Origin of the sequence: Aeromonas sp. sif2433 (assembly GCF_019218705.1) — a bacterium.
Classification (GTDB): Bacteria; Pseudomonadota; Gammaproteobacteria; order Enterobacterales; family Aeromonadaceae; genus Aeromonas; species Aeromonas encheleia.
Genome location: NZ_JAHUXD010000003.1, coordinates 166,865 through 223,828, shown reverse-complemented (window position 1 = coordinate 223,828; position 56,964 = coordinate 166,865). Strand labels below are relative to the sequence as shown.

The following is a 56,964-nucleotide window of genomic DNA, read 5'->3' as shown; positions in this document are numbered from 1 at the left end:
GCCCACGGGCGGCCACGTCGGTGGCGACCAGTATGGTGGCGCTGCCGTTGGCGAAGCGTACCAGCACCTGGTCCCGCTCGCGCTGCTCGAGATCGCCGTTCAGCGCCAGCGCCGAGAAGCCCTTGGCGGCCAGATGCTCGGCCACGTCGTTGCAGGCGCGCTTGGTGTTGCAGAACACCACGCAGGAGCTCGGCTGATGGTGGCTCAGCAGCCAGGTCAGGGCGTCGAGGCGCTGACCGGCGGGCACTTCATACAGCTTCTGCTCGATGGCGCTGCCCTCGTGCAGGGACTCCACGCTCACCTCGACCGGATTGCGCTGCACGCCGCGGCTCATCTGGGCGATCCCCTCCGGGTAGGTGGCGGAGAACAGCAGGGTCTGGCGGCGCTCGGGCGCATAGCTGATGACTTTATTGATGTCTTCGCCAAAGCCCATGTCCAGCATGCGATCCGCTTCGTCCAGCACCAGGGTCTCCAGGCTGGAGAGCTCCAGGGTGCCCTGCTCCAGATGCTTGAGGATGCGGCCAGGGGTGCCGACGGCGATGTGGGCACCGAAGCCCAGGGTGGCGGACTGAGGCGCGGTCGGGGTGCCGCCACACAGGGTCACCAGCTTGACGTTCGGCAGGGCGCGGGCCAGACGACGGATCTCCTGGGCGACCTGATCCGCCAGCTCGCGGGTCGGGCAGAGCACCAGGGCCTGCACGTCGACACGGTTGACGTTGAGTCGGGAGAGCAGGCCGAGGGCGAAGGCGGCGGTCTTGCCACTGCCGGTTTTTGCCTTGGCGATCAGGTCTTTACCGTCGAGCACCAGGGGCAGGCTCTGAGCCTGGATCGGGGTCATCTGCAGATAACCCAGGCTGGCGAGGTTCTCCAGCAGGGCGGGGGAGAGGTTGAGGCTGCTAAATTCGCTGTTGTTCACAAGAGGACTCTATATCGGGAAAACGGGCTGCGCGTGGCGCAAGGGCGCGCATTGTACCAGAGAGTGCCGCCGCGTGGGATGGATTGTGGCGGATTTTTGAACGCCGGAGCCGAAGGCGTCGGCCAGGCGGGGATCCCGTGACAGGGAGGTTGGGAGTCGATCCGCCCCAGCGTAACGATCTCGATGGCTATTGACTAATTATGCGTAAACGAGATAAACGTTTTCCATCTGATTTGATTAAATATTTCGATGCCGAGCCGGTTTTTAATGGGCTGACAGCCAGACGGGTCTGGGGGAAATAATGAGGAAATAGAACGCCATGCGAAGAAGTTGAAATATAACTCATTGTTTTTTATTTGATATTTTTATCATAAGAGGTGATGAGACTCTTATTTAATGATTAATTAATTTAAAAACGTTTGTATTATCCTGGGTGCATATTTTTACCGCAGATTGTGATGGCTATCTGATTTTTAAATATGCAAATCTCTATGATGGCGCCGGTCAAAAATTACAATTCACTCAGGTGCTACTGGTATGGAATACGTTCACTTTGTGCTCGGACTGGTGATGGTCCTCGTGCTCGCGTTGCTGGCTAACCGCCACAACTGGAAACAGATCAAGCTGCGCTATATCGGCCAGCTGTTGGTGGTGGAACTGGCGCTGGCCTGGTTCATGCTGAACTCCGAAGTGGGCCTGGCCGTGGTGGGTGGCTTCGCCGCCGGCTTCACCAAGCTGATGGAGTTTGCCAAGCAGGGTACCGACTTCGTGTTCGGTGGCCTGGTCAACGAGGGAGCCTTCTCCTTCTTCCTGATGGTGTTGATGCCCATCGTCTTCATCTCGGTGCTGATCGGTATCTTGCAGTACATCCGTCTGCTGCCCATCGTCATCCGTGGCATCGGCACAGTGCTGGCCAAGATCAACGGCATGGGCAAGCTGGAATCCTTCAACGCCATCAGCTCCATGATCGTCGGCCAGTCCGAGAACTTCATCGCGCTCAAGAACACCCTGCCGCACCTGAACGAGAAGCAGATGTACACCCTGGCGGCGACGGCTATGTCCACCGTCTCCATGTCCATCGTCGGTGCCTACATGCAGCTGATCGAGCCGCGTTACGTGGTGGCCGCGCTGGTGCTCAACATGTTCAGCACCTTCATCGTGCTGTCGCTGATCAACCCGTACGAGCCGGACAACTCGGTCACCGATCTGAAGGCTATCGCCGAGGGTGACGAGCACCATACCCCGAAGAAAGAGAACTTCTTCGAGATGCTGGGCGAGTACATCATGGCCGGTTTCTCCGTGGCCGTGATCGTGGCCGCCATGCTGGTCGGTTTCATCGCCCTGATCGCGCTGGTCAACTACCTGTTCGAGATGGCATTTGGCGTCAACTTCCAGTACGTCATGGGCTACATCTTCTATCCGATCGCCTGGATCCTGGGTATCCCCAGTGGTGAGGCGCTGCAAGCCGGCTCCATCATGGCGACCAAGCTGGTAACCAACGAGTTCGTGGCCATGATGGATCTGGGCAAGATCGCCGCCGATCTGTCCCCGCGTACCATCGGCATCCTCTCCATCTTCATGGTGTCGTTCGCCAACTTCAGCTCCATCGGCATCATCGCCGGTGCGGTGAAGGCGCTGAACGAGGAGAAGGGCAACATGGTCTCCCGCTTCGGTCTGAAGCTGGTGTACGGCTCTACCCTGGTGAGCCTGCTCTCCGCGGTGATCGCCGGTGTGATGATCTAACCTTCACCCCATTTATGCTGATAAACCCCTGCCCAGTCAGGGGTTTATTTTTTCCTGGCCCGGAACTTTTCTATTTTATCCTGCTCTGAACTGATTGAATGAAAATGAACCAGGACCGGGAGAACAGGATGAGATGGTTGATATGGGGAATGGCAATGCTGCTGGCTGGCTGCGCCGCCAAGGGGGACACACCGGAGCAGAAGCGGGGCTATGTGCAGGAGATGCGCGAGCAGGTGCTGAGCGAGCTTTATCAGGAGAAGGCGAGCATCCGTGATGAGGTGCAACAGGCCAAGGGTTATGCGGTATTCTCCAGCGTCAACAACAGCCTGGTCTTTGTCAGCGCAGGCAGCGGTTTTGGTGTGGTGCGGGACAATGGGACCGGTCAGGATGTCTACATGAGCATGGCCAATGCCGGGGTGGGGCTGGGTCTTGGCATCAAGGACTTCAGGGCGCTGATCCTGTTCAACGATGCGGAGGCGCTGAAGCACTTCATCGAGGTGGGCTGGGAGGCGGGGGCGCAGGCCGATGCGGCGGCACGCTCCGGTGACAAGGGCAGCGAATTGCTCAATAAAACCGCCAGCACGGGGACCAAGAAGGTGACCGTCTATCAGCTGACCCAAAGCGGTCTGGTGTTGCAGGCGACCCTGCAGGGTTACAAGTACTGGACCGATGATGAACTCAACGCGCCCGGTCCGGCCGAGGTGCAGACGGTGCAGTGATCTGTCATGAGCTCATCTTATTGTGCGAGATCGTTGAACCATGCTGGTTAGCTATCTTGAGGGCTAATGAGAGCGGTCAGGGCCTTTGCCTCTGCATGAATGCAGGACGATATGCGTAAAAAAGGGTCCCGAGGGACCCTTTTTGTTGTGGTTGATGGTTAAGGTATCAGGCCAGGGAAAGTCAATATGTTGCTGGATACCCCATTGAGCTCGGCTTGGAAGTTGGTACTGCCGAGGGGAATAACCAACACATAAGTATTGCCCAGCCCCAAGGCCAACAGACCGCCATTCATGCGCCAAGTCGCACTGCTGGTCACATTCTGTGTGCTGCCGTCCGAGTAGTGGCCTATCGCCGTGAAGGTGATAGTCCTTACCGTGTTCAGCAAGTTAATACTGCTGGTGGAGCTGATTACCAAGCTGCTCAGCACCGCATTGCTGACGGTGACCGGTAGCGAGGCTGTGACACCCTGTACGTTGACACTGACGTTTGCACTGCCGACGGTGACCCCAGTCGCCAGGCCCGTCGACGTGACGCTGAATACGCCGGGGTTGCTGCTCAGCCAATTGGCCTGAGCGGAGACATCCTGAGTGGTTGTGTCGCTCAGCGTCGCCGTGACCTTGAGCTGTGTCGATGTGCCCGCCGCCAGCGGGCTAATGGGCGCGATAGCCACGCTGACGACCACTGCATTGGACACCGTCACTCCCAACGTGGCGCTCTCTCCATTCAGAGTCCCTGTGATGGTGGCAGTTCCCGGTTGCAGCGCAGTGACCAGGCCGGAATTGAGGCCAACACTCGCAATGGCTGGGGCACTGCTGGTCCAGCTGACATTGGCGGTGACATCTACGGTGCTGCCATCGCTGTAGCTACCCTGGGCGGTCAGTTGACCCGTCAGCCCTGCAGCCAACGTTAAGGGCGGTACCGTGATGTTGAGTCCACCCGGATTGAGGGCGGCACTGGTCACGGTGATCAACAGGGTCGCATTTTGCCCGTTCAGAGTACCGGTGATCACTGCAACACCCGGCGTAACCGCAGTGACCAGGCCGGTGTTGAGGCCAACGGTAGCAACGGCAGGGGCGCTGCTGGTCCAACTGACATTGGCTGTGACATCCAGGTTGCTGCCATCGCTGTAGCTACCATTGGCGACGAGCTGGCCGGTCAGGCCGGCAGCCAGGGTCAAAGGTGGCACTGTGATGGTGAGCCCACCGGGATTGATGGCTGCGTTGGTGACAGTCACCAGCAGGGTTGCAGTTTCTCCATTCAGGGTGCCCGTGATGGTGGCGATTCCCGGCGCGGCAGCAGTGACCAGACCGGTGTGGAGGCCAACGGACGCAACGGCAGGGTTGCTGCTGCTCCAGCTGACGGAGGTGGTCACATTCACGTTGCTGCCATCGCTATAACTACCATTGGCAACCAGTTGACCTGTCAGGCCTGCGGCCAGGGTCAGAGGCGGTGTGGCTATGGTCAGTCCACCTGCATTGAGCACCGCATTGCTGACGGTGACTGACAGGGTCGCACTCTGGCCGCCCAGGGTACCAGTGATGGTGGCGGTGCCGGGGGCGACGCCAGTGACCAGACCGGATGCATCGACGGTGGCGACAGCCGGATCACTGCTGACCCAGCTGACGGAGGCGGTCACATCCACACTGCTGCCATCGCTGTAGCTGCCGTTGGCGGCAAGCTGACCGGTCTGACCGGCTGCCAGCGTCATGGGCGGCACCGTGATGGTGAGCCCACCTGCATTGATAGTGGCGTTGGTGACGGTGACGGAGAGCGTTGCACTCTGGCCATCCAGGGTGCCGGTGATGGTGACTGTGCCGGGGGCGACAGCGGTGACCAGACCGGTCAGGCTGACGGTTGCGATGGCAGGATCACTGCTCCACTGGACATTGGCGGTGACATCCGCGCTCGTGCCATCGCTGTAGGTTCCGCTGGCGGCAAGCTGACCCGTCAGGCCAACGGCCAGCGTCATGGGCGGTACCGTGATGGTAAGTCCACCGACATTGAGGGTGGCGTTGGTGATGGTGACGGAGAGCGTTGCGCTCTGGCCGTCCAGGGTGCCGGTGATGGTGGCGGTGCCGGGGGTGACGCCAGTAACCAGACCGGATGCATCGACGGTGGCGACAGCGGGGTCACTGCTGGTCCAGCTGACGGAGGGGGTTACATTCACACTGCTGCCATCGCTGTAGCTGCCGTTGGCGGCAAGCTGCCCGGTCAGGCCGGCTGCCAGCGTCATAGGCGGTACCGTGATGGTGAGCCCACCTGCATTGAGGGTGGCGTTGGTGACGGTGACTGAGAGCGTTGCGCTCTGCCCATCCAGGGTGCCGGTGATGGTGGCGGTGCCGGTGGCGACGCCAGTGACCAGACCGGATGCATCGACGGTTGCGACAGCCGGGTCATTGCTGGTCCAGCTGACGGAGGGGGTTACATTCACACTGCTGCCATCGCTGTAGCTGCCATTGGCGGCAAGCTGACCGGTCAGGCCGGCTGCCAGCGTCATGGGCGGTACCGTGATGGTGAGCCCACCGGCATTGAGGGTGGCGTTGGTGACGGTGACTGAGAGCGTTGCGCTCTGGCCGTCCAGGGTGCCGGTGATGGTGGCGGTACCGGGTGCTACCGCGGTGACCAGACCGGTCAGGCTGACGGTTGCGATGGCAGGATCACTGCTGCTCCATTGGACATTGGCGGTGACATCTGCGCTCGTGCCATCGCTGTAGGCACCGCTTGCGGTAAGCTGACGACTCAGGCCTACGGCCAGCGTCACTGGCGGCACCGTGATGGTGAGCCCGCCAGCATTGAGGGTGGCGTTGGTGACGGTGACGGAGAGCGTTGCGCTCTGGCCATCCAGGGTGCCGGTGATGGTGGCGGTACCGGGTGCTACGGCGGTGACCAGACCGTTCAGGCTGACGGTCGCGATGGCCGGGTCACTGCTGCTCCAGTGAACATCATGGGTGACATCTTTGGTCGTGCCATCGCCATAGGCTCCACTGGCTGCAAGCTGGCTGCTCTGGCCTGCTGCCAGCGTCAGGGGAGGTACAGTGATGGTGAGTCCACCGACGGTGAGGGTGGCATCGGTCACCTCCAGCGTGGCGGCGTTGCTGGTCACGCTCTGAAACTTGGCCGAAATGATGGTATTCCCTTCATTGAAGGCGGTCGCTTCACCGACCAGGTCTATGGTGGCTACGTTGCTGTCCGAACTATCCCAGTCGACCTGACTGGTGAGATCCTGCGATGAGTTGTCGCTGAAGGTCGCCATGGCCTGGTATTGCTGCTTGGTTCCTTTGGGCAGTGATTTGGCTGCGGGGGTAATCTGGATAGACGTGGTAATGGCATTGGTGACGGTCAGTGTTGCACTGCGGCTGATGGAGCCAAAAGTGGCGCTGATAGTTACTTGGCCAACGCCTGCGCCAGTTACCAGCCCTTGACTATTGACGCTCGCGACAGCGGCATTGCTGCTGCTCCATTGCACCAGGCTCGAGATATTCTGGCTGGAGTTGTCTGTGAAAGTAGCGACAGCCTGTAGCTGGGTTTTGGTGCCGAGGGCAATCGAACTTGTCGCGGGAATGACTTGCAGCGTTTTGAGGCTGGTATTGGTGATTTTGATACTGGCGCTGCCAGTGACGCCAAGCAGGCTGGCAGAAAGAGTGGTCGAGCCTGCCGCGATTCCGGCGACCAATCCGTTGCCGTCTACGGTCGCAACGGCCTTATTGCTGCTTAGCCATGCGACCTGAGAAGAGACATCCTGCACACTCTTGTCGTTCAAGGTGGCGATGGCGGTCAATTTGGTCTTGGTACCGATGGCCAGTTGGAGGTCGGCCGGGGTGATCTGGATCTTGCTGATCGTCAGATTCACCGCCGAGACGCGGGTCTGACCGGTGACACCTTGCAGGGTGGCACTGATAATGGCGTCACCGAGGGCGACGGCAGTAATTTTTCCCTTGGCATCGACTTTCAATACCGCCGGTTTGTTGCTCTGCCAGCTTGCTTGGGTCGACACATCTTTGGTGCTGTCATCGGATAGGGTGGCGATGGCTTGCAACTGCAGCGACAACCCCTTGGCCACCTTGGTAGTGGGGGGGATGACGCTGATCTTGGTGGCAATGGCATCGGTGATGGTCAGCGTGGACGCATTGCTGGTGACCCCCTGATAGCTGGCCGTTATCTCGGTCTTGCTGATTTTGAGTGGTTTGGCCATGCCTTTCTCATCGATGGTGGCAATGCTGGTGTCGGCACTGCTCCAGGTGGCCAGAGCCGTGATGTCTTCCGTGGTGTTATCGCTATAGGTTGCAATAGCCGAATATTGGGTGCTGATGCCGAGCGGGGTGCTGGGATTGGCTTCGGCCCTGGCCTTGGTGCCTGCGGTGTCGGCAGAGATATCGATCTTGGTCAGCGTCTTGGCGCCTGGAGCGGGGGACTCACTTCCTCCTCCCCCTCCTCCACCACCACAACTGAATAAGAAGAGGGTAAGAAACAGTGAGAGAAATACATTCATTGGTTTGCTCATGGATATTCCCCTTTGATCTCTGTGCTTAATCTGAGACGAGATTCCCCTTGTTTTTAGGGGCGACGAATCTTGCAGAGATGGTGTTCTCTGTTCTCGCTAAGCACTAAAGTGCAGTAACTTGTTGAAATTATGACGTTAAGTCCCTTATTTTATTCGGCAGGAATATATTTGAATTATTTCCATTGTGTTGTTGTGGACATATTTTTGGTTTGCGCAAAATGCTACTAACAAGATTATTAATTTGTGGTTTGTTAATATGTCTAGGTTAGGTGGCTCGGTATTTCAACCACCATTGATATAATTAAAATTATGAGGAATAGGCCGAATTGGTATAAAAAGTTATATCGAGCATCGGTCTCATCTGTGACGATGGGATCAAGGAGAGGGAACCGAGTGAGGCGTATCTTGTGCCAGCTGTGAGGACGGGGGCATTACTGTGTGAGCCTGAGCGGCCCACAGCGGTGAGCCTGGAAGGCAAGTCGAGATGCGACGGCTTGCCGGAAGCTATGTCGGCCAGGCGGCTCAGTGCCAGCAGTCAGCCCATAGGGCTTGAATACAGCCCCTGTTTATCTGGTTATGTCAGCTTGCCTCTGAGCAACCACTTGTCCAGCGCATTGGCGAAGCGTTGCTTGTCGGCCGCGTTAAAGGGGGCCGGGCCGCCGGTCTGGACCCCGGCCGAGCGCAGCTCCTCCATGAAGTTACGCATGCCGAGCCGCGCCTGTATGGTCTCGCGGGTGTAGATCTCGCCCCGGGGATTGAGCGCCTCGCCGCCGGCATCGATCACCCAGGAGGCCAGCGGGATATCGCCGGTAATGACCAGATCGCCGGGCATGACTTGCTGGGCGATCACGTGATCCGCCACATCGAACCCCTTTTCCACCTGCTGGGTCTTGATGAAGGGAGAGGGCGGTACCCGCAGTCCCTGATTGGCCACCAGGGTGGTGACAACCTGGGCACGGTGGGCGGCGCGGTAGAGGATCTCCTTGACCGGGAGGGGGCAGGCATCGGCATCAACCCAGATGGGCATGGCATGGTTTCCTGTGTCTGAAGCGAGGGCCGCATCTTAGCACGGCTGACGCAGGGCGGCTGCCCCGGGGCTGAGTCGGTCCCGGCTTTCGTGTAAGCTGGTCCGATGAACATGAACGAGAAGGACGTGCAGATGGATCGGGTGCCCAGTGACGTGATTTATGGCCTGACTCTGGATGGCAAGGGGGGCATGCAACCGCTGGAGCCAGGCAGCGAGATCCCGGGGCCGCAACCCAGCTGGCTGCACCTGGATTATGGCAATCCGGAGTCGGCCCGCTGGTTGCTGCACACACCTCTGTTCAATGACGCCGTGCGTGAATCCCTGCTCGGCCATAGCAACAGGCCCAAGCTGGTGCGGATGGGAGAGGCGGTGCTGTTGATCCTGCGTGGTATCAACCACAACCAGGAGCACCGCCCCGAGGAGATGGTGGCGCTGCGCATCTACATCGCGCCGGACCTCATCATCAGCAGTCGCCGCCGTCCTCTGTTGTCGGAAAAGGACGTCTTCGAGCAGTTGAAACTGGGAGGGGGCGCGGACTCTCCCGCCGACTGGCTGGTGGAGATCTGTGATGCCCTGACCGAGCGGGCGGGGGAGTTCGTTGAGGAGCTGCACGATCAGATCCTGGAACTGGAGGAGAGGGTGCTGACCCGCGACTTGCCCGCCAATGGCCGGTTGGCGCTGATCCGCAAGCAGCTCATCATGATCCGCCGCTATCTCTCCCCCCAGCGGGATCTGGTGGCGCGGCTCGCCAACGAGAAGATCAGCTGGCTTGACGAGGATGACCGCCGCCGCCTGCTCGACATCGCCGACCGGCTGCGGCGCTGGCTGGACGATCTGGATGCCGGCGTGGCCCGCACCGCGGTGTTGGCGGACGAGATCAACAACCTGATGGCGGAGGCGACCAATCGCCGCGCCTACCAGATGTCGGTGATGGCGCTCTTGTTTCTGCCCGCCACCTTTCTGACCGGCCTGTTTGGCATCAACCTGGGGGGCATCCCGGGGGCGGAGAGCCCGACCGCGTTCTGGGTCTTCAGTTGCTCGCTGCTGACGCTGGCGACTGGGCTGGCAGTCTGGCTCAAACACCGACGCTGGTGGTAAGGAGCGAATATGACCATGTGGCAATCTTTTGGTGTGACCCTGCTGCTGTTGCTGGGCCACACCCTGATCCGCAGCCTCATTCACAAGAGCCTGCTGGCACTGGCACAGAGCCGGCAGGTGAGCGAGAACCGGGTGCTCTATGTGGAGCATGTGTTTCACTTCCTGCTCGGCAGCGCCACCCTGCTGATCCTGGCGGGGGTGTGGGGGCTAGACTTCTCCCGGCTGGTGGTACTGGCCTCCTCCTTCTTTGCCGTGCTCGGCGTCGCCATGGTGGCGCAGTGGTCGATCCTCTCCAACATCACCGCCAGCATTACCATCTTCTTCGCCTTTCCCTACAAGATTGGCGACAGGATCCGGATCCTCGACAAGGATGACTCCGTCACCGGCGTCATCACCGAGATCGGCCTGTTCTATGTACGGGTGCGGGATGACAACGGCGATCTGGTGACCTACCCGGCCAACCTGATCCTGCAAAAGCCGGTCAGACGACTGGAGAGCAAGGAAGCCGAGCCGTTGCAGCCGGAATAACAAAAGGCTCCTCCCGGAGCCTTTTTGCTATCGTGATAACTTCTCAGCGCTCGTAGAAGCGGTAGAGATGCTCGACCTGGATCGGGCAGTCCGCCACCCGATGGATGTGTTCGCGCGCATCCTCCTCCGAGGCGAATCTCACCGGGCAACCCAGGGTGTCCGTCATCTCGTACAGGCGGCCATCCTGGCCACGAAACTCCACGAGCCAGCCCGGAAAGGCGATGTCGTGCAGGATCTCCGCCTCCTTGAAGCGGCGTTGCTGATTCAGTGTGCGCAATTCGCTGACCGTCATGACATCCTCCTATGACTCATGGCACCACCCTCAAGTCTAGTCGCCGCCAGCCAGGGCGGCATGCCACCCGGAGGGCTGAGTGCCGAGCCTCTCGCCGTTCAGGTGCCGGCAGGCACATCAGGGGGCCGGTGGCTCCCTGGGTGGCTGCAGGGCGATCAGCAGCTCGCCTGCCTGCGGCTGGATAGGGCCGGTGACGACATGGGGTTTCGCCCTGGCATCCAGCACGAACAAGGGGATGGCACCCGGATTGGCCTCCTGGTACTGGGCCCAGTCAAAGGCGTCGCTCAGCCGGGTCGCCTTGATCTGGCCGCCCCGGCTCAGCAGGCCGCTCAGACGGGCGAAGTTCATCTCGGGCCCGAACAGGTTCTGGCGGGCGCGGAAGGTGGCGCTCTCCCGGTTCGCCTTGCCGTGCTGTTCGCTGGAGCGCAGGGAGTGGACCCTCTCCTCCCCATAGAGGTGGGCGAAGTGCAGCACGCCGAGGGCGTTGTTGTGCCGGTTGGGGGAGAGGGCCAGCACTGTGCTGATGCTGGTGAGGGGCAGATGACGCTCGGCGTGTTCCGACTGCGGGTTGCCGAAGTAGCAGGGCAGGTTGCTCATGCGCGCCAGCTTGCAGTGTTCCCAGGCCGGGTCGGACAGATAGACGGGAACGCCCTGATCCGACAGCGCCTTGCCTATGGCGCGAGCCACCGAGTTGGCGCCGATCAGCAGCCAGGTATTGGGACTGGGCTGGCGCATGCCGAGCAGGCGGGCCAGCGGGACCGAGGTCAGACTCTGCAGCACCACGGTGGAGATGATGACGGCAAACACCAGGGGCACCAGCTTGTCGGCATCCGGGATGCCTGCCTGGTGCAGGCTGATGGCAAAGGAGGCGCTCACCGCCGCCGCGACTATGCCTCGCGGCGCTATCCAGCTGAGCAGGGCGCGGGCCCGCCAGGGGAGATCCGACCCCAGGGTCGAGACCAGGATGCAGAGCGGACGCGCCACGAATTGCACCACCCCCAGCAGCACCAGCACCATGGGGCCGAGCTGCCAGAGCTGGGCCAGATCGAGGCGCGCCGCTAGCAGGATGAACAGGGAGGAGATGAGAATGACGGCGAGATCCTCCTTGAACTCCAGCACCTCCTCCAGATCCAGCCCCTCCTGATTGGCGAGCCAGATGCCGAATACGGTCACCGCCAACAGGCCGGACTCGTGGCTGAGCCAGTCCGACAGGGTGAAGCTGACCAGCACCAGCGCCAGTACCCCGAACTTGTGCAGGCTGACCGGCAGCCAGTCCTTGCGGATCAGCAGGGTGGTGAGCCAGCCCGCCGCGACACCGATCAGGGTGCCGACCCCCACCGTCTTGGCCAGCGCCAGCAGGGTATGGTCGATCAGATCCCCATGGCTGCCGAGCCGCACCGCCTCGAACACCAGCACCGCAAACAGGGCGCCGATGGGATCGATGACGATCCCCTCCCAGCGCAGGATCTTGTCCACCTCCCGCACCGGCCGGATCACGTTGAGCATGGGGGCAACCACGGTCGGCCCGGTTACCACCAGCACGGCGCCGAGCACCATGGCGACGCGCCAGTCCAGCCCCAGCAGCCAGTAGCTGGCGGCGCCTATGATCGCGAAGCTGGTCAGCATGCCGATGGAGCAGAGGTTGCGCACCACCTTGCCGATCCCCTTGAGCTCGGCCAGATGCAGGGTCAGTGCCCCTTCGAACAAGATGATGGCCACCGACAGGGACACCAGCGGGAACAACAACTCCCCCAGCAACTGATCCGGATCGAGCAGACCCGTCATCGGGCCGAGCAGCAGGCCGCTCAGCAGCAGAAACAAAATGGCGGGCACCCGCAGGAACCAGGCCAGCCATTGCGCCAACAGGGAGATCAGGGCGATCCCCGCCAGGGAGAGTGCGATCATGCCAACCTCGGGCAGGTGAGGGGGTTGGGAGTAGTGTAGTGGGGAAGGAGGGCAAATTGACACCCGCTCGCGGCGGAGGGGCGGCGCCTCCCTGCTGTACCGGAGGGGCCTTGCCGGGTGAGCTCGCCTAGATGGGGCTTTCTTTGTGAAGCTCGGCGACGCAGTCGGCCACCGCCAGCACCAGCGCCGAGCGCACCACCTGATCGAGCCGGTTGAGCTGCATCTGGTAGAAGGGCCAGTCCTCCTCGTTGGCGGGCGGATCCTGCGGCATCATGCCGCCCTGGTTGAGGCCGTGCAGGCGAGCCAGCAGATCGCGGATCGGCTTGTCGCTGAAGCGGTAATCCTTGGGGTCGCGCACCAGAAAATCGCGGATCTTCAGGTAGGCTTCCAGATCCTGATAACGCTCGAGGGAGATGAGGCCGAGGGCGAAGATGAGCTTGAGGCGCACCTCCAGCTGGCCGAGGGGACCGCTCTGGTTGAGCAGGGGCTCGATGGCGTATTTGACGGCATACTCCTCCTGGCGAAAGGCTCGCCGCATCAGGGAGTCGACCGCCTCTTCCAGGATGGTCACGACCTCGAGGAAGAAGCCACGGGGGCCATCTTGCTCGTTCAGTCGTTCCAGTACTTCATCTTCCTGGTGTGTGGTCATAGGTGTTTTGGGTCCGGCTGACAGGGAGAGAGCCAGGCTCTCTCCCGGTTTTTAACTAAGGGGCACACCGGCCTTGCGGGTCAATGTGCCACCTGCAGGTCATTACAGAGTCTGGTAGCGGGCGACGATGGCGGCAACGATGTCACTGTCTGCCACGAGGCCGGTCACCCGGGCCAGCGTGGCGGCCGGGCCCAGTTCGGCCAGCAGGGCCTGCAGCTCCACCGCCTGGGGATCGTCGGCATTGTGGTAGTGCAGCGCCGCCGCTATGCCTTCCTGCAGATGGTCGCTGGGCAAGCCGTACTCCAGGGTGCCGAGCAGGGGTTTCACCAACCTGTCCCCGGCTTCCAGCTTGCGCAGCGGCTGACGGCCGACCCGGTCTATCTCGTCCACCAGATAGGGGTTGGCGAAACGGGCCAGGATCTTCTCGATGTAGGCGGCATGCAGCCGTGGATCGAAGCCGTAGCGCTGCACCAGCACGGCACCGCTCTCCTCCATGGCCCGGCGCACCTTGCTGCGGATCAGCGGATCCTCGATCGCCTCGCGCACCGTGCGATAGCCGCGCAGCTTGCCGAGGTAGGCGGTCACTATGTGGCCGGTGTTGAGGGTGAACAGCTTGCGCTCGACGAAGGCCATCAGGTTGTCGGTGGTCTCCATGCCCGCCACCCGGGGCAGCTCCCCCTTGAACTGGGTCTGGTCGACGATCCACTCGCTGAAGCTCTCCACCGTCACCTCCAGCGGATCGTCGTTGGCCGCGGCGGGCGGCACTATGCGATCCACCGCGGAGTCGACGAAGCCGACGCAGGATTCGAGCGTGACATGATACGCGACCGGCAGGTACTTGAGTACCTCCTGCTTGAGGTGGCTGGTGCCGCGCACCATGTTCTCGCAGGCGATGACGTTGAGCGGGCTCAGGTTGCCGGCATCGAAGCGGGCCTGCAGCCCCTTGGCCAGGGTGCTGGCAATCTTGTCCAGTATGTTGGGACCCACCGCCGTGGTCACCAGATCGGCGGTAATGATACGGGCGATCACCTCGTGGCCGGCGGAGCTGACCGCCGCCACGTTGCGCACCACGTCCAGCTTCTGATCCGTCCCCACCACGTGCACCTTGTACTCCTGGCGATGGTTGAGCTGATCGATCAGGGTCTCGTTGACGTCGGCGAAGGTGACCTGGTGGCTGGCGTCCGCCAGCAGTTTACCGATGAAGCCACGTCCGATATTACCGGCACCAAAATGCAATGTTTTCATGATATTAACCTCTATAACCAAAGATGATGAAGAGTTACGCGGCCTGTTCGGCACCCAGCAGATTCAGGAACTCCTGGGGATCCGTGGTGCTGGCCAACCGGTCGATGAGACCGGGTTCATCCAGTGCATTGGTCAGTCGGGTTATTACCTGCATGTGTTCGTCGTTGCGGGCGGCGATGCCGATCACCAGCCGCGCCACCTCGTCGGCGGCTTCGCCAAAGGCGACCCCGGCCGGGTACTGGCAGATGACGATGCCGGTACGCTTCACGTGTTGCTTGGCGGCTATGGTGCCGTGGGGCACGGCGATGGATTCGCCGAGGTAGGTGGAGACCAGCTGCTCGCGTTCCAGCATGGCGTTGACGTAGTCGGGCGCCACGTAGCCCCTCTCGGCCAGCAGCGCGCCGGCGGCCAGGATGGCGGCCTCCTTGTTGTCGGCCTTGAGCCCCAGATGCACGTCCTGCAGGCTGAGGCTGAACACCTCGGCGGCCTGCGGCTCGTAGCTGTCATCGTTGGCCGCCACCAGCAGCTGCGGGTTGGCCAGATCGTCGTTGGCGGCGCTGGCCAGGCTCAGGTTCTGCACCAGCTCCTGATAGAGGGCGTTGTCGAGGAAGTTGGTCAGGGAGATGTGGTGGGCGTGCGGCGCATGACGACGAGCCCGCTCGGTCAAGTCTCTGTGGGTGATGACCCAGTCCACCTGATCGTCGAGCTGATCGATGGCGCGGTTGGTCACGCTGATGTCGAGCCCGGCGGCCTGCACCCGCTTGCGCAGCATGCCGGCCCCCATGGCGCTGGAGCCCATGCCCGCATCGCAGGCGACCACTATGTTGCGCACCGCCATCAGTTCGCCGCTCGGCTTCTTGGCCGCCGCGGTTTCGGGTTTGGCACCCTTCATGGCCTTCATCTTGCGGGTGGCTTCACCCAGGGCGTCGGCTTCGTCCGCTTCCGGCTGCTGGGCACGGACGAACACGGCGGAGACCAGGAAGGAGACCAGGGTAGAGCTGATGATGGAGAGCATGACCCCGATCAGGGAGGCCTTGGGCGTCATCAGCAGCACGGCGAAGATGGAGCCCGGTGAGGCGGGGGAGACCAGACCCGCGTTGAACAGGGTCAGGGTGAAGACCCCGGTCATGCCACCGGCGATCACCGCCAGGATGAGGCGCGGGTTCATCAGCACGTAGGGGAAGTAGATCTCGTGGATGCCACCGAAGAAGTGAATGATGGAGGCACCGGCGGCGGACTGCTTGGCGGCGCCACGGCCGAACACCATGTAGGCCAGCAGCACGCCCATGCCCGGGCCCGGGTTCGCTTCGATCAGGAAGAAGATGGAGCGGCCCTGCTCGGTCGCCTGCTGGATGCCCAGCGGCGAGAAGATGCCGTGGTTGATGGCGTTGTTGAGGAACAGGATCTTGGCTGGCTCGACGAAGATCGAGGTGAGCGGCAGCATGTGGTTATCCACCAGGAAGCCAACGCCACCGGCCAGCACGCCGGACAGAACCTTGACGAAGGGGCCGATCACGAAGAAGGCGAGGATCGCCAGCAGCATGCCGATGAGGCCGGCGGAGAAGTTGTTGACCAGCATCTCGAAGCCGCTCTTGACCCGGCCTTCCATCGCCTTGTCGAAGCGCTTGATGGCCCAGCCGCCGAGCGGACCGACCATCATGGCGCCCATGAACATCGGGATGTCGGTACCGACTATGACCCCCATGGTGGTGATGGCACCGACCACGCCGCCCCGTTCACCCCCGATCAGCTTGCCGCCGGTGTAGCCAATCAGCAGCGGCAGCAGGTAGGTGATCATGGGGCCGACCAGCTTGGCCAAGGTTTCGCTTGGCAGCCAGCCGGTGGGGATGAAGAGGGCGGTAATGAAGCCCCAGGCGATGAAGGCGCCTATGTTGGGCATGACCATATTGGACAGGAAGCGTCCAAAATTCTGTATCTTGACTTTGGTATCCGGTGATAACATGTCGGGACCCCGTTTTAAGCCTGTTTGATTAAGAGTGGTAGTCGGGATGACGGGTTTTGCCGAACCCCCATCCCAGTCGTCTAAGCAACTTCAATCTACCAGCTCGCGATCGAATTAGGCTGAAAACGGGGCATCTTGTGATCTGCCTCTCAATTACCCCGACCTCCTCCCTCCCTTCCCAGTGATCAAGATCACAGTCATGGGCTGTATTCTGGTTACATCTCGTTCATCGTCGTCGAATTGGCCTCATTAATGTGACGAGTGTCACTCCTTGCTGTTTGCGCAAACAGGATGTCAATGTGATGCTAGTCACAAGTTGGTAATTTGTACTCAAACGAGGCAATTCATCGGTGGTCGATCCCGGGGGAGATGACGATGGATCGATCCTGGTTTGCCTCTGTTGACTAATGAATGATTAGGTTTTGTAACCCACTTTCAGTTTTCAACCCCCGCATCACGGCCATGACAACCCCGATACCTGCCGTCCGCCACGCCCAGATCCCGCTCGCCAAGCGGGTGCTATTCACCGATAGGGTGCCGTCGGTGTCGTGAGCCGGGCGTAAAAAAGCCCGCCGAGTGGCGGGCTTTTTGAATCGAGCGGGTGGCTGCGACTTACTCCGCCTTGGGAGCAGCTTCAGCCTCAGCCGGTGTCTCAGCCGGTGCCTCGGTACCCTCGGCGATCGGGGCTTCCGGTGCCGGGCCCGGCACCAGCGCGACCGCCGGCTTGGCGATGAGGGAGCGGGTCTCTTCCACCGCCTCGCTCAGCCTGACCTCGATGATCTGGCCCAGCTCATAGACCACCTCGGTCTTGTCCAGGTAGACGCGGCCGTTGTCCCAGTTGCACTCCAGCCTGTCCTTGTTGTCCAGGATGTGGCGGGCGGGCATGAACACCACGGCGCCGTTCTCCTGCAGGCGCAGCTTGAGGCCGGCGCGCATCACGTCGATGATCTCGGCGTTGAACAGCTGATCGGTGCCGGCGGCAGCCTGGAGGTAACGGACATAGAGCCAGTCACCGATGTCGCGCTCGACCCTGCGGTGCAGGCGGCGGCATTCCGTCAGGTGCTCGGTCAGCTCCTGGCTCGGGCGCTCACCCGGGGTCTTGCCGGCGATGACGGCCTTGAGCAGGCGATGGTTGACCATGTCGCCGTACTTGCGGATCGGGGAGGTCCAGGTGGCGTAGGCATCCAGCCCCAGGCCGTAGTGGGCACCCGGCTCGGCGGACATCAGCGCATAGCTCTGGAAACGGCGGATCTTGCCGTCCAGCCAGCGGGTGTCCAGACTGTCGATCCAGCGGCGCAGGGCGCAGAAACCGGTCAGGCTGGCGATCTCTTCCTTCTCGAACGGGGCCTCGGCGCTCTTGAGCAGCTCGATGGCACCGTCGAGGGACTCCTCGTCGAAGCCGGTGTGGACGTTGAAGATGCCGTAGCCGACGCTCTTGCCCAGCACCCGACCGGCGCAGATGTTGGCGGCGATCATCGACTCTTCGATCATCCGGTTGGCGATGCGGCGCGGCTCCACGTGAATGGCCAGCACGGCGCCGTTTTCACCCAGCTCGAAGTCGTAGTCGGGACGATCCGGGAACACCAGGGCGTGCTCGGTGCGCCACTTGATGCGCGCCTCTGTCATGGCCTTCATCAGCGGCAGCTGGGCCATGACGCCTGCGTCGATGTCCAGTGCCTTGCCGTGCTCGGCCCAGTCGGAGACCTCGTCATAGTTGAGACGGGCGTGGGAGATGATGCGGGCGGCGAAGAACTCGGTCTCCTCCAGCAGCAGGCCATCTTCGGCGATCAGCAGGCGGGCGCACAGGGTGTTGCGCTCCTCGCCCTCTTTCAGGGAGCAGAGCTCGTCGGAGAGGGTGCGCGGGATCATGGGCACGTTGCGGCCCGGCATGTAGACGGTGAAGGCGCGCTTGGCGGCTTCCTGGTCCAGCTCGCTGCCTTCGGCCACATAGGCGGTCGGATCGGCGATGGCGACCAGCAGCTCCCAGCCGTTGTCCAGCTTGCGGATGGACAGGGCGTCATCCATGTCCTTGGTCTTGGCACCGTCGATGGTGAAGAAGGGGATGGCGGTCAGGTCGGTGCGCGGCAGCTCTTCCTCTTCGATCACCTTCCACTCGGGCAGGTCCGCCGGCTCGATCTGGGCCAGGTTGTGGCGTGCCAGCACCACCCACCAGGGCACGTTGTGATCGTCCTTGTCGGCGATGAGCTGGGTGATCTCGGCGGAGAAGTTACCATCCACCAGGGCGTGACGCTTGAGGGTCGCCACCACCCAGTCCCCTTCCTTGAAGGACTTCTCATCCAGCCCCTTCTTGGCGCGGGCCTTGATGGCGTCCTTGATGAGGGGATGGTCAGGCACCACGTTGAGGCGGTCGCGGAACATCTTGACGCGACCGACGAAGCGGGTCACCGCCTGCTCCAGCAGGGCATCCGGCTCGGCCACTTCCTTCTCTTTCTCGGTACGGATCAGGGCGCTCACCCGGTCACCGTGCATCACCTTCTTCATGTAGGGAGGCGGCACGAAATAGCTGGTCTTCTCATCGACCTCCAGGAAGCCGAAGCCCCGATCGGAGGCGCGGATCACACCCTCTTTCTTGGGGATGTTTTCGCGGATTTGTTGCTTGAGCTGGGCCAGCAGCGGATTGTCTTGGAACATAAGTGAGGAACCTGAGTGGAGACCTGATGAAGAATCGCCCAGCACTATACGTTTTTACCCCCCCAAAGCCAAGGTGAATGGCCCCGTCAGCGGGGCAGCAGTGCCCGGCGACCCTGTTCGATCAGGCGCAGGGAGATCTGTTTGTGCAGCCCCCGCTCCAGCACCCAGCGGTGCCAGTAGAGGCGCTCGATGAGGTGATGCTCAGGGCTGAGATCGAGCAGGCTCCCCGCCGCCAGCTGCTGGCGGATCTGCAACTCGGGGATGAGGCAATAGGCGAGCCCCTGCTCGGCCATGGCGACGAAGGCCTCCGACGAGCGCACCGTGTGGCAGGGGTAGCCGCCGGGCTCAAGCCCGAAGTGGCGGGCCATGAAGCTCACGTGCATGTCGTCGCGCTGATCGAAGGCCACCGCCGGCGCCTTGGCCAGCGCTTCCGGGGTGAGCCCCTTGGGAAAATGGCGGGCGACGAAGGCGGGGCTGGCGGTGAGCAGGTAGCGCATCTCGCCGAGCTCGTCGACGCAGCAACCGGCGAGGGGCTGGGGCTGCAGGCTGACGGCGCCGAAGGCCTGCCCCTCGCGCACCTTGTCGAGGGTGCGGCTCTCGTCATCCACCAGCAGGTTCAGCTCTATGGGATGCTGCTCCAGCAGCGGGGCCAGGGCGGGCAGCAGCCAGGTGGCCAGGCTGTCGGCATTGATGGCGATGCTGACCCGGATCGGCGCCTGTGGCGCGGCGGGGGAGAGCTCCCCGGCCAGCTCGAGTTCAAGCTGGCGTACCTGCCGGTAGTGGGCCAGCAGCTTCTGGCCGAGTGCGGTGGCCTGCAGCGGCTGGCTGCGAATGATCAGCGGCTCGGCAAACTGCTGCTCCAGCTGCTTGATGCGCTGGGAGATGGCGGACTGGGTGATGTGCAGGCGCTGGGCGGCCCGCTCGAAGTTCTGCTCCTGCATCACGGCATCCAGTGCCAACAGCAGCTTGTAATCCAGGGCTTTCATCAGCCTTCCTTATCCCGCTGAGAATCAGGAAAACAGGCTACTGAAGGGGGGCGCCGGCGACAAGAGGAACCGTCGCCGCACTCTTTCTTTCGATCGGATCGGCGGGCGCGGCCACTGTGATAAGTGACAGTAGAGACAAAGTGAGATTCATAAGATACTCACTCTGTCCGTTTTTGCATGGGGTGGAAACGGGCCATAGCGAGAGTTTTAGTCCCGGGTATCAACCCGGGACTTTTTTATGGCGATCAGGCCGCCGGGTGGGTGGCGCTCAGGAGGTGCCGACCAGCTCCTCAGACGGCTGGTACTGGCCCCGCAGGCGGCGATTGACGGCCCGGGCGAAGCGCTCGTCCAGCTGGAAGCGGATGCCCACTCCGCGCACGGCGCCCAGCTCCACCGCCTGGCGGTGGCCGAGTCGCTCTATGGGCAGGCCGAGGCGGCGGAAGATGCGCTCGACCGGCAGGCTGACCACGGCCACCAGTTCCCGGATCCCCTGTGCCCTGGCGAAGGCATAGACCTCGCGGAAGATGACGCAGGTCAGCTCGTTCACGCCGTTGTCCAGTTGCGGCGCCCGGCCGGCATCGATGGCGAGCCGGGTCAGCTCCCAGACATCGGCGCAGCGCGGGGCCAGCTCGCCGGCGAGGGCCGCGGGGAAGATGCTGGGCAACATGTAGTCCTGGGCACAGCTGAGCAAGCGAATGCAGCCGCACAGGCCCTGCTCGTCCTCAATCAGTACCCAGTGGGTATCCGGCTTGTCGAAGCTGTCCCGCTCCAGACCCCGGTGGGATTCCACATCCCAGCCGAGCCGATCGGAGAAGACGCGCTTGCGAAAGCGATAAAGTTCGTTTTCGACCTCCCATCTGGGGTGTTGTTTCAATTTTCCTTTGAAAACAAGCATTCATGTCTCTCCATTTCATGGTTAGGCGCTATAATCCAAGGCCTTGGCCAGGGGGGCTAGCCTATGACACACGACCAACTGCTTGAGTATCTCGAACATTTCACGGTGGTGACGGATGGCAACCGGCTGGCGGAACTGATCGGCCGCTTCACGCTGGGAATGGGCTACGACTACTATCGGTTTGCGCTCATCCTGCCCATGTCGATGCAGAGGCCCAAGGTGGTGCTGTTCAACCAGTGCCCCGACTCCTGGGTACAGGCCTACACGGTCAACAACATGCTGGCCTGTGACCCCATCATCCAGCTCGCCCGCAGGCAGACCCTGCCCATCTACTGGAACCGGTTGGATGAGAAGGCGCGCTTTCTGCAGGAGGGCAGCATGGACGTGATGGGGCTGGCGGCGGAGTTCGGGCTGCGCAACGGCATCTCCTTCCCGTTGCACGGGGCGGCAGGGGAGAACGGCATACTGTCGTTCATCACCGCCGAGCGCGCCTCGAGCGATCTGCTGCTGGAGTCCTCGCCCATCCTCTCCTGGATGTCCAACTACATCTTCGAGGCCGCGATCCGGATCGTGCGCAAGGGCCTGCGGGAAGGCGATCCGCAGGAGGCCCTGACTGACCGGGAGACCGAATGCCTGTTCTGGGCCAGCGAAGGGAAGACGTCGAACGAGATCGCCTGCATCCTGGGGATCACCGAACGCACGGTGAACTACCACCTCAATCAGGTGACCCGCAAGACCGGCTCCATGAACCGTTATCAGGCCATCGCCAAAGGGGTGAGCAGCGGCATCCTGATCCCAAATCTGGAGCAGGTCGTGGTCACCAATTACCCCAAGATTCTGCAGTGAGATAAGCGCCTCCCGCCCCACCCCTCGTGCCAGGGCCGGGCGGGCGACATAGCTGGTCAGTCACCCGTGATCCTCGTCCCCTGCCCCAGCCGATGCGTCGACCCTGTTGATTCTCGGTGCGGGGCGGCGGGCTCACAATTGTCAGATCCTGCAATTGACAGCCCGCTGAGAAGGGCGTTGGCGCCCGAGTTATTAGTGAATTGAATGTATCAGCAGATTAATGAATTTCTCTGATTTCCCCGCTCCCCTTATAGTGCCGTCCAGTTACCCATACGGACGCTTCATCCATGCTCGCAACCACACTGCAAGGCTTCACCCTCGGCCTCGCCATGATCATCCCCATAGGTGCCCAGAATGCCTTCGTGCTGAGCCGGGGCATCCACCGCAACCACCATCTGTTGACGGCCACGCTCTGCTGCTTCTGCGATCTCATCCTGATCGGCATAGGGGTGTTTGGCGGCGCCAACCTGCTGGCGAGCAGCCCCATCAGCCTGGCGCTGCTGACCTGGGGCGGCGTGCTGTTCCTCGGCTGGTTCGGCATTCGTTCCCTGCGCAGCGCCTGGCGCGGGCAGGGGGCGGCATTGGCGGATTCACCCCAGCTGATGGGGGTCAAGAGCGTGCTGGCCATGACGCTGGGCGTCACCCTGCTCAACCCCCATGTCTACCTGGATACCCTGATGCTGCTCGGCTCCTTCGGCAGCCAGTTCGCCGAGGAGCTGCGACCGGCCTTCGCCGCGGGCGCCATGCTGGCATCCCTGGTCTGGTTCTACGGTCTGGCATTCGGGGCGGCGGCCCTTTCCCCCTGGCTTGCCCGGGGCAGGGTGCAGCAAGCCATTGATCTTGTTGTTGGTATTATCATGCTGGGGTTGGCGGTTCAGCTGGCCAGCGGGGCCTTGCTGGCCTCATAAGGCTATTTTTGTGTCGGGCTTCATAAAAATTAATCTCGGTTCCATGCGCTGACATATTCGTCTGTTAAATTCCCGTCGCTGGTAAAGCGTTACTCATAATAAAAGGGAAAAGACAGTGAATAAAACCATGAAGCTGGGTGCCATTGCAGCCATAGTGCTGTTGACTGCCTGCAGCAATGAAAATGACAGCAAGGCGCAGCCGGGAGCCGTCTCTCTGCGCCTGATCCAGACCTCCGATATCCATTCCAATGTGCTGGGGTATGACTACTACCAGAACAAGGAAGACCGCAAGTTTGGCCTCTCCCGCACCGCCCTGTTGATCCGCGCGGCCCGCGCCGAAAACCCCAACAACCTGCTGCTCGACAACGGTGATCTGATCCAGGGTACGCCGCTGGCGGATTACATCTTCGAGCAGTCCGGCGCTGGTTACCTCGACAAGCAGGCCCACCCGGTGTTCAAGGCCATGAACGAGCTCGGTTATGACGCCGGCAACCTGGGCAACCACGAGTTCAACTACGGGCTGGAGTACCTCGGCAAGGTGCTGGCGGGCGCCAAGTTCCCCTATGTGAACGCCAACGTGTTCGAGACGGGCGCCTTCAAGCGCGATGCGAAGGGACAGATCGACTGGAGTGGCAACAAGTTCACCCCCTATCTGCTGCTGGAGCGCCAGGTGACGGATGACAAGGGCCAGTCACAGACCGTCAGAGTCGGTATCCTGGGGCTGACGCCGCCGCAGGTGCTGCAGTGGGACAAGCGCCACCTGGAAGGCAAGGTGGTGGTGGCCGACATGGTCGAGACCGCCAACCACTATGTGCCGGAACTGCGCGCCAAGGGGGCCGACATAGTGGTGGTGGTCGCCCACACCGGCATCAACGCCAACAGCTATGAGGCCATGATGGAGAACTCCGCCTGGCATCTGGCCAAGGTGAAGGGGGTCGATGCCCTGATGCTGGGCCATGCCCACAAGAACTTCCCCGGCGACTTCCCGGATCTGCCGGAGGTGGACAACCAGGCCGGCACCCTGAGCGGCATCCCGACCGTGATGCCCGGCTACTGGGGCAACCACCTCGGCATCATCGATCTCAAACTGGAGCAGGTGGACGGCAAGTGGCGGGTGAAACAGAGCCAGGCCAGCCTGCGCAAGATCGACTCCAGCGAGAACAGCGCCGTGGATCAGCGGGTGGTGGACCTGGTGCAGGCCGATCACGATGCCACCAACCAGTGGCTGGACGAACCGCTCGGCAAGATCACCTCTTCCATCCACAGCTTCTTCGCGCTGGTGCAGGACGATCCCTCGGTGCAGCTGGTGAGCGACGCCCAGCGCAAGCACGCCGAGCAGCTGCAAAAGGATGGCCTGCTCAAGCAGCCCTATCCGATCCTGTCGGTGGCGGCCCCCTTCCGCGGCGGTCGCAACGGCATCAATGACTTCACCTATGTGGCCAAGGGGGACATCTCCCTGCGCAACGTCTCCGATCTCTACATCTACCCGAACACCCTGCAGGTGGTCGAGGTGAACGGGGCCACCGTCAAGGAGTGGCTGGAGATGAGTGCCGGCCAGTTCAACCAGATCGACGCCGGCAAGACCGAGATGCAGTGGCTGGTGAACGAGAAGTTCCCCACCTACAACTTCGATGTGATCGACGGGGTGAACTACGAGGTGGATATCACCCAGCCGGCCCGCTACAGCAAGGAAGGCGCCAAGGTGAGCGAGGGTCAGCGCATCAGCGGCCTGACCTTCAACGGTCAGCCGATAGATCCGGCCCAGAAGTTCTACGTGGTGACCAACAACTACCGCGCCAGCGGTGGCGGCCACTTCCCGGGCATCGACGGCACCAATATAGTGCACGAAGATCCCTTCGAAACGCGGGAGATCATCGCCCAGTACCTGAAGACCCAGTCCGCCGACAATCCGGCAGGCTTCAGCCCGGCGGCCAACAACAACTGGCACATGAAGGCGCTGCCCGCCGGTGTCGACGTGCGGCTCTACTCCTCGCCGAGCGAGGAGGCCAAGCAGCTGGCCGGCGCGGATCTTGAGTACAAGTCCACCCTGCCAACGAGCGATGAGAAGCACCCTGGCTACGCCATCTATCGTCTGATCCGCCAATAACCCAGGCGCTGTCGCAGACCCGTAAAAAAGCCCTCGCATGCGAGGGCTTTTTCATTCGGGGCCGAAAGGCTCGTCTCAGTAGTAACCCGCGTCATTGGGGTTGGGGCGGGTCTTGAAGCGGCGGTGCAGCCACATGTACTGCTCGGGCGCACGGCGCACGGCGGTTTCAATCTCCCGGTTGGCGCGGCTGGCGTCGGCCAGATCGTCGCCGCTCGGGTAGTCGGCCAGCGGCGCCCCTATGTGCAGGGTATAACCGGTGGCGGTGCGAATGTTGTAGCAGGGCAGGGTGACCGTGTTCTTGACCCTGGCCAGGGTCGCCGTGCCGGTGATGGTGGCCGCCTGCTCCACCGCGAAGTAGGGCACGAACACGCTGGCATGGGCGCCGTAGTCGTGATCCGGCGCGTACCAGAGCGCATCGCCGTTGCGCAGCGCCTTGATCATCCCCTTCACGTCCATGCGATCCACCAGGTACTTGTTGGAGGCGCAGCGACCGTGGTACTGGGCGTACTCCAGCACCGGATTGGTGTTGGGGCGATAGACGCCGACCCCGGGCCGCACCAGGCCGAAGCAGCGGGCGTTGAGCTCCAGCGTCAGGAAGTGGCAGGAGAGCAGCAGCATGCCCTGACCCTGCTCCACGGCCCGGGTGACGTGCTCTTCCCCTTCCACCTTCATCAGCCGGCGCATCCGCCAATCCGGCCAGAACCAGGCCATGCCGACCTCGAAGATGGCGCAGCCCACGCTCTCGAAGTTCTGCACCAGCAAGGCTTCGCGCTGATCGCGGCTGAGCTCGGGCATGGCCAGCTCCAGATTGCGGCGGGCTATCTTGACGCGGGACTTCAGCAGCTTGCGGGCCAGGGTGCCGAGCTGGCGCCCCAGCCACATCTGGCTACGCCAGGGCAGCAGCACCAGCAGCCAGAGCAGGCCAAGGCCTGCCCAGCTACCCCAGTAGCGGGGATGGAACAGATGGGGTTCGAGGCGGGGAGCGCGTTCTTGGGCCATGAAGAGTCTCTTGTTCTCAATCGCAAATAATCCGGGGAGCCCAGTCGCACAGGGGCGGCGCTCGATGCAGGCGCCTATCCTGGTCGGCTGACTTGACTCACAATCCGAGGATTCTATCCGAAAAGGGGGGGCGGGTGCGAATGGCCATCGTCTGGTCAGAGGGGAGAGGGGCGGAGTGACAGGCGGGCAATTGTCGGTGGGGCCGCGCTTTTTTCACTCGGGAGAAAAGAGTGTGATAAAATCTGGGGCTGAATTTTTCAGGTTTTGAGAGTCGATACAGATGAAGATCACCCTGCCCGAGTTTGAGAAAGCCCGCGTTCTGGTCGTTGGCGATGTCATGTTGGACCGCTACTGGCATGGCCCCACCGGCCGTATCTCCCCCGAGGCCCCCGTGCCCGTGGTCAAGGTCGAACACATCGAGGAGCGTCCGGGTGGTGCCGCCAACGTGGCCCTGAACTCGGCCGCGCTCGGTGCCCATGCCGTCCTGCTGGGTCTGACCGGACAGGATGAGGCCGCCGATGCCCTGGCCGGCCAGATGGCGGGGGTCAAGGTCGCCTGTGATTTCGTTCGACTGGCCGACTATCCGACCATCACCAAGCTGCGGGTGCTGTCTCGCAACCAGCAACTGCTGCGTCTCGACTTCGAAGAGGCCTTCCACGACGTCGACGCCAGCCTGCTGATGAGCAAGGTGGAAGAGGCGCTGCCCCGGGCCGATGTGATGATCCTCTCCGACTACGGCAAGGGTGCCCTGAACGATGTGCCGGGCATGATCAAGCGCGCCCGCGCCGCCGGCATCCCGGTGCTGGTGGACCCCAAGGGGACCGAGTTCGAGAAGTACCGTGGCGCCACCCTGTTGACCCCCAACATGTCCGAGTTCGAGGCCGTGGTAGGCAAGGTGAAGAGCGAGGACGAGCTGGTCGCCAAGGGGCTGGAGCTGGTCAAGCGCTTCGAACTGGACGCCCTGCTGGTGACCCGTTCCGAGAATGGCATGACCCTGATCCGCGAGGGGCAGCCCGAGCTGCACCTGCCCGCTCAGGCCCACGAGGTCTATGACGTGACAGGTGCCGGCGATACCGTCATCTCCACCCTGGCCACCTCCCTGGCCGCCGGCATGAGTCTGGACGAGGCCTGCGCCCTGGCCAACACCGCCGCCGGCATCGTAGTGGGCAAGCTGGGTACCTCTACCGTCAGCCCGGTGGAGCTCGCCAATGCGCTCTACACCGAGCAGGAGACCGGCTTTGGCGTCATGTCCGAGGCGCAGCTCAAGATTGCCGTCCAGGCCGCCCGCCTGCGGGGCGAGAAGGTGGTGATGACCAATGGCTGCTTCGACATACTGCACGCCGGTCACGTCTCCTACCTCGCCAACGCCGGCAAGCTGGGGGATCGGCTGATCGTCGCGGTCAACACCGACGACTCGGTGCGCCGTCTGAAGGGGCCGGGCCGCCCGGTCAACCCGACCGAGCGCCGCATGACGGTGCTGGCGGCGCTGGGCGCCGTGGATTGGGTGGTGCCGTTCGCCGAAGACACGCCGCAACGGCTGATCGCCGAGATCCTGCCAGATCTGCTGGTCAAGGGTGGCGACTACAAGCCCGAAGAGATCGCCGGTTACGCCGAGGTCACCGCCAACGGCGGCGAGGTGCGAGTGCTGAACTTCGAGGATGGCTGCTCCACCAGCGACATCATCAAGACCATCCGCGAGCGCGGTTGAGTCGGCGCCCGGCCTCGGCCGGGTTGTTCACGGCGGTTATCGCCGCGCATCATCGGATAACAAAAAGGCGACCCTAGGGTCGCCTTTTGCATGCCTGGAGTCAGGCTCAGGACTTGGTCGTCACCTGGGCGGCTGGCATCAGCCCCTGGTTCACGTCTTCCAGATCCTTCTGCTCCAGCGTGCCGGCGGCCTGCTTGAGAGAGAGGATGCTGAGGATGTAGTTGTAGCGGGCCTCGGACAGTTTCTGCTTGGCCTGGTACAGCTTGCGGGTGGAGTCCAGCACGTCGACTATGGTACGGGTCCCCACTTCATAACCGGCCTCGGTCGCCTTCAGGGCGCTGTCGGCGGAGATGACGGACTGGCTGTAGGCGCGCACCGAGCCGATGCTGGCGTTCACGTTGTTGTAAGAAGAACGGACCGTGCTCTGCACCGAGCGGAAGCTGCGCTCCAGCTGCTCGCTGGCGGCCACGTAGTTGAACTGCGCCTGCTTGACCAGGGAGGTGGTGGCTCCACCGGTGTAGAGCGGCAGCTTGAAGTTCAGGCCGACGTTGGCCTCGTTGCTGCTGCTCTCGGGGTTGCGGATCTCGTCCTTGTAGTCGTTGTAACCGGCGGTGAGGCCGGCACCGAGATCCAGGGTCGGCTCATGACCCGTCTTGGCCAAGTCGATCTGTTCCTTGGCGATGTCCTTGCCGATGCGGGCGCTGTGCAGCTCCAGGTTCTTGTCCAGTGCCAGCTCCAGCCACTTGTCGGAGTTGAACGGGGTCTTCTGCGGGGTGAAGCGGGCGGTGTTGAGCACGTCCAGCTGGCGGTGATCGATGCCGGTCAGCTCACGCAGGCTCTCGTAGCTGTTGTCCAGGGTGTTCTCGGCATTGATCTCGTCTGCCAGCGCCTGGTCACGTTCGGCCTCGGCTTCGTGCACGTCGGTGATGGCGGTCAGGCCCACTTCGAATCGCTGCTGGGTCTGTTCCAGCTGACGCTCGACCGCGACCTTGTTGGCACGCACGAATTCCAGGGTATCCATCGCCTTGAGCACGTCGAAATAGGCCTGGGCGGTACGCAGCATCAGGTTCTGGATCTCGAGGTTGTAGCCCACGTCGGATTGGGTGGCGCTCTTCTCGGTCAGGTCCAGATTGACCCAGTTGCTGCGGCGATAGACGGACTGATCCAGGGTCACAGTACCTGAGGCGTTACTGTTGGTCATGGTATCGTCTTTGTTCTGCAGATAGTTCAGACCGGCGCCCAGGTTGATCTGCGGCAGCAAGGCGGCGCGTGATTCGTTGATCTTCTCGAAGGCTTGATCCCGTCTCGCCTTGGACTCCAGCAGTTGGGTATCTTTGATCTGAGCCTGTTGGTAGATCTGGAGCAGGTTTTCGGCATGAGCAGCGGTGCTCACGCCCAGCATCACCATGACTGACAAGAGTGTTCTTTTCATATGATAGTTTTAACCTTATATATCAACCCAAAGCTGTCCGCTGGATGGAGAGGGGGGATTGTCATCGAGCAAGCTTGATTTCAGCTTAACCACTCTACTATAAGCAGAATTTAATGCGAACTGTCTCTTTTCCAGCGACAGGAACGTCAAGAGTCAGGGCGAGTTTTTCTCGGCTACGCGCCTAGCCAAATAGCCTGTGGCTGCTAAAATCCATCCCTCATCGTCAGCGAGAACGAGTGAATGAACGTTCATTCATGTTCCCGAATATTATGGTCAAACCTAGCCAAGTCAAGCTGGCAGGAGTGTCGTATGTCACAGCAAGCCTTGCCACAAACCAGTCACTACTCCGGTAGCGATGTGAAAATCATCGAAAAATCATCTGGATACAATGGTTTCTTCAAAGTAAACGTCTACCGTCTGCAGCACAGGTTATTTGAGGGCGGCTGGAATGAGCCCATAGTGCGCGAGCTGTTCGAGCGCGGTCATGCGGCCGCGCTGCTGCCTTATGACCCCGTGCTGGACCAGATAGTGCTGGTGGAGCAGTTCAGGATCGGCGCCATGGAGACCAGCCCCACCCCCTGGTTGCTGGAGCTGGTGGCCGGCATCATAGATGAAGGGGAGACCGCCGAGGTCGTGGTGCGCCGGGAGGCGGTGGAAGAGGCGGGGCTCGAGGTGGGGCGCTGCGAACATGCCATCAGCTATATGGTGAGCCCGGGCGGCAGCACCGAGCGGATCGAAGTCTTTGTCGGCGAGGTTGATGCCAGCAAGGCCGGGGGGATCCACGGTCTGGCGGAAGAGGGTGAGGACATCCGGGTGCACGTGGTGAGCCGCGAGCAGGCCTATGCCTGGCTGAAAGAGGGTCGCATCGACAACGCCGCCTCCGTCATCGCCTTGCAGTGGCTGGCGCTCAATCACGCGGATCTGCGGGCCCGCTGGCTGGCGGGGCGCTGAGGTGGCGCTGACCCTGCAACAGAGCCGGCGCTATGTGCCGGATCTGATGTCCCTGCAGCGCACCTGCGAGGTCAATTACATGGCCTTGATGAAGCTGCTGCCTCCTGGCGGTATGGGAGCCGAGCGCCGCTATCAGGTCGGCAACGGCTTGCAGTTCCAGCTCACCGTCAGCGGGGAGAGCCGCTTCACCAGCCAGGTGATCCTGGCCCAGCACAATCCCGAATTGGCGAGCTACTTGCAGGCTCGTATAGAGATTCGTTTGTATCATGATGTGCGGATGGCGGAAGTGTGTGCCGCGCAACAGATTTCGATGTTGCAACCACGTTATGATTATCCCAATAAAAAAATGCACCACAGGGATGAAAAAGAGCAGGTAAATCTGTTCCTGGCCGACTGGCTAAAATTTTGTCTCAAGCATGGCACCAGCCTGATAAACATCCTCTAGTTGAACTCATATAAAGAAGCGTGATTTTGGAAACAGAGCTACCCCAGGCGCCGGACGGAAGCGTGCGTCTGTTACAGATTACCGACACCCATCTCTTCGCCAGCGCCGAGGGACGACTGCTGGCCGTGCGTACCGCTGAGAGCCTGGCTGCCGTGCTGGCGCGGGTGCAGGACAACGCCCATCCGTTCGATCTGATCCTGGCCACCGGCGATCTGTCTCAGGATCACAGCCCGGAATCCTATCTGCGCTTCGCCACCATGATGGCCCCGCTGGCGCGCCCCATCTACTGGCTGCCCGGCAACCATGATGACGGCCCCCTGATGACCGAGTACCTGCATGCGGCCGGGATCAGCGAGGCCAAGCAGCTGGTGGGGGATCACTGGCAGGTGATCCTGCTGGATACCCAGGTGCGCGGCAAACCCCACGGCGTGCTCGGCGATCACCAGCTGGCGACGCTGGATCAGGCCCTGCGTCAGCACCCGGATCGTCACGCCCTCATCGCCCTGCACCATCAGGCCGTGCCGGTCGGTTGCGCCTGGCTGGATCAGCACAATCTCAAGAATGCCGATGACCTGTTCGCGGTGCTGGCCCGTCATCCGCAGCAGAAGACCATCTTGTTTGGCCATGTGCATCAGGAGTTTGACGAGGTGCATCAGGGGGTTAGGCTCATCGCCAGCCCCTCCACCTGCATCCAGTTCAAGCCGCTGTCCGATGGCTTCGCGCTGGACGAGTCCGGCCCTGGCTGGCGCTATCTCACCCTGCATCCGGATGGCCGGATCGCCAGCCAGGTGTGGCGCCTGCCGGTGGGGCAGTTCGTGCCCGATCCCCATGCCACCGGTTATTGAGGAGGCCTGCATGAAGCCCGTCCTCTTGTATCTGCACGGTTTCAATTCATCGCCCGGTTCGGCCAAGGCGCAGCAGATGGCGGCCTGGGTCGCCCGGCACAGGCCCGATATCGAGCTGCTGATCCCGGCCCAGCCCAACACCCCGGCGGCGGCCTGGGCGGCCATAGAGCAGACCATAGAGGAGGCCACCGCCCGTCATGGCCAGAGGCTGCGACTCGGCGCCGTGGGCAGCTCCCTCGGCGGCTTTATGGCGACCAGAGTCAGTGAGTTGTATGGCTGCCGCGCCGCCCTGATCAACCCGGCGGTGCGCCCCCACGAGCTGCTCTGCGACTACCTCGGTCCCCAGACCAATCCCTATACCGATGAGCGCTATGAGCTGCTGCCGCGGCACATGGATGAGCTGCAGGGACTGGCGGTGCCGGTGACGGCCCCCGGGCGGCTCTGGGTCCTGCAACAGCAGGAGGACGAGGTGCTCGACTACCGCAAGACGCTGGCCGAGTATCGCTTCGCCCGCCTGTCGCTGGAGTGCGGTGGCAATCACGCCTTCATGGGGTTCGAGCGCTACCCGGCCCAGATAGTCCGCTTCCTCGGGCTCTAGCCATGCAACCGCCGTTGGCCGCCTTTCTGGAACAGGTGCTGGCCACGGCGCAAGCGGGCCTCACCTACTCCAAAGATCCCTTCGATATCGGCCGTTTCGAGGCATTGAGAGCGGCCACGGTCGCCCTGATGGTCAGCCAGAGCGAGCTGGATCCGGCGGCCATCGCCGACTGGATCGCCCTCGACAGCGGTTACCCCACCCCCAAGCTGGATGTGCGGGCGCTGATCCTCGATGAGCAGGGGCGGTTGCTGCTGGTGCAGGAGCGCAGCGATGGCTGCTGGACCCTGCCGGGGGGCTGGTGCGACATCGGCGACTCGCCGGCGGGGGCCGTGGTGCGGGAAGTGGTCGAGGAGACCGGACTCGAGTGCCGGGCCGTTCGGCTGCTGGCGCTGTTCGACAAGCTCAGGCACCCCCATCCGCCACAGCTGCCCCATGCCCACAAGGCGTTCTTCCTGTGCGAGGTGACGGGAGGGCAACTGCTCACCGAGACCGACGAGACCCAGGGCGCGGCCTACTTCCCCATCGACCAGCTGCCCCCGCTCTCCCGCCACCGGGTGGTGGCATCCCAGCTGCGCACCCTGCATGCCCATGTGCGGCAAGGGCGACAAGATACCCTGTTCGATTGAGACAAGCGGGCCAAGGCCCGGCGGCAAGGAGGCCATATGATCAAGCGCATCGGCAATACCCCCATTCAGGCGCAACACAGGGCCAGCTGTCATTGCGGGGCCGTGGTGCTGGAGCTCAGCCTGCCGGATGGGGTGGTGGATCCGCGCCGCTGCGACTGCTCCCTCTGCCGGCGGCGCGGTGCCATCGTCGCCTCTGTGCCGCTGGCGGGCATCCGCATCCTGCAAGGGGAGGCGGCGCTGCGCTGCTACCAGTTCAACACTCGTACCGCCCGCCATTACTTCTGCGGCCTCTGTGGCATCTACACCCACCATCAGCGCCGCTCCAATCCGGCCGAGTATGGTTACAACCTCGCCTGCCTCGAGGGGGTCAATCCGTTCGAGATCGGTGAGGTGCCGCTGCGGGATGGCATCAACCATCCGGCCGATCGGTGACCTTGGGGCGTCATCTGCTTCTGTAGCCGCCGAAATGGCTGTGTTAACCTTGGCCTGCCTGCCCTCGAGCGGGCCATCGCCGATTTCCTCTGTCCTCCTCTCGCCAATAGGGAGCACGCCTGTGACGACCGCTTCAGCGCTGCCGGATCTGATCCTGGGGGCCTCGCTCTACTTTCCGCCCCTGTTCAAGGCGGTGCTGCTCGGCCTGCTGGGCTGGCTGCCTGCCCATCATCTGCTGCGCGACTGGCTCTACAGCGGGGATGTCTGGCACCCCCTGTTGATGGATCTCTCCCTGTTCGTCCTCGCCGTCAGTGGCGCCTTATGGATATTGCTACATGGCTAAATCACCGCTCGCGACCCTCAAATACTTCTCCACCCTGCTGGTGTGCGCCCTGGCGCTGGCGGCGGGCTGGTGGCTGTGGAACTACTACATGCAGGGCCCCTGGACCCGGGATGGCAAGGTGCGGGCCGAGCTGGTCAGCATCACGCCTGAGGTGTCGGGCAAGATCACCCGGATCTGGGTGCAGGACAACCAGCTGGTCAAGATGGGTGACGTTCTGTTCAGCCTGGATCCCGAGCCCTACCGGATCGCGCTCGACAACGCCAATGCGGCCCTGGCCAAGGCCAAGTCGGATCTCGACAAGGCCGAGCACGAGGCCCATCGCCGGCAGAGCCTGGCCCGCACCGTCATCTCCGCCGAGGCGGTCGACGAGTCCAGCCTCAACGCCCAGGCGATGCGGGCCGCCTATCAGGTGGCCCAGGCCGATCTGGAGCAGGCCAGGTGGTCGCTCGCCAAGACCGAGCTGCACGCCTCCAGCGACGGCTACATCACCAACCTGCAGACCCGGGTCGGCAACTATGCCAGCGCCGGGGTACCGCTGGTGGCCCTGGTGGACATCCACTCCTTCTACGTGCAGGGCTATTTCGAGGAGACCAAGCTCAGGCACATCCGGCCGGGCCAACCGGCGCAGATGGTGCTCTACAGCGGGGAGCAAGCACTCAAGGGGGAGGTGGAGAGCATAGGGCGCGCCATCCACGATCAGAGCGTGGAGGGGAGTGACGGCCTGCTGCTTGACGTCAAGCCGAACGTGCCCTGGGTGCGGCTGGCGCAGCGGGTGCCGGTGCGGATCCGCCTGCTGGAGGTGCCGCCCGAGCTGGCGCTGATCGCGGGCACCACCTGCACCATCACCATAGGCGACTAGGGTGGCAAGCGGGGGATCGCTCTGGCAACGGACGCCCTGGACCCAGGCCAATGAGAGCCAGTGGCGCTATGCCCTGCGCAACAGCCTGGCCATGTGTCTGTCGCTCTGGCTGGCGTTCGTGTTGCAGCTGGATGCCCCCTACTGGGCCATGACCTCGGCCGCGGTGGTGAGCTTCCCCACCGTCGGCGGTGTCATCAGCAAGAGCCTGGGGCGGGTGCTGGGCAGCCTCATCGGCGCCATGGCGGCGGTGGTGATCAACGGCCTCGGCATCGCCGATCCCTGGCTGTTCAGCTTCCTCATCGCGCTCTGGCTCGGGCTCTGCACCTACGTCTCCAACCACTACCAGAACAACGTCTCCTACGCCTTCGCCCTGGCGGGTTACACCGCGGCCATCATCGCCTTCTCCTGCGTCGATGTGGACGATCCCCAGCACATCTTCGACATCGCCCAGTCCAGGGTGAGCGAGGTGATCGTCGGCATCCTCTGCGGCGGCCTGCTGATGATGATACTGCCGAGCACCTCGGACGGGGAGACCCTGCTGGCGTCGCTGTGCAAGAGCCAGCACCGGTTGCTGGAGCATGCCCAGTTGCTGTGGCTGGGGGAGGCCGGCGCCGATGTGCGCAGCGCCCACGAGGGGATGATAGGCCAGATCCTCACCATGAATGTGCTGCGCATCCAGGCGGTGTGGAGCCACCACCGGCTGCGGCGCCACAACAGGCTGCTCAACTTCCTGCTGCACCGCCAGCTGCGGATGATCAGCCTCATCTCGGGGCTGCGCCGCATGCTGCAACACTGGCCTGAGCAACCCCAGACGTTGCAGCCGCTGTTGGGGTCCCTGCTGAGCGCGCTGGCCGAGCCGGACTGCGACAAGCTCCGCATCGCCCGTCTGCTGGCGCCCTTCGTGGCCGGGGCGGAGGGCGATTTTCGCCGGCGCACCTTCTGGCTGCGGCTGCGCCATTTCTGCTGGAGTTATCTGGAGTGCCAGCGCTGGCTGAGCCGGCTGACACCCTATGACGGCCAGGAGTGGCCGGCGCCGCCGCGCCACAGCTCGCTCACCCAGCACACCGACAGCCTAGAGGCGGCCTACAACGGCGGCCGTACCTTCCTCTGCGTAGTGCTGGGCTGCGCCTTCTGGATCAACACCCAGTGGGAGTCGGGGGCCTCGGCGCTGACCCTGCTCTCCATCTGCTGCGTGCTCTACTCGGGGGGCGCCACCCCGGTGAAGGGGGTGACCACCATGCTGCAGGCGATCCTGGTGCTGAGCCTGGTCTGCTTCGGGGTCAAGTTCGGGTTGATGATCCGCATCGACGACTTCTGGCTGTTCTGCGCCCTGCTGTTCCCGGCCCTGATCACCATGCAGCTGCTCAAGTTGCAGCGCCCGTCATCGGCGGCGCTCTGGGGACAGCTCATAGTGCTGCTCGGCTCCTTCCTCGCCATCACCAACCCGCCGAGCTACGACTATCAAGAGTTCGTCAACGACAGCATCGGCAAGGTGCTGGGGGTGATGGTGGCCGGGCTGGCCTTCCAGATCCTGCGGCCCAGCTCGGATCGGCGCAAGAGCCGACGGCTGATCCGCCGCCTGCGCCGGGATTTCATGGATCAACTGGCCCCGACGCCGCAGCAGAGCGAGAGCGAGTTCGAGTCCAGGGTCTACCACGCGGTCGGCCAGCTCAGCCAGGGCCGGGATCAGGGCGCCCGGCTCTGGGTGCTGCGCTGGGGCGTGGTGCTGCTCAACTGCAGTCACATCGTCTGGCAACTCAGGCAGTGGCGCGGCAAGGAGCCGGCACTCTATCTGGTGCGGGACGGCTGCGTGCGCTGCCTGCGAGGGATCCTCACCGAGGGTGGGGTGCAGCATGACTCCCTCGGCCTGACTCTGGCCGAGCTGGATCGCATCAGCCGGGGGCTGGCGGGACACCGGGAGCCGGCGGCCCAGGAGCTGGCGGGCCTGGTGTGGCGGCTCCATTGTTCCCTGTCCCAGCTGTTGCAGGCACTGCCCCTGGCGTCAGATGCCACCTGATCCCGGCCAGTACGGCCGCCACGGCCGGCCTGGATCACCCTTTGCCACCGCCGGGTTTGTCCAACGCCGTCCCAACGAGTAAGATCCTCCCCAAACGTCAATTCGCAAGGCCCTCCATGTCCACTCAATACAATGCGGATGCCATTGAGGTCCTCAATGGCCTCGAACCGGTGCGTCGTCGCCCCGGCATGTACACCGACACCACCAGGCCCAATCACCTCGGCCAGGAGGTCATCGACAACAGCGTCGACGAGGCGCTGGCGGGCCATGCCCGCACCCTGGAGGTGACGCTGTTTGAAGACCAGTCCCTCGAGGTGATCGATGACGGCCGTGGCATGCCGGTCGACATTCACCCGGAGGAGGGGGTCTCGGGGGTGGAACTCATCCTCTGCAAGCTGCACGCGGGTGGCAAGTTCTCCAACAAGAACTACCAGTTCTCCGGCGGTCTGCACGGGGTGGGCATCTCTGTGGTGAACGCGCTCTCCGACCGGGTCGAGGTGACGGTGCGTCGCGACGGCCAGGTCTATGACATCGCCTTCGAGCGCGGCGACAAGGTGCAGGAGCTGACCATCAGCGGCACCTGCGGCCGCCGCAACACCGGCACCCGGGTGCGCTTCTGGCCCCAGGCGAGCTACTTCGACTCGCCCCGTTTCTCTGTCAGCAAGCTGGAGCACCTGCTCAAGGCCAAGGCCGTGCTCTGTCCCGGCCTCACCATCAAGTTCCTCGACAAGAACACCGGCATCAAGCTGGAGTGGTGCTACGAAGATGGCCTCAAGGATTACCTGATCGATGCGGTCAAGCAGTTCACCTGCCTGCCGGAGCAGCCCTTCATCGGCGCCTTCAGCACCGAGCAGTCCGCGGTGGACTGGGCGCTGTGCTGGCTGCCGGAGGGGGGCGAGTGCCTGGCCGAATCCTATGTGAACCTGATCCCCACCGCGCTGGGCGGCACCCATGTCAACGGCCTGCGCCAGGGCTTGCTCGACGCCATGCGCGAGTTCTGCGAGTTCCGCAATCTGCTGCCGCGCGGGGTCAAGCTGACCCCGGAAGACATCTGGGATCGCTGCGCCTACATCCTCTCGGTCAAGATGCAGGATCCCCAGTTCGCCGGTCAGACCAAGGAGCGGCTGTCGTCGCGCCAGAGCTCGGCCTTCGTGTCCGGGGTGGTGAAGGATGCCTTCAGCCTCTACCTGAACAGCAACACCGAGCTGGCGGAGCAGATCGCCGAGATCTGCATCAGCAGCGCCCAGCGCCGGCTGCGCGCCGCCAAGACGGTGGTGCGCAAGAAGATTACCCAGGGTCCGGCCTTGCCCGGCAAACTCACCGACTGCAACTGCGCCGACCCCATGCAGGGGGAGCTGTTCCTGGTGGAGGGTGACTCCGCGGGCGGCAGCGCCAAGCAGGCGCGGGATCGCGAGTTCCAGGCCATCATGCCGCTGCGCGGCAAGATCCTGAACACCTGGGAGGTGGAGGCCGGTCAGGTGCTCGCCTCACAGGAAGTGCACGACATCTCGGTGGCCATCGGTCTGGATCCGGACTCCGAGGATCTCTCCGGCCTGCGCTATGGCAAGGTGTGCATACTGGCGGATGCGGACTCCGACGGTCTGCACATCGCCACCCTGCTGTGCGCCCTGTTTGTGAAGCACTTCCGCACCCTGGTCAACAAGGGCCACGTCTATGTGGCCATGCCGCCGCTCTACCGGATCGACATCGGCAAGGAGGTGTTCTATGCCCTCGACGAGGACGAGAAGAACGGCGTGCTGCAGCGGGTCGAGGCCGAGAAGAAGAAGGGCAAGGTGATGGTGACCCGATTCAAGGGGCTGGGTGAGATGAACCCGAAACAGCTGCGGGAAACCACCATGGATCCCAACACCCGCCGGCTGGTGCAGCTCACCATGGACGAGCAGGGGGAAGATACCCTGCAGCTGATGGACATGCTGCTGGCCAAGAAGCGCGCCCCGGATCGCCGGGAGTGGCTGGAAGAGAAGGGCAACCTCGCCATCATCTAAGCCGTCGGCTGGTCCTGTACGGGCCAGCAAGCATTTAGCCGGAGTCGCCCTGTGGCGGCTCCCGAACCGAAAGAGAAAATCACATGAGTGATGCTATCGAGCTCAGTCTGGATGGGGTAGAGCGCCAGCCCATGCGCACCTTTACCGAACAGGCTTACTTGAACTACTCCATGTACGTCATCATGGACAGGGCCCTGCCCCACATCGGCGATGGCCTCAAACCCGTGCAGCGGCGCATCATCTACGCCATGAGCGAGCTGGGTCTGTCGGCCCTCTCCAAGCACAAGAAGTCCGCCCGTACCGTGGGTGATGTGCTGGGTAAGTACCACCCCCACGGCGACAGCGCCTGTTACGAGGCCATGGTGCTGATGGCCCAGCCCTTCTCCTACCGCTACCCGCTGGTGGACGGTCAGGGCAACTGGGGGGCGCCGGACGATCCCAAGTCCTTCGCCGCCATGCGTTACACCGAGGCGCGGCTGTCGCGCTTCTCCGAGCTGCTGCTCTCCGAGCTCGGCCAGGGCACCGTGGAGTGGACCCCGAACTTCGACGGCACCATGAAGGAGCCGGTGGTGCTGCCCGCCCGCCTGCCCCACATACTGCTCAACGGCATCACCGGCATCGCCGTGGGCATGGCGACCGACATCCCGCCCCACAACGCGCGGGAAGTGGCCCTGGCCTGTGCCGAACTGCTGGACAACCCCGATGCCGGGCTGGATGTGCTGATGCAACACATCCAGGGGCCGGACTACCCGACCAGCGCCGAGATCATCACCCCGCGCGATGACATCCGTAAAATCTACGAGACCGGCAAGGGCTCCATCAAGCAGCGGGCGGTGTGGAGCGAGGAGGATGGCGACATCGTCATCACGGCGCTACCCCATCAGGCCTCTGGCGCCAAGATCATGGAGCAGATCGCCGCCCAGATGGTGGCCAAGAAGCTGCCCATGGTCAGCGACCTGCGGGACGAGTCGGATCACGAGAACCCGACCCGGCTGGTGATCATCCCCCGCTCCAACCGGGTGGACATGGAGGGGCTGATGGCCCACCTGTTCGCCACCACGGATCTGGAGAAGAACTACCGGGTCAACCTCAACATACTGGGGCTGGACAACAGACCCCAGGTGAAGACCCTCAAGATGATCCTGTCCGAGTGGATCGTCTTCCGCCGCGAGACGGTGCGCCGTCGCCTGCAGTATCGCCTCGACAAGGTGCTGTCCCGCCTGCACATCCTCGAAGGCTTGCTGGTCGCCTACCTCAACATCGACGAGGTGATCGAGATCATCCGTACCGAGGATGAGCCGGGCAAGGTGATGATTGAGCGCTTCAACATCAGCGAGACCCAGGCCGAGGCGATCCTCGAGCTGAAACTGCGCCACCTGGCCAAGCTGGAAGAGTTCAAGCTGCGCGCCGAGCAAGATGAGCTGGCCATCGAACGCGACAAGCTGGAGCTGCTGCTGGGTTCAGAGCGCCGCCTCAACACCCTGCTCAAGAAGGAGCTGCTGGCGGACGCCGAGAAGTACGGCGACGATCGCCGCACCCCGCTGGTGGAGCGTGCCACCGCGGTGGCGCTGACCGAGAAGGAGCTGGTGCCGAGTGAGCCGGTCACCGTCATCCTGTCAGGCGCGGGCTGGGTGCGGGCCGCCAAGGGTCACGACGTGGACGTGGAAGGCCTCTCCTACAAGGCGGGGGATGGCTATCTGGCCCACGCCTGTGGCCGCAGCAACCAGCAAGCGGTGTTCCTCTCCACCCTGGGGAGAACCTATGCGCTGGAGGCCCACACCCTGCCCTCCGCCCGCAGTCAGGGCGAGCCGCTCACCGGCCGCTTCGCGCTGGGAGCCGGCGAGGAGGTGCGTCATCTGGTGATGGGCAACGAGGGGGAACCCTACCTCATCTGTTCCGATGCCGGTTATGGCTTCGTCTGCACCTATGACGATCTCATCGGCAAGAACAAGAACGGCAAGGCGCTGCTCAGCGTGCCGGAAGGGGGCCTGGTGATGGCCCCCCAGAAGATCGGCTCGCCGGAGACCGATCTCTGCATGGCCATCTCCAACGAGGGGCGCATGCTGCTGTTCCCGCTCAGCACCCTGCCGGTGCTCGGCAAGGGCAAGGGCAACAAGCTGATCAGCATCCCCTCCGCTCGCGTCAAGGCGCGGGAGGAGTTTATGGTGATGGCCGCCATCATACCGCAGGGGCAATATGTCACCCTGTTCGCCGGCAAGCGCAAGCTGACCCTCAAGCCATCCGACCTCGACTACTACCGCGGCGAGCGCGGCCGCCGTGGCGCCAAGCTGCCCCGCGGTTTGCAGCGGGTGGATAGGATAGAGATTGAAGCTGCTGCCGGGGCAGAGCCGGAAGCGGGGGAGAGTTCGGAAAGTTGATATAGAAAAGGGGGCGAATAATTCGCTCCCTTTTTATTTGATATGAACAGTGAATATTAAATTTATTGCTGGTGGTAGGTGTTGGGCTTCGTAAGCTCAGCCCAACCTACGGCCCTGCATCAACGATGTAGAACCAGTGTGTTTGCATCGTACGTTCTCTTTGCGCCCCCTCACTTTGTTATGGATCGACTGCCGCGAGGGCGAGGTCGTTGATGCGTTGCACCCGTTCGATATGGCGCAGCCCTTCGATGAAGCCGGCTGACAGGAAGATGACTGTTAGATCACGCTCGGGGTCAATCATCCATGCCGTGGAGGCACCACCGACCGCCGCGATACTTTGTGGTGATGCGGTGTGTCCGGTCGCGTTCAGGATGTGGCCACTCCCCCGGACATAGCCACCGAGCAAGGTAAAGTGCGCCGGGAAATCGTCGAGGCCGCGCTCTTCGACCTCGAATGCGGTCGCATCGTTAATCAAGCCCGTTGTATGGTCTTGCCGTGCGTAGTCGAAGAGTGCTGGCGAAAGAACTCGCTGGCCGTGGGCCGTTCCGCGCCCGCGGAAGACTTCTGTGAAACGGAAGACATCATTTATCGTGCAAAACGCATTTCCGCTCGGCATCTCCGCTTCCCCGTCAAGGAACTCGTTGAAAAGGCGCAGAAGCATCGGTGTGGTGGGTCCAGTATTCGATTCGGTAAATGACACTGGAACCCGTCGAGGATCGTCGATTGCGCACGCGAAGCTGCTGTTCGTCATGCCCAACGGTGTGAACAAATCCTCTTGTGCTATTCGATTGAAACCACGCTTTTTCGGATCGGTATTGACGAGGATTTGGCCTAGCAGATCGTAGCCTATGCCGGATGTATAGATGCATTTGGTGCCGGGAATGTAAGCCGCAGGCAATGCGCACATCGCAGCAGCCTTAAGCGCGAGGTTGCCGACCTTGTCCAAGCCCAGCGGAGGCGGGACGAGACCGAACGGCAGCCCAGCGGTGTGTGCCAGCAACTGCCGCACGGTCGCCCGCTGCTTGCCCAGTGCGCCGAAGCCTGGAACGAGGTCCGCGATGCGTGTATCGAGGCCGAAACGACCTTCATCAATCGCTTTGAGAACGAGTGTCGCGGTGTAGGCCTTCGACATTGACATGAGCAAGTATCGGTCGTCAGCAGATGGAGAACGACCAGGGGCCACCGTCCCGAAGCTTGCTTGGTAAGCCACCTGACCATGCCGGGCGACAAGGATCGAAGCACCAAAATGCTTCCCGCTGTCGATGTCGGCCTGAATAGAGTCACCAAGTCGGGAGAGCGCATCCTTATTCAAACCAAGCGAAGCAGGAACGATATCTGGGTTCATTGAGGGTTACTCCCTATGGTTGTAGTCATAGAAATATAACCGATTGCACGTTCAAGAGAAATTGCACTTTAGTGCGGAGGCTGTACCTGAGGGTTATGTATTCTTAAGTAAATAATGAAGTCCGCTTTTGGCACAAAGCCGTCAGTCAAAATGTAGTGGTTCACTGAATTTGGACACTCATTAACGCGGTAGAATGTCATACCGCAGACAGAGGTGTTCATGACCAAGAAAACGCGACGTTCCTTTTCCGCCGACTTCAAAATGCAGGCGGCGACTCTGGTGTTCGACCAGCATTACTCCATCCCAGAGGCATGCCAGGGCCGTAGGTTTGATTAGCGAAGCGTAATCAGACGTCCGCGAAAAATTTAGCAAAGAGCAATAAACAACCACTAATGGTCGATGTTGGGCTTCATGAGCTCAGCCCAACCGACACCCTACTTTCTTATTTAATATCAAATAACAGATCAATTGCTTGGCATTGCTGCTCAGTCAATTCACCAGCAAAATTACGCGATACTTTTCCAGAATATTTAAATTTACGTGCAACCGTTGTTTTAATAGTAAGTAGGGTGCAATGAACAACGTGAATTGCACCGCAATTTATATCCCGCTTGCTGCCGGTGCAATGCGCTGCGCTTATTGCACCCTACGTTAATGGCTTACTTCCCCTCATCCCCGATACTTCTCCCGCAAGGGGAGAAGGGGGCGTGTAGGATGGCGTCAGGGATATGGAGGGCCGTAGGTTTGATTAGCGCAGCGTAATCAGACGTTCGTGAAAATCGGCTGCCGCTGTCCTGTTGGCAATCCTCTTGTCTCCCCTTTGCCAATTGCCGCAGGGCAAGGATATGGCCGATTAGGCCTCGCAAATCGCCCCTACTCGCTAACATTGAAGGGAACAGCACAGTGCCAGGAGGCCAATCATGGAAACAGAGAAAGCCATAGGGCTTATCGAGGCCCACGGAGTCTTTCACGGGGATCACTACAGCTTCAACAGCGACGAGTTCGTGCAGTGGTGTCGGGAGGATACTCACCAGCCCCTCAGCCTGGAGCAGGCCAATCATGAGCTTGCCCCCTTCTGCGTCCGGGTCGGTTACGCAGAGCCGATCAGGTCGTGGCGTTACTATCTCACCTGATGCTCACCTGATGCTCACCTGAAGCGGGCAGAGGCGAGGCAAGGGCCTCGCCTTTTATATGCGCTGGGTAATGACGAAAGGAGTCGGCAAGGCTCCTTTCTTGTGATCATGCCCCAGCCTGTTGCTTTATATGCCGGCATGGCCACCCAGAAAGACCACCATGATGGTAAACAGCAGCCAATCATTGATGATGTGTGCGCCGGTCGATACCCAGATGTTTTTGGTGATGATGTAGCCGCTTAACAGCACTATGCGAGCGGTCCCGATAACCAGAAAACATTGCAGGAAATTCCAGCCATAAGTTGGCAGGTGCAATGCACCGAAGATGAGTGCAGTGCAGAGCCAGGCTGCAAGCAGCGCCCGCTTGCGAGTCATGTTGAGCTTTATGTGACAGAACCAGAGGATGGCCAGAAAAGGCAGTATGGAGACCACCTCCTCGCCGAAGAGTTGAGGCGCCGTTTTTAAATAAAAGAGGATGCGTGCCGTATTGGAGGCTTCTGCCAGCATGTTGCTCACAGGATTGCCATTCATCTGGAAAACATGCTGCAGCAATAAGGCAACGATAACGGACACCAGGATATTGGCGCCAGCAATTGCCATCATCAAGACGAGATCCCGCAGCCCAGGCTTTCTAAACAGTGCCCGCCATGCTGGACCCGCCACCATGGCGAGCACGACCAGGGGGATGAGAGGGAACAGGATGGCGGGTACAAAGCCGCCCATTGTGGTCTTATAAAACGCCATGGGGGCCGTCAGCGCTGCGAAGCCCAGCACCACGCCAAGCAGGATCAACACCCAGCCACGGGTGGATAATGCATGAGGCTCTTGGCGATAAAAAGGGAAGTCCCCGGCACTCTTTCGCTCGAAGCCATAACAATCACTGTCATTCAATGTCGTTATGGCCACAGATTTATATTCGCTCATGGTGATGCTCGATATTTAATTCGTTTGTCAGGGCGCGACTGCACATCAGATGATATGGCTAGTCGGTCACTCTCGCGCCTTTATTTAAACTTTAACAATCAAGGTCGCAACAAAGAAAGTGAGAGCCAGTAGCCTGTGCATTCCCTGCATACAGTTAGCTATAAAGTGTTTATTTTTCTTCGTCGAAAACATGCTTATATCACCAAGAGAGTTAAATGCTCAATTGATGTCCACCCTTATAATTTGTAATGACATGTTTCTCTGTCACTTTCTTAATACAATCTGGTTCATTTAGTAACAACTGGGTGGTTGTCACCCACGATTCAACTTTTGCTCTGTGTCGGTTGTTCCCGCAGCGATGGCCTCATCCTCGGCCCTTCTCCCCTTTCCATGCAAAGAGTGGGAGAAGGGCGTAAAGACAGCGCCTGCGGAGCAGGATCCGACGTGGCGTTGCGATAGTGGAAAGCGGGTTTATTCCCTCTCCATTTGGCAGAGGGGGTTGAGTCTTAGTTATTGAAATTCCAGGCGATGGGCAGCTCGACGTCGAAGATCAGCAGATTGTCTTGCAGGCTGAAGGGCACGCTGAGCTGGTGCTGCTCGTATTCGTCGACGATCAGGCAGCCCTCGAAGAAGTTGGATTCGTAACTGAGCTGGGCCAGACCCTGAGTGCCGTTCTGGTCGAGTTCGATGCCCAGCACGTGCGGCGGGTGCTCCTGGCTCAGATTGACCCCGGGATTTCCCTCATCCACCAGCCGCTCCAGCAGGGGGAAGAAGTCCCGCCTGTGGGCCTCTATCGCCCGGGCGATCGCCTGCTCCAGCTCGGCCTGAGTGGCAAAGGGGCCGGCGAGCCGGTACTGGGTCTGGATCCTTTCCTGGGTCATGCTCTTCTCCTTGGCTCTTCCCCTGCCATCAGTATCGGCGCAGGGCTGCCTGATCGACCGTTCGTGGACAGCTGGCAATATCAGGCGGGGATCCGGCCATTGCGCACCAGCGCCCGGCGGATGTTCTTGCACATCTTGCCAAAACTATAGAGCTCGTCGAAGGTGGGCGGGATGCCGCGATCGATCTGATATTGCCAATAGGACAGATCTGTATCCACCAGCTCCATCAGCTTCTTGGGGCAGCCGATGCAAGTATTGTCCGGCCCGCATCTGAAGGTATCAGGCTGATAGAGCGGGAATTCCTGCTTCACGGCATCGATGATCTGCTGCATCGCGGTGATCCTGTCGGGTTTTCTGCTCATGCCTTGCTCCCCTGCTACTGGTATGGGGGAGTCATTATATCCCTGACAAGTTGTAGGCCAATGATGCTAACGAGGTAGGGCGCCTGATCGGCGCGGGGTCATCAATCCTGTGCGAACATAATTGGCGTAGGGCAATGGCGGCCGATCGCGCCTCGTGCGGCCTGATGCTCTGCTAGCGGCGATGTGGGGTGCCAGGCCTGTCATATGGGCTTGCCCGAGGCGTGGCTGGAGAAGACGCTGAGAAGGTGGCCGGCTGGCTCGCGCAGGGTAAAGACCTCGTGGCCGATGGCGGGGCGCGCCTCGATCGGCGAGGGCGCAAGCCCCAGGGCGCTCAGGCGGCGGTGGGTCTCGTGCAGATCGTCGACCATCAGATCGAACGGGGCCTCGCCCGCCAGGACCCGATCCCGTCGCATCAGGAGCAGGTGGGTGCCGCCGCGCAGCTCGTAGACGCTGACCTCAGGCCCGTCGAAGATGGGCCTCATGCCGAGCTGGCGCATGAAGCGGGCGGACTCCTTCATCCGGTCGGTCTGCAACATCACATGGGCCACGCCAACCGGCGGTCTTTGCTCATCCTGCGCCATCTGCACGCCTCCTGAAACAGCCTGTGGGCCCAAGCCTGTCTTCACCCATCCCAAGCCAGATTATGGGGCAGCAAGCCACGGATAGGACAACGCCCGGTCAGGCCGGGCGTTATAAGGATGGATGGGATGGGCCGCACTTGCAGTGACAGCTTCTGCCGGGGCACATTTGCTACCCGCCATGGGGGGCCAGCCACTCCTGTGCTGTCATCAAGCATGGGCGCATTGCCCTCTGCGTGATTGGCTGCAATGACCGAGCCAAAGTGCGATCAGGCGGTGACGGGCGTCACCGACGGGGTAAATCTGGCGGCGATCAGCTGGCGCAGACGGGGCACCAGCAGCAACAGGATCAGGCCACCTGCGAGGGAACCCCAGCCCAGCATATTGAACACCGAGCCGTAGCCCGGATTGGTGGCGATCGGGGTGCTGCCACTGTTTTGCGGCATGGCGGCGGAGACATAGCCCGCCAGCACGGAGGCGACGCCGGTCACCATCATCCAGCAGCCCATCATCAGCCCCTGCAGGCTGGCGGGGGCCAATTTGCCTATCATGGCGTAGCCGATGGGGGAGATGAGCAGCTCCCCCAGGCTCTGCAGCACATAGCTGATGGCGATCCACTTGAAGGCGACCAGACCGTCCGCCCCCGCCAGATGGATGCCCACCGGCAGCACCAGCATCCCCAGCCCCATGCAGAACAGGGAGGCGGCAAACTGGGAGGGGATGTCGATGCGCCAGCCCTGCTCGCGCAGGCGCTTGAACAGCAGGGCCATCAGGGGGCCGCCGATGACGATGACCAGGGTGTTGATGTTCTGGATCCACTGGGGGGCGACTTGCCAGCCGAACACATTGAGGTTGATGTTGTGCTCGGAGAACAGCATCAGCCCCATGGGCGCCAGCTGGTAGAGGGACCAGAAGATGAGGGAGCCGAGGGCCAGAATGAGGTAGGCCACCATGCGGCTGCGCTCGGCCGGATCCCGATGGCGCGCCGTTATCACGCAGAGCAGCACCAGTACCATGGCCCCCAGCAGCAGCACGAAGCTGCCGCTGAAGCTGGCGTGGGTCAGCAGCAGGCGCAGGGCCGGCACCAGCAGGGCCAGGATGGCGAGGCCGCCGAGCATGCGCAGGTAGAAGCCGCGCCCCTTGATGTGGCGCAGCGGGGTGTTGATATCCGCCAGAATGGGCCAGAAGCAGAGGGTGGCGATGATGGCCAGCACGTTGCCCAGGGTGGCGAACAGGAACAGGGTGCGGTAGTCCTCGGTCAGCTGGAAGTAGCCCGCCACCGAGAAGCCGATGAAGAAGCCCAGGTTCATGCCGGCGTAGTTCCACAGGAAGGCGTTCTCGCGGCGGTGATCGTCGGGGGCGAAGCGCTGGGTCAGCATCATGTTGAGGCAGGTGACGTTGAGGCCGCTGCCGGTGAGGAACATGGCGAGCCCCCAATAGAGGCCGCTGATCCCCCTCTCGGCGATCAGGTAACAGCCGATCACCTGCAACACCATGCCCATGACGAACAGGTTGCGGTTGCTGAGGTAGCGCCCGCCGAGGTAGCCACCAAACAGGTGCAGGCCGTAGTTGAAGGCGCCGAAGATCCCCATCATGGCGTTGGCCTGGGATTCGCTGAAGCCGAGCCGCTTGGTGGCGTAGAGCACCAGAGTGGAGTAGAGCACGGCAAAGCCCAAGGTGGCGAAGGTCTGGATGAAGAACAGGGCACCCGAGCCCGGGGGGACGCTGGCGTGATGAGAAGCTGGGGTCGAAGCGCTCACGGCTTGTCTCCTGTGAGAGGGAAAATCACAACTCATCCTGAGAGCGTACCGGTCTGCTGCCGGTTAGCCTGTTGTGCGTCCTGCGGGTTTCAAGGCTGGATCGACATTTAGCGACCAGCCCGGGCAAATTGCCAGACCTTAAATTTAATCCCGAACGATTAATTGTTGTTTATCAATTTATTCTGACTTTTTATTCTTTTGCTGTGACGGCTTGGTCACGCCTTGGTTGGCGAGAACGGCGCCATCCTCGGCATCTTGATGGCTGTTTGGCACCAAGTTGGTCAGGGTAGCGAGATCCCTGTCACTTTTGTGACGTCATTCCCGCCATGGCCGAGGTGGAAAAGGGAGGGGCCATCCATGTAACCACGCTCTGAAAATGCATAAACATCTGCATAATGGGGCAGTTGCCGCCATGGCCAGCTTGCTGCGTATAGCACAACGCCCGGTCAGGCCGGGCGTTGGATCACATGGATGGGGGCGGGCGGCGCCAGCACTGAGCTGGCTCACTCGCCGCGATGCGGTGCCTATTTCTTGATCTCATGGCCAATCACGCCACCGACCACGGCCCCGCCAACGGTGCCGGCCGCACTGCCGCCGGTCAGCACGGCGCCACCGACGGCCCCTATACCGGCCCCTATGGCGGTGCTCTTGCCCTGTTGCGACATGCCGGAACAAGCAGCCAGGCCAAACAGCATGACTATGGTCACGGCGCCTTTAGCTAAACGATGGATCTTCTTCATGGGGTTTACCTCTTGATACTGATCAATACGTTAGGGTGTCCCGAGCAGGCGGTTACCGAGCCTGAGCCCGACGCGCAAGCCGGATGATGGTTGCTCAACGGCGGATCCGGCGGGCATATGGAGCGATGGGGCAAGATGTCTGATATGGGTCGGGTGCTCTGCCAGGCGTTTGGTCGTTATGGCGACCATCTTCCCCCACCTCCCGCCAGCGCGTCTGTACGCTAGCGCCTATAGGGTGACCTTTCTTTTGCCACTGCCGCTCATCGGCGCTTGCCGCAGTGACCGCTTGCGGCGGCACATAACCCCATCAACTGAGCCCTGCAGACCCTCGGTGTTGGCGACCCTGCTGGAGTGATATACGTTGCGGCGACGGTTCCGGTTCATTTTACCTCCTGCATTTATGGGGCCGGATGGCTGGCCTGCCCTTTGCCCGACCCTGCTCTCGCGAGGAGAGAAGAGGGCAAGGCGCCGCGGCCTGCGCTCGCCAGAGATGACAACGCCCGGCGGGGCCGTACGACGAAGGGAGGCAGCGCCTGCCATCAGAAGTCGTGGTAGAGCGGCCAGCCGAGCAGGGGGTGCTTGAGACCGGCGCGCATCTCGACGTTGTCGAGCTTCTCCGGCGAGGCATTGGCTTGTTGCAGCAGCTGGTACTGGCGCACGAAGCCCAGGGTGTGCAGCAGGTTGGGCACGAAGCCGGGGCTCAGCTCCTGGCGCAGACCGGTGACGAGATCCCCCGGCAGCTCGGCCAGCATCAGCTCGAGCTGGGCGGCCAGATAGTCGGTGTCGTACCAGGCCTCTTGCAGCACTAGGTCCCGCCCCAGGCGGCGCTTGAGATCCTGTTTGACCCTGAGCTGGGCGGCGCCGCTGCCCTGGCCGCAGAGGATGCGGTAGAGCAGCGCCTCGGCCAGCTTGTCCTCCATGGTGGGGTGGTCGCTCTCATAGGCGAAGAAGTGTTGCTCCAGCAGGCCCAGCAGGCGGGTCTTGTTGTGCTCCACCAGCGCCTTCTCGTACTCCTGCCAGCCTTGCCACTCCTCCACATCCGGCGGGCTGGAGATCTTGTCCAGCAGGCGGGCATCCACCTCGCCGTAGAGGCTCTTGCCGCCGGGCTGCTTGGGGCTGACCGAGATCAGCATGGACCAGCCCTTCTGGAACGGCTTGACCGGGCCTTCCGGCGCCTGCAGCAGGGCCAGCGCCTTGGCGCGATCTTGCTGTGACAGCTCCTGCAGCCCCAGGCTGACCACCCCGATCACGTCGTGGGCGGCCTGCTCCAGCAGGTGCATCTTGTACTTGTTGTAGTACTTGTCGGCGAACTTCAGGCTCATCAGCACCGCCTTGCCCTTGATGGCGGCCAGTTGCTGCTCGCTCAGCCGTTCGTTGTCGCGGCCAAAGCGCAGTACCTGGGTCAGGAAGGGGCCCTGGTTGCTCTCGCGGATCACTAGTTGCATGGTGCGGGCCTCAATCCAGGAAGCTGAACATGTCGTCGACGTCTTTGTATTCGTCCTCGACCTGGTTCTTCTCTTTGGCCTGCATCACCAGCTCGGCGGCAAACTTGTTGATGATGCCATCCCAGCTGCTGTTCTCGCTGCGCAGCAGCGCCTTGATGGCTTGCTCCACCCCGGGCGCCAGGGTACGTATCAGCATCAGCAGGCTGCGGGGATCGTCCAGCGCATAGTCGTGGGCATCCTCGCTCAGCTGGCGATCGCTGTAGGCGAGCGCCTCCTCCAGGTCTTCCTCTTCGGCGTGCAGCTGGTCCTGATAGCCCTCCTCGTCGTCAAAGCGCTCACCGCGATAGAACTCGATGAAGGGGATGGCGAGGTAGAACAGGCCGGCCGGATCCTCGGCGATGCACTCCAGGATCTCGGCCTGCTTGGCTTCGTTGTCCTGGGTGCGGATCAGGTAGTTGAGGAAGTCGAAGGTGTGCTGTTGCAGCTCATCGGCGTTGTGCTTGATCGCCTCTTCCCAGTAGAGCGGCTGCTGGCAGACGATGTCGCGGATCCGCTCCGGGGTCATCAGCTCGGAGATGATCGACGGGAAGGACATGTCGTGCTGGCCGTTGATCTGGGTCAGGGTAACGATATCAATATTTTCAATGACTTCGACCAACTGCTCGTCGGACATCGTCATGGCGATCAGCTCGAACTTCTCGCTGGCCTGCTTCGGCTCGATCACGGCCAGCTCTTTGATCTCGATGGCGGTAATTTCAATCAGACTATTCATGCTTTACCCCAAGTTAGAAACGCACTTCGTCGTACATGTCCTGATCGTCTTCCTCGCCTTCTCCGCCGTGATAGTCGGCGTCGGCGTCTTCTCCGTCATCCTCCTCCTCATCGCGCAGCTCATAGTCGTCATCGGCATGGCGGCCACCGCGTGGCTGCGGGTTGTCCAGCAGATAGAGCACGGCGCAGGCCTCGATGAGCTTTTCTTCGCTCAGGGCGCGCACCGCCTTGACCAGCGGCAGGTCGGCATTGTTGAACGCCACCGACACCTTGAATTCGTCCCAGGAGGGCTGGACGCTGCCGCCGAGCCACTTTGCCCAGGCCTGTTTGGCCTGGGGCGGAAACTGTACCCGGCCATAGAGGGCGAGCGGCAGATATTCAGGCATGAATTCCAGCATGCTGGTGTCGGCCAGCAGCAGGGCCTTCATCTTGCCGGTGAACTGCTCCAGTGCCTTGGGCTGGTCGAGATCCCGATAGGATTCGATGTTCTCGCTTGCATCCTGCATCAGCGCCTTGATCCGCGCCTGGTCCCATTTTGTTTGCATAGTGGCTCTTCTTGCTTAGCGCATCAGGGGTAGAACTGGTCCCACATCTCCTGCATGGCAGAAGCGGGATCGGTCACGATGACGTTGTTGAAATCCTTGATGAAGGCGGCCCGTGCCTTGGGGTCGTTGAGCACCTCGTAGGCCTGTTTCACCTGGTGCAGCTTGATGGCTGCCTGCTCTCGCTCTTCATCCGTCGCCCCGAGCAGCTTGTCGGGGTGGTACTGGTTAGACAGCCGTCGATAGGCTTTCTTGATCTCATTTTCGTTGGCGTTGGACTTGACGCCCAGCACCCGAAAGTAGTTGTTCATGGCAGATCCTGCATCACTGGCATCGTCGGAGTCACACCGTGGGCGCCTGGGGCTCGCAAAACCAGGCACGGCAAAAACCCGTCATTTTACCGGAAACAGGCCGCCGCCGCCATGAATAGGAAGCGAACTGGCGACGAACAGGCGGATGGCGCCCGGCGCCGTTGGCGATTGGCATCGGGGCTACACTGGGGAGGGCCGCCGGGAACTCTTTTGCCGTCGCGTTGCCCAAACCGGGGATGGGGTGTCCGGCTGATCCGGCACCTTGCTCGATCTTCATCAGGGCTCGGCGAGGCCGGGGCCAGCAAGAGGAATACATTGCCATGTTCAAACCCTACCTTCTCTCCCTCGCGCTTTTTAGTGGTCTCAGCGTCGCCGCCGATGAGCCGCCTGGCGAGCCACTCATCAAGGGGGATATCAGCAAGGCCCAGTTTATGGAGAAAGCCGAGCAGCGCTTCGCCCGGCAGGATCAGAATGGTGACGGCGTGCTCTCGATTGCCGAGAAGGAGGCCGCCATGGCGAAGATGCATGAGGCGATGAAGCTGGCCGGCAAGAGCCCGCCGGAGAAGATGGCCAACATGAAACCCAGGCAGGAGACGACCAAGGCGCAGTTCATGCAGCGCCAGGAGAAGATCTTCGCCCACCTGGACAAGAACGCTGACGGCATGATCAGCGAGGCCGAGCGGGCCGACATCAGGGCCGGCCTGAAGCAGCGGGCCGAGCAGTCGATGCCCTAAGGATTGCGCCCCTTCGAGGTAAAAAAGAGCCCGGTAGAAATACCGGGCTCTTGTCATCTTGGCGGGCGGGAATGACTCGCTAGCGTGACCAGTCGGCCCACAGCAGCCGCAGCTGCAGTCCCCAGCGGCTGCTCCAGCCGGTGGTGCTGCTCACCAGCTCGCCATCCTTGACGATGAGGAAGGTCGGGGTGACCCCGATCTTCCACTGGGCTGCGAGGCTGCCCTGCTCATCGTTATGGGTGGGGAAGCTCAGCCCCTTCCTGGTCATGCCCTGTCGCAACTGGGCGTCGCCGCCGGAGCGCAGCGCCACCGTCAGCACCTGCCCACCGTCCTGCCACAGCTGCTCCACCGCCGGGGTGGTGAAGCGGCACACCCCGCACCAGCTGGCCCAGTAGTAGACCAGCAGCGGTTTGTCCTGGCTCAGGGCGGCGAGGCTGGTGGTGCTGCCATCCTGCAGGGTGAGGGGGGCGCTCATGGCCCCGGCGGGCAGGGTCGGGCCGCGCCAGTAGTCCAGCAGGCTGGAGATGACCAGGCCCGCCAGCAGCAGCCAGATCGCCTCCTTGCCCCAGCGTTTCCAGCGAGGTTGGGTGATGGTCGCCATTCCTTAGCCCAGCTTGACCAGTTCGGCCTTCACCAACTGTTCGAGCTGTTCATAGGGGAGGGCGCCCGGCACCAGCTGGTTGCCGATCAGGGTCGCCGGTGTGCCTTGCACCCCCAGCAAGGTGCCGATGCGCAGGCTATTGCGCAGCTCCTCGGTGGCCTTGCCTTCAGGTTTGAGCGCCACATTGCCGGTGGCCGCCAGCGCCTTGTTGATGTCCGCCTCGGTCAGCATGCCCTGCTTGCTCATCAGTTTGTCGTGGAGCGGCAGGAAGCGGGCCGGATCCTGTTGCCACAGGGTCAGGCTGTACTGGGCCGCCTTGGCGGAGGTCTGCCCCTTGAACGGCAACAGCTTGATCACCAGCCCCAGATCGTTCGGATAGGCCTTGAGCAGCTTGGCTATCTGCGGATCGAACTGTTTGCAGTAGGGGCAGTTGTAGTCGGTGAACAGCACCAGGGTCAGCTTGGGGTTCTTGGCACCGAGCCGCGGGCTGGTGGCACTGTTGAACAGCATGTCCTTGTTGCCCTTGATGAAGTCACCGAGCTGGGCCTCCTGGGCCGCGGTGTTCTGCTTCTCCCAGGATTCGGCCGCCTCGTCGAGGATCTTCGGATTGGCCACCAGGGTCTCGCGGATCAGCTCTTTGATACGGGCCTCCTGCTCCGGGGTGAAGGGGGCGGCGTGCAGGGCCGGGGCCAGCAGGCCGGCGGACAGGGAGGCAATCAGGGTCAGAGTGCGCAGGGTCGGTTTCATTTTTTCTCTCCTTCGAAATGGGGGGACTGGCCGTCGCCTTGGGATGAGGCGGCGCGGCGCAACAGGGTCAGCAGGTCGGCCTTGTCCAGCAGCGGGGAGAGTGTCTCTCCCGCTGGCAGGCCGGGGCCGTAGATCTGGTTGAAGGGGACGGCGGCCGCGTCGCGCTTGCGCAGGAAGGCGGCGATGGCGTCGTTGGGTCTGCTCCAGTCACCGCGCAGGGCCACCACATCGGGGGCCGAGAGGGCATCTTGCACCTCATCGCGCAGCAACACATTGTATTTATTGGCCTTGCAGGTCACGCACCAGTCGGCGGTGACATCCACGAACACCCGTTTGTTGTCGGCCAGCGCCTGGCTGATGGCCTGCTCCGACAGGGGCTGCCAGGCCACCCTGTCGAGGCTGCCCGAGCCCTGGGCGGTGAAGGCACCGCCCAGCAGCCAGGCCCCGCCCACCAGGGCACTGAGCGACAGCGCCAGGGTGAAACCCCGGATGCCGTAGCGCCAGATGATGCCGGCCAGCAGCACCAGCAACAGCGTCGCCATCAGCCAGCCGCTGGTGACGCCGCCCAGATGGTTGCCGAGCAGGCTGATCAGCCAGAGGCTGGAGCCCAGCATCAGCAGGCCGAGCAGGAGGCGCAGCCGGCTCATCCAGCGGCCCGGTTTCGGCAGCCAGAGCGCGAGGCGCGGCAGGGCCGCCACCAGCAGCCAGGGCAGGCTCATGCCGATGCCGAGCGCGGTGAAGATGAGCCACAGCTCGGCCAGCGGCGCCGCCAGGGCGAAGGCGACGGCGGTGCCGAGGAAAGGCGCCGAGCAGGGGGTGGCCAGCAGGGTGGCAAAGCTCCCCTGCAGGAAGTGACCCCCGAGACCATTGCCGCCGCTGGTGGCCAGCCGGGTGCTGAGGGTACTCGGCAGGCGGATCTCGAACAGCCCCAACAGGTTGGCGCAGAACAGCGCCGTCACCACCACCATGAAGCCGATGAAGCCGACACTCTGGAACTGGATGCCCCAGCCGACCGCCCCCTGGGTGGCCCGCAGCAGGCTGCTCATGGCCGCCAGCAGCCAGAAGGAGGCGAGGATGCCGGCGCTGGCGGCGAGGAACTGCTTGCGCACCTCGGTCTGCTGCCGGTGTTGCTGTTGCAACACAGAGCCGAGCTTGAGCGCCAGCACCGGCAGCACGCAGGGCATCAGGTTGAGGATGAGGCCGCCGAGCAGCGCCGCCCCCAGCAGCCAGAGCAGGGATTGGCGCTGGTCTGGCAGGCTGAGCGCCTCACCTATGGGGACTTCGGTCTGCCAGGCCTGTTCGTCGCTGGTGAGCAGCAGGCCGAGCCGGTTGCCGCGAATGTCCGGCGCATCCCCCTGCCAGCCATCGCTGACCGGCACTCGGGCGATCAGGCGGGTGCCCTGCACCTCCAGCGCCGGCTTGCCAAACTCGGCCCCCTCCAGGGCGTCGATGAAGAGTGCCGGGTTTTGCCAACCCTCGGCGCGCTCTGCCAGCAGTTGCAGCTGGTTGTGCTGATAACCAAGGCTGACCCTGATGTCCACCGGCAGCGGCTGGGGCAGGGTGCTCATCCCTTTGGCGTAGGCGAAGTCGAAGCCGGCGGGCACGGCACCGTCCGCGTCGAGCCGGAAGGGGTAGTCGGTCAGGATGCAGACGTTGCTGCAGGTGGAGAGGCGCAGGATCCCCTCGAGTGGCTGCTCTTTGGGGTAGTGCAGGCTGATGGGAAAGCTGACGCTTTTCTGATAGCCCTGGGTGCTGAGCCCGGCCACCTCGAAGTGCCGGGGTACGGGCCAGTGCCATTGGAGCTCGGTGACGGGCTTGTGCCACAGGATCTGGGGCGCTATGCCCCCTTCACCCGGGCTGTGCCAGTAGGTCTTCCAGCCTGACTCGAGTTCGACCTCGAGCAGGATGCGGGTCTGTTGGGGATCGCTGCGGTCGGCCTGCAGCCGCACCTTGGCGTGATCGTTCTGGGGGCTGGTGAGCCAGCCCGTGTCGCTGGCCAATCCCATGGATTGCCACAGCAAGCAGCCCAGTAACAGGGTTGCCTTGAGAAGGTTTGACATCGGTTTTGTCTCGCAAAAAAATGAATGACGGCTAATCAACGAACAGCCGAACTCATTCCCGCCAGACACAGAGGGTGAGATGAAGACGCCGCTCGGGCGGCGAGATGACCCTGGGGGGAGGCAAGGGGGGCGTATAGCGCCAGAGCGGAGCCAGCAGGGCGATGACCAGGGCCACCGCGAAGAACAGCTGTTCGACGCAGAGCAGGCTGGCGGCACTCAGCCACTTGCCGTTGAGCTGGCAGCTGCTCGGCTGCGGGCTGGCGGCGCGGGCGCTATCCTGATCGTCGGGACTGCTCTGTTCGGGCAGCGCCTGGCAGCCGAGAGCCTGATCGAGCAGAGCCAGCCGGGCCAGCGGCTGGGCCGCACAGTTGAGTACCAGCAGGCAGACCAGCAGCAGGAGTCGTTTCGCCGCGCGTTGTTGCAACATCATGCTAGCCCCGTCCATCAAGATGGGCACATCCTAGCGGCCAATGGCGGGTGGGGCAAGTCGGGGGTCTGGTCGTGTGCCCATCCGCGGACAGGGGGAGGTCGGTTCTGTTTGGCGAACGCTTGTTCGCTAAAAGGGGGACCAGTATACTGCGCCGAGTTAACATCCGAGGTGTTCGATGCTCAAAATTGCCCGTGTGCTGCTGCTAACCCTGCTGCTCGTCTTCTGGTTTGTGTTTGGTCTGTTGCTCTGCCTGGTGCGTCCGCGCCACCCCAACAACGTCTATGTCTTCGCCCGCATGTACCACGCGGTCTGCCCGCTGATCGGGCTCAAGGTCAGGGTCATCATCCCGGACGAGGTCAAGACGGTCGGCCCGGCAGTGTACGTCTGCAACCACCAGAGCAACTTCGACATCTTCACCGTGACCGGTGCCGTCATGCCCGGCGTGGTGGCGGTGGGCAAGAAGAGCCTGCTGTGGCTGCCGTTCTTCGGCCTCCTCTTCTGGCTCTCCGGCAACGTGCTGATCGACAGATCCAACCGCTCCCGTGCCATCGGCACCATAGGCCAGGTGGTGGATCGCATCAAGAATCACGGCACCTCCATCTGGATGTTCCCGGAGGGGACCCGCTCCAAGGGCCGCGGTCTGCTGCCGTTCAAGGCCGGCGCCTTCCACACCGCCGTGCAGGCCGAGGTGCCCGTGGTGCCCATCGTCTGCTCCAGCTACTTCGGTCAGGTCGATCTGAACCGCTGGGACAACGGCGAGGTCCTGCTGGAGATGCTGCCGCCCCTGTGCAGCAAGGAGCACGGCGCCGCCGGCATCCGCGATCTGTCAGATACCTGCCGGGCCCAGATGGAGGCCAAGCTGGTCGAGCTGGACAGCCGGCTCGGCCATAGTCGGGCCGTCTGAGGTCGCGCGACGAGATAGGAAGGGAGCCGCTGGCTCCCTTTTTTATTGGTAAAAATCACCACCATGTTGGTTATTT

50 protein-coding genes (1 of these 50 running past the window's edge) are annotated in these 56,964 nt (G+C 62.2%); 22 read left to right on the top strand and 28 right to left on the bottom strand.

Translation table 11 applies throughout. The features are described 5' to 3' along the window. Positions 1–916: the 5' portion of an ATP-dependent RNA helicase DbpA gene (gene dbpA, locus KW825_RS06440; protein ID WP_042651982.1), read on the bottom strand. It extends 464 nt beyond the left edge of the window; the window shows 916 of its 1,380 coding nt (coding positions 1–916); its start codon is at positions 914–916; its stop codon lies off the left edge, out of view. A 537-nt stretch (positions 917–1,453) separates the two neighbouring features. Between dbpA and KW825_RS06435 the strand changes: the two genes are divergently transcribed. Both KW825_RS06435 and KW825_RS06430 read left to right on the top strand, forming a co-directional pair. Then, on the top strand, positions 1,454–2,659 hold the full coding sequence (locus KW825_RS06435; protein WP_218328668.1) for a NupC/NupG family nucleoside CNT transporter: 1,206 nt from the start codon (positions 1,454–1,456) through the stop codon (positions 2,657–2,659). A gap of 128 nt (positions 2,660–2,787) precedes the next feature. Further along, on the top strand, positions 2,788–3,378 hold the full coding sequence (locus KW825_RS06430) for a YSC84-related protein (protein ID WP_218291077.1): 591 nt from the start codon (positions 2,788–2,790) through the stop codon (positions 3,376–3,378). A gap of 158 nt (positions 3,379–3,536) precedes the next feature. Here the strand turns inward: KW825_RS06430 and KW825_RS06425 are convergent, their stop codons facing one another. Both KW825_RS06425 and KW825_RS06420 read right to left on the bottom strand, forming a co-directional pair. Beyond that, positions 3,537–7,880 carry an Ig-like domain-containing protein gene (locus KW825_RS06425; RefSeq protein ID WP_218328667.1) on the bottom strand — a complete coding sequence of 1,448 codons (4,344 nt, stop codon included), beginning with the start codon at positions 7,878–7,880 and terminating at the stop codon, positions 3,537–3,539. A 574-nt stretch (positions 7,881–8,454) separates the two neighbouring features. Beyond that, the gene (locus tag KW825_RS06420; RefSeq protein ID WP_218291079.1) at positions 8,455–8,907 is read right to left on the bottom strand and encodes a YaiI/YqxD family protein; all 453 of its coding nucleotides are present in this window, start codon (positions 8,905–8,907) and stop codon (positions 8,455–8,457) included. A gap of 105 nt (positions 8,908–9,012) precedes the next feature. On the opposite strand from KW825_RS06420, the gene zntB reads away from it, so the two are divergent. Together zntB and KW825_RS06410 are read left to right on the top strand one after the other, a co-directional pair. Continuing rightward, a complete protein-coding gene (gene zntB, locus KW825_RS06415) occupies positions 9,013–10,005 on the top strand; it encodes a zinc transporter ZntB (protein WP_218328666.1) in 993 nt (330 codons plus the stop codon). A 9-nt stretch (positions 10,006–10,014) separates the two neighbouring features. Further along, the gene (locus tag KW825_RS06410; RefSeq protein ID WP_218328665.1) at positions 10,015–10,533 is read left to right on the top strand and encodes a mechanosensitive ion channel domain-containing protein; all 519 of its coding nucleotides are present in this window, start codon (positions 10,015–10,017) and stop codon (positions 10,531–10,533) included. A 43-nt stretch (positions 10,534–10,576) separates the two neighbouring features. Here the strand turns inward: KW825_RS06410 and KW825_RS06405 are convergent, their stop codons facing one another. The 8 genes from KW825_RS06405 to KW825_RS06370 form a co-directional block, all read right to left on the bottom strand. After that, the gene (locus KW825_RS06405) at positions 10,577–10,825 is read right to left on the bottom strand and encodes a hypothetical protein (protein ID WP_042651987.1); all 249 of its coding nucleotides are present in this window, start codon (positions 10,823–10,825) and stop codon (positions 10,577–10,579) included. Between the two features lie 117 nt (positions 10,826–10,942). After that, entirely contained in the window at positions 10,943–12,730 is a 1,788-nt protein-coding gene (locus KW825_RS06400) for a sodium:proton antiporter (protein WP_218328664.1), read from the bottom strand. A gap of 127 nt (positions 12,731–12,857) precedes the next feature. Then, positions 12,858–13,379 (bottom strand): MltR family transcriptional regulator, encoded by a 522-nt coding sequence (locus tag KW825_RS06395; RefSeq protein ID WP_033131764.1) that lies wholly within the window; start codon positions 13,377–13,379, stop codon positions 12,858–12,860. Positions 13,380–13,481: 102 nt separating this feature from the next. Next, the gene (locus tag KW825_RS06390) at positions 13,482–14,624 is read right to left on the bottom strand and encodes a mannitol-1-phosphate 5-dehydrogenase (RefSeq protein ID WP_218328663.1); all 1,143 of its coding nucleotides are present in this window, start codon (positions 14,622–14,624) and stop codon (positions 13,482–13,484) included. Positions 14,625–14,658: 34 nt separating this feature from the next. Then, positions 14,659–16,587, bottom strand: coding sequence for a PTS mannitol transporter subunit IICBA (locus KW825_RS06385; protein WP_218328662.1), 1,929 nt, complete (start codon positions 16,585–16,587; stop codon positions 14,659–14,661). 612 nt (positions 16,588–17,199) lie between these two features. Then, a complete protein-coding gene (locus KW825_RS06380; protein WP_218328661.1) occupies positions 17,200–19,239 on the bottom strand; it encodes an exoribonuclease II in 2,040 nt (679 codons plus the stop codon). 86 nt (positions 19,240–19,325) lie between these two features. Further along, positions 19,326–20,225 (bottom strand): LysR family transcriptional regulator ArgP, encoded by a 900-nt coding sequence (locus tag KW825_RS06375; protein ID WP_218328660.1) that lies wholly within the window; start codon positions 20,223–20,225, stop codon positions 19,326–19,328. 268 nt (positions 20,226–20,493) lie between these two features. Then, positions 20,494–21,120, bottom strand: a complete 627-nt coding sequence (locus tag KW825_RS06370; protein ID WP_218328659.1) for an acyl-homoserine-lactone synthase — start codon at positions 21,118–21,120, stop codon at positions 20,494–20,496. Between the two features lie 63 nt (positions 21,121–21,183). Here KW825_RS06370 and KW825_RS06365 point away from each other — a divergent pair, with 63 nt between their 5' ends. The 3 genes from KW825_RS06365 to KW825_RS06355 all read left to right on the top strand — a co-directional run bounded on the left by KW825_RS06365 (position 21,184) and on the right by KW825_RS06355 (position 24,981). Continuing rightward, positions 21,184–21,966: a LuxR family transcriptional regulator gene (locus KW825_RS06365; RefSeq protein ID WP_042651995.1), complete on the top strand. Its 783-nt coding sequence runs from the start codon at positions 21,184–21,186 to the stop codon at positions 21,964–21,966. A gap of 287 nt (positions 21,967–22,253) precedes the next feature. After that, positions 22,254–22,874 (top strand): L-lysine exporter, encoded by a 621-nt coding sequence (gene lysE / locus KW825_RS06360; RefSeq protein ID WP_218328658.1) that lies wholly within the window; start codon positions 22,254–22,256, stop codon positions 22,872–22,874. Positions 22,875–23,001: 127 nt separating this feature from the next. Then, positions 23,002–24,981, top strand: a complete 1,980-nt coding sequence (locus KW825_RS06355; protein ID WP_218328777.1) for a bifunctional 2',3'-cyclic-nucleotide 2'-phosphodiesterase/3'-nucleotidase — start codon at positions 23,002–23,004, stop codon at positions 24,979–24,981. A gap of 75 nt (positions 24,982–25,056) precedes the next feature. Here the strand turns inward: KW825_RS06355 and lpxL are convergent, their stop codons facing one another. Further along, positions 25,057–25,980, bottom strand: coding sequence for an LpxL/LpxP family Kdo(2)-lipid IV(A) lauroyl/palmitoleoyl acyltransferase (lpxL, locus tag KW825_RS06350; protein ID WP_218291088.1), 924 nt, complete (start codon positions 25,978–25,980; stop codon positions 25,057–25,059). 280 nt (positions 25,981–26,260) lie between these two features. On the opposite strand from lpxL, the gene hldE reads away from it, so the two are divergent. After that, positions 26,261–27,688, top strand: coding sequence for a bifunctional D-glycero-beta-D-manno-heptose-7-phosphate kinase/D-glycero-beta-D-manno-heptose 1-phosphate adenylyltransferase HldE (gene hldE, locus KW825_RS06345; protein ID WP_042651999.1), 1,428 nt, complete (start codon positions 26,261–26,263; stop codon positions 27,686–27,688). Positions 27,689–27,794: 106 nt separating this feature from the next. Here the strand turns inward: hldE and tolC are convergent, their stop codons facing one another. After that, complete coding sequence (gene tolC / locus KW825_RS06340; RefSeq protein WP_042652000.1) at positions 27,795–29,120, bottom strand: outer membrane channel protein TolC; 1,326 nt, start codon at positions 29,118–29,120, stop codon at positions 27,795–27,797. Between the two features lie 309 nt (positions 29,121–29,429). Between tolC and nudF the strand changes: the two genes are divergently transcribed. The 11 genes from nudF (at position 29,430) to parC (ending at position 40,620) form a co-directional block, all read left to right on the top strand. After that, the gene (gene nudF, locus KW825_RS06335) at positions 29,430–30,071 is read left to right on the top strand and encodes an ADP-ribose diphosphatase (protein ID WP_218291089.1); all 642 of its coding nucleotides are present in this window, start codon (positions 29,430–29,432) and stop codon (positions 30,069–30,071) included. Between the two features lie 46 nt (positions 30,072–30,117). After that, positions 30,118–30,516 (top strand): DUF1249 domain-containing protein, encoded by a 399-nt coding sequence (locus tag KW825_RS06330; RefSeq protein ID WP_256351942.1) that lies wholly within the window; start codon positions 30,118–30,120, stop codon positions 30,514–30,516. A gap of 26 nt (positions 30,517–30,542) precedes the next feature. After that, positions 30,543–31,361, top strand: a complete 819-nt coding sequence (gene cpdA / locus KW825_RS06325; protein WP_218328657.1) for a 3',5'-cyclic-AMP phosphodiesterase — start codon at positions 30,543–30,545, stop codon at positions 31,359–31,361. A 10-nt stretch (positions 31,362–31,371) separates the two neighbouring features. Continuing rightward, entirely contained in the window at positions 31,372–31,959 is a 588-nt protein-coding gene (locus KW825_RS06320; protein ID WP_218328656.1) for a YqiA/YcfP family alpha/beta fold hydrolase, read from the top strand. Positions 31,960–31,961: 2 nt separating this feature from the next. Next, on the top strand, positions 31,962–32,585 hold the full coding sequence (locus tag KW825_RS06315) for an NUDIX hydrolase (protein WP_218328655.1): 624 nt from the start codon (positions 31,962–31,964) through the stop codon (positions 32,583–32,585). A gap of 36 nt (positions 32,586–32,621) precedes the next feature. Then, positions 32,622–33,017, top strand: a complete 396-nt coding sequence (locus KW825_RS06310; RefSeq protein ID WP_218328654.1) for a GFA family protein — start codon at positions 32,622–32,624, stop codon at positions 33,015–33,017. Positions 33,018–33,138: 121 nt separating this feature from the next. Then, on the top strand, positions 33,139–33,360 hold the full coding sequence (locus tag KW825_RS06305) for a DUF1656 domain-containing protein (RefSeq protein ID WP_084228248.1): 222 nt from the start codon (positions 33,139–33,141) through the stop codon (positions 33,358–33,360). Next, a complete protein-coding gene (locus KW825_RS06300; RefSeq protein WP_218328653.1) occupies positions 33,353–34,219 on the top strand; it encodes an HlyD family secretion protein in 867 nt (288 codons plus the stop codon). Before KW825_RS06305 ends, KW825_RS06300 begins: the two co-directional genes overlap by 8 nt. 1 nt (position 34,220) lies before the next feature. Continuing rightward, positions 34,221–36,236: an FUSC family protein gene (locus tag KW825_RS06295; RefSeq protein WP_218328652.1), complete on the top strand. Its 2,016-nt coding sequence runs from the start codon at positions 34,221–34,223 to the stop codon at positions 36,234–36,236. Positions 36,237–36,352: 116 nt separating this feature from the next. Then, positions 36,353–38,242, top strand: a complete 1,890-nt coding sequence (parE, locus tag KW825_RS06290; RefSeq protein WP_218328651.1) for a DNA topoisomerase IV subunit B — start codon at positions 36,353–36,355, stop codon at positions 38,240–38,242. Between the two features lie 83 nt (positions 38,243–38,325). After that, the gene (parC, locus tag KW825_RS06285) at positions 38,326–40,620 is read left to right on the top strand and encodes a DNA topoisomerase IV subunit A (protein WP_218328650.1); all 2,295 of its coding nucleotides are present in this window, start codon (positions 38,326–38,328) and stop codon (positions 40,618–40,620) included. 178 nt (positions 40,621–40,798) lie between these two features. Here parC and KW825_RS06280 read toward each other — a convergent pair whose 3' ends face one another. Beyond that, the gene (locus KW825_RS06280) at positions 40,799–41,965 is read right to left on the bottom strand and encodes a serine hydrolase (RefSeq protein WP_218328649.1); all 1,167 of its coding nucleotides are present in this window, start codon (positions 41,963–41,965) and stop codon (positions 40,799–40,801) included. Positions 41,966–42,885: 920 nt separating this feature from the next. Between KW825_RS06280 and KW825_RS06275 the strand changes: the two genes are divergently transcribed. After that, on the top strand, positions 42,886–43,098 hold the full coding sequence (locus tag KW825_RS06275) for a hypothetical protein (protein ID WP_218328648.1): 213 nt from the start codon (positions 42,886–42,888) through the stop codon (positions 43,096–43,098). A gap of 126 nt (positions 43,099–43,224) precedes the next feature. Here KW825_RS06275 and KW825_RS06270 read toward each other — a convergent pair whose 3' ends face one another. The 10 genes from KW825_RS06270 to KW825_RS06225 form a co-directional block, all read right to left on the bottom strand. Then, entirely contained in the window at positions 43,225–44,022 is a 798-nt protein-coding gene (locus KW825_RS06270) for a CPBP family intramembrane glutamic endopeptidase (protein ID WP_218328647.1), read from the bottom strand. 506 nt (positions 44,023–44,528) lie between these two features. After that, complete coding sequence (locus KW825_RS06265; RefSeq protein WP_218328646.1) at positions 44,529–44,903, bottom strand: hypothetical protein; 375 nt, start codon at positions 44,901–44,903, stop codon at positions 44,529–44,531. 80 nt (positions 44,904–44,983) lie between these two features. After that, positions 44,984–45,235 (bottom strand): hypothetical protein, encoded by a 252-nt coding sequence (locus KW825_RS06260; protein ID WP_042652013.1) that lies wholly within the window; start codon positions 45,233–45,235, stop codon positions 44,984–44,986. A 230-nt stretch (positions 45,236–45,465) separates the two neighbouring features. After that, positions 45,466–45,846, bottom strand: coding sequence for a VOC family protein (locus tag KW825_RS06255; protein ID WP_218328645.1), 381 nt, complete (start codon positions 45,844–45,846; stop codon positions 45,466–45,468). A gap of 266 nt (positions 45,847–46,112) precedes the next feature. Further along, entirely contained in the window at positions 46,113–47,603 is a 1,491-nt protein-coding gene (locus KW825_RS06250; RefSeq protein ID WP_371315781.1) for a peptide MFS transporter, read from the bottom strand. A 524-nt stretch (positions 47,604–48,127) separates the two neighbouring features. Beyond that, positions 48,128–48,343, bottom strand: coding sequence for a glycine zipper 2TM domain-containing protein (locus KW825_RS06245; RefSeq protein ID WP_218328643.1), 216 nt, complete (start codon positions 48,341–48,343; stop codon positions 48,128–48,130). Positions 48,344–48,882: 539 nt separating this feature from the next. After that, positions 48,883–49,788: a hypothetical protein gene (locus tag KW825_RS06240; protein WP_218291105.1), complete on the bottom strand. Its 906-nt coding sequence runs from the start codon at positions 49,786–49,788 to the stop codon at positions 48,883–48,885. Positions 49,789–49,798: 10 nt separating this feature from the next. Then, positions 49,799–50,560, bottom strand: coding sequence for a hypothetical protein (locus KW825_RS06235; protein WP_042652017.1), 762 nt, complete (start codon positions 50,558–50,560; stop codon positions 49,799–49,801). A 13-nt stretch (positions 50,561–50,573) separates the two neighbouring features. Beyond that, positions 50,574–51,104: a hypothetical protein gene (locus KW825_RS06230; protein WP_042652018.1), complete on the bottom strand. Its 531-nt coding sequence runs from the start codon at positions 51,102–51,104 to the stop codon at positions 50,574–50,576. A gap of 23 nt (positions 51,105–51,127) precedes the next feature. Further along, entirely contained in the window at positions 51,128–51,412 is a 285-nt protein-coding gene (locus tag KW825_RS06225; protein ID WP_042652019.1) for a J domain-containing protein, read from the bottom strand. Between the two features lie 320 nt (positions 51,413–51,732). Here KW825_RS06225 and KW825_RS06220 point away from each other — a divergent pair, with 320 nt between their 5' ends. Then, positions 51,733–52,146 carry an EF-hand domain-containing protein gene (locus KW825_RS06220; protein ID WP_218291106.1) on the top strand — a complete coding sequence of 138 codons (414 nt, stop codon included), beginning with the start codon at positions 51,733–51,735 and terminating at the stop codon, positions 52,144–52,146. Positions 52,147–52,225: 79 nt separating this feature from the next. On the opposite strand, the gene KW825_RS06215 is transcribed toward KW825_RS06220, so the two are convergent. The 4 genes from KW825_RS06215 to KW825_RS06200 are packed head-to-tail and all read right to left on the bottom strand — an operon-like array spanning position 52,226 to position 55,984. Next, complete coding sequence (locus KW825_RS06215) at positions 52,226–52,747, bottom strand: protein disulfide oxidoreductase (RefSeq protein WP_218291107.1); 522 nt, start codon at positions 52,745–52,747, stop codon at positions 52,226–52,228. A 3-nt stretch (positions 52,748–52,750) separates the two neighbouring features. Further along, positions 52,751–53,494 carry a DsbA family protein gene (locus KW825_RS06210; protein WP_218291108.1) on the bottom strand — a complete coding sequence of 248 codons (744 nt, stop codon included), beginning with the start codon at positions 53,492–53,494 and terminating at the stop codon, positions 52,751–52,753. After that, positions 53,491–55,554 (bottom strand): protein-disulfide reductase DsbD, encoded by a 2,064-nt coding sequence (locus tag KW825_RS06205; RefSeq protein WP_218328642.1) that lies wholly within the window; start codon positions 55,552–55,554, stop codon positions 53,491–53,493. The genes KW825_RS06210 and KW825_RS06205 overlap by 4 nt, the downstream gene beginning before the upstream one ends. Before the next feature lie 52 nt (positions 55,555–55,606). Next, entirely contained in the window at positions 55,607–55,984 is a 378-nt protein-coding gene (locus KW825_RS06200) for a hypothetical protein (protein ID WP_042652024.1), read from the bottom strand. 175 nt (positions 55,985–56,159) lie between these two features. Between KW825_RS06200 and KW825_RS06195 the strand changes: the two genes are divergently transcribed. Next, positions 56,160–56,888 carry a 1-acylglycerol-3-phosphate O-acyltransferase gene (locus tag KW825_RS06195; protein ID WP_218328641.1) on the top strand — a complete coding sequence of 243 codons (729 nt, stop codon included), beginning with the start codon at positions 56,160–56,162 and terminating at the stop codon, positions 56,886–56,888. The last annotated feature ends 76 nt before the right edge of the window (positions 56,889–56,964 follow it).

Excerpts from the sequence above, each read along its gene's own strand:
- KW825_RS06435 (WP_218328668.1), top strand. The coding sequence starts at position 1,454 with ATGGAATACGTTCACTTTGTGCTCGGACTGGTGATGGTCCTCGTGCTC.
- KW825_RS06430 (WP_218291077.1), top strand. The coding sequence starts at position 2,788 with ATGAGATGGTTGATATGGGGAATGGCAATGCTGCTGGCTGGCTGCGCC.
- KW825_RS06425 (WP_218328667.1), bottom strand. The coding sequence starts at position 7,880 with ATGAGCAAACCAATGAATGTATTTCTCTCACTGTTTCTTACCCTCTTC.
- KW825_RS06420 (WP_218291079.1), bottom strand. The coding sequence starts at position 8,907 with ATGCCCATCTGGGTTGATGCCGATGCCTGCCCCCTCCCGGTCAAGGAG.
- zntB (WP_218328666.1), top strand. The coding sequence starts at position 9,013 with ATGAACATGAACGAGAAGGACGTGCAGATGGATCGGGTGCCCAGTGAC.
- KW825_RS06410 (WP_218328665.1), top strand. The coding sequence starts at position 10,015 with ATGACCATGTGGCAATCTTTTGGTGTGACCCTGCTGCTGTTGCTGGGC.
- KW825_RS06405 (WP_042651987.1), bottom strand. The coding sequence starts at position 10,825 with ATGACGGTCAGCGAATTGCGCACACTGAATCAGCAACGCCGCTTCAAG.
- KW825_RS06400 (WP_218328664.1), bottom strand. The coding sequence starts at position 12,730 with ATGATCGCACTCTCCCTGGCGGGGATCGCCCTGATCTCCCTGTTGGCG.
- KW825_RS06395 (WP_033131764.1), bottom strand. The coding sequence starts at position 13,379 with ATGACCACACACCAGGAAGATGAAGTACTGGAACGACTGAACGAGCAA.
- KW825_RS06390 (WP_218328663.1), bottom strand. The coding sequence starts at position 14,624 with ATGAAAACATTGCATTTTGGTGCCGGTAATATCGGACGTGGCTTCATC.
- KW825_RS06385 (WP_218328662.1), bottom strand. The coding sequence starts at position 16,587 with ATGTTATCACCGGATACCAAAGTCAAGATACAGAATTTTGGACGCTTC.
- KW825_RS06380 (WP_218328661.1), bottom strand. The coding sequence starts at position 19,239 with ATGTTCCAAGACAATCCGCTGCTGGCCCAGCTCAAGCAACAAATCCGC.
- KW825_RS06375 (WP_218328660.1), bottom strand. The coding sequence starts at position 20,225 with ATGAAAGCCCTGGATTACAAGCTGCTGTTGGCACTGGATGCCGTGATG.
- KW825_RS06370 (WP_218328659.1), bottom strand. The coding sequence starts at position 21,120 with ATGCTTGTTTTCAAAGGAAAATTGAAACAACACCCCAGATGGGAGGTC.
- KW825_RS06365 (WP_042651995.1), top strand. The coding sequence starts at position 21,184 with ATGACACACGACCAACTGCTTGAGTATCTCGAACATTTCACGGTGGTG.
- lysE (WP_218328658.1), top strand. The coding sequence starts at position 22,254 with ATGCTCGCAACCACACTGCAAGGCTTCACCCTCGGCCTCGCCATGATC.
- KW825_RS06355 (WP_218328777.1), top strand. The coding sequence starts at position 23,002 with ATGAAGCTGGGTGCCATTGCAGCCATAGTGCTGTTGACTGCCTGCAGC.
- lpxL (WP_218291088.1), bottom strand. The coding sequence starts at position 25,980 with ATGGCCCAAGAACGCGCTCCCCGCCTCGAACCCCATCTGTTCCATCCC.
- hldE (WP_042651999.1), top strand. The coding sequence starts at position 26,261 with ATGAAGATCACCCTGCCCGAGTTTGAGAAAGCCCGCGTTCTGGTCGTT.
- tolC (WP_042652000.1), bottom strand. The coding sequence starts at position 29,120 with ATGAAAAGAACACTCTTGTCAGTCATGGTGATGCTGGGCGTGAGCACC.
- nudF (WP_218291089.1), top strand. The coding sequence starts at position 29,430 with ATGTCACAGCAAGCCTTGCCACAAACCAGTCACTACTCCGGTAGCGAT.
- KW825_RS06330 (WP_256351942.1), top strand. The coding sequence starts at position 30,118 with ATGTCCCTGCAGCGCACCTGCGAGGTCAATTACATGGCCTTGATGAAG.
- KW825_RS06320 (WP_218328656.1), top strand. The coding sequence starts at position 31,372 with ATGAAGCCCGTCCTCTTGTATCTGCACGGTTTCAATTCATCGCCCGGT.
- KW825_RS06315 (WP_218328655.1), top strand. The coding sequence starts at position 31,962 with ATGCAACCGCCGTTGGCCGCCTTTCTGGAACAGGTGCTGGCCACGGCG.
- KW825_RS06310 (WP_218328654.1), top strand. The coding sequence starts at position 32,622 with ATGATCAAGCGCATCGGCAATACCCCCATTCAGGCGCAACACAGGGCC.
- KW825_RS06300 (WP_218328653.1), top strand. The coding sequence starts at position 33,353 with ATGGCTAAATCACCGCTCGCGACCCTCAAATACTTCTCCACCCTGCTG.
- parE (WP_218328651.1), top strand. The coding sequence starts at position 36,353 with ATGTCCACTCAATACAATGCGGATGCCATTGAGGTCCTCAATGGCCTC.
- parC (WP_218328650.1), top strand. The coding sequence starts at position 38,326 with ATGAGTGATGCTATCGAGCTCAGTCTGGATGGGGTAGAGCGCCAGCCC.
- KW825_RS06280 (WP_218328649.1), bottom strand. The coding sequence starts at position 41,965 with ATGAACCCAGATATCGTTCCTGCTTCGCTTGGTTTGAATAAGGATGCG.
- KW825_RS06275 (WP_218328648.1), top strand. The coding sequence starts at position 42,886 with ATGGAAACAGAGAAAGCCATAGGGCTTATCGAGGCCCACGGAGTCTTT.
- KW825_RS06270 (WP_218328647.1), bottom strand. The coding sequence starts at position 44,022 with ATGAGCGAATATAAATCTGTGGCCATAACGACATTGAATGACAGTGAT.
- KW825_RS06265 (WP_218328646.1), bottom strand. The coding sequence starts at position 44,903 with ATGACCCAGGAAAGGATCCAGACCCAGTACCGGCTCGCCGGCCCCTTT.
- KW825_RS06260 (WP_042652013.1), bottom strand. The coding sequence starts at position 45,235 with ATGCAGCAGATCATCGATGCCGTGAAGCAGGAATTCCCGCTCTATCAG.
- KW825_RS06255 (WP_218328645.1), bottom strand. The coding sequence starts at position 45,846 with ATGGCGCAGGATGAGCAAAGACCGCCGGTTGGCGTGGCCCATGTGATG.
- KW825_RS06245 (WP_218328643.1), bottom strand. The coding sequence starts at position 48,343 with ATGAAGAAGATCCATCGTTTAGCTAAAGGCGCCGTGACCATAGTCATG.
- KW825_RS06240 (WP_218291105.1), bottom strand. The coding sequence starts at position 49,788 with ATGCAACTAGTGATCCGCGAGAGCAACCAGGGCCCCTTCCTGACCCAG.
- KW825_RS06235 (WP_042652017.1), bottom strand. The coding sequence starts at position 50,560 with ATGAATAGTCTGATTGAAATTACCGCCATCGAGATCAAAGAGCTGGCC.
- KW825_RS06230 (WP_042652018.1), bottom strand. The coding sequence starts at position 51,104 with ATGCAAACAAAATGGGACCAGGCGCGGATCAAGGCGCTGATGCAGGAT.
- KW825_RS06225 (WP_042652019.1), bottom strand. The coding sequence starts at position 51,412 with ATGAACAACTACTTTCGGGTGCTGGGCGTCAAGTCCAACGCCAACGAA.
- KW825_RS06220 (WP_218291106.1), top strand. The coding sequence starts at position 51,733 with ATGTTCAAACCCTACCTTCTCTCCCTCGCGCTTTTTAGTGGTCTCAGC.
- KW825_RS06215 (WP_218291107.1), bottom strand. The coding sequence starts at position 52,747 with ATGGCGACCATCACCCAACCTCGCTGGAAACGCTGGGGCAAGGAGGCG.
- KW825_RS06210 (WP_218291108.1), bottom strand. The coding sequence starts at position 53,494 with ATGAAACCGACCCTGCGCACTCTGACCCTGATTGCCTCCCTGTCCGCC.
- KW825_RS06205 (WP_218328642.1), bottom strand. The coding sequence starts at position 55,554 with ATGTCAAACCTTCTCAAGGCAACCCTGTTACTGGGCTGCTTGCTGTGG.
- KW825_RS06200 (WP_042652024.1), bottom strand. The coding sequence starts at position 55,984 with ATGATGTTGCAACAACGCGCGGCGAAACGACTCCTGCTGCTGGTCTGC.
- KW825_RS06195 (WP_218328641.1), top strand. The coding sequence starts at position 56,160 with ATGCTCAAAATTGCCCGTGTGCTGCTGCTAACCCTGCTGCTCGTCTTC.